The 57,455-nt window shown below is 60.6% G+C and carries 49 protein-coding genes and 2 pseudogenes (1 of these 51 running past the window's edge); 33 read left to right on the top strand and 18 right to left on the bottom strand.

Going from position 1 to position 57,455, the window contains the following annotated elements; all coding sequences use genetic code 11:
* Both QME24_RS02515 and QME24_RS02510 read left to right on the top strand, forming a co-directional pair.
* A protein-coding gene (locus QME24_RS02515) for a hypothetical protein (RefSeq protein ID WP_281690741.1) crosses the window boundary here: on the top strand, positions 1 to 1,794 show its 3' portion. Its footprint begins 147 nt before the window's first position; 1,794 of the gene's 1,941 nt are visible here — the last part of the coding sequence; its start codon lies beyond the left edge, outside the window; its stop codon occupies positions 1,792 to 1,794.
* The gene (locus QME24_RS02510; RefSeq protein ID WP_064590741.1) at positions 1,778 to 5,545 is read left to right on the top strand and encodes a DEAD/DEAH box helicase; all 3,768 of its coding nucleotides are present in this window, start codon (positions 1,778 to 1,780) and stop codon (positions 5,543 to 5,545) included. Before QME24_RS02515 ends, QME24_RS02510 begins: the two co-directional genes overlap by 17 nt.
* Here the strand turns inward: QME24_RS02510 and QME24_RS02505 are convergent, their stop codons facing one another.
* Positions 5,546 to 6,655 carry a WYL domain-containing protein gene (locus tag QME24_RS02505; RefSeq protein ID WP_064590738.1) on the bottom strand — a complete coding sequence of 370 codons (1,110 nt, stop codon included), beginning with the start codon at positions 6,653 to 6,655 and terminating at the stop codon, positions 5,546 to 5,548. It abuts the gene before it with no gap.
* Between the two features lie 110 nt (positions 6,656 to 6,765).
* Here QME24_RS02505 and QME24_RS02500 point away from each other — a divergent pair, with 110 nt between their 5' ends.
* Entirely contained in the window at positions 6,766 to 7,644 is an 879-nt protein-coding gene (locus QME24_RS02500) for a hypothetical protein (RefSeq protein WP_064590736.1), read from the top strand.
* Positions 7,645 to 7,663: 19 nt separating this feature from the next.
* On the opposite strand, the gene QME24_RS02495 is transcribed toward QME24_RS02500, so the two are convergent.
* On the bottom strand, positions 7,664 to 8,536 hold the full coding sequence (locus QME24_RS02495) for a WYL domain-containing protein (protein WP_064590733.1): 873 nt from the start codon (positions 8,534 to 8,536) through the stop codon (positions 7,664 to 7,666).
* Positions 8,537 to 8,657: 121 nt separating this feature from the next.
* Between QME24_RS02495 and QME24_RS02490 the strand changes: the two genes are divergently transcribed.
* The 7 genes from QME24_RS02490 (at position 8,658) to QME24_RS02460 (ending at position 16,250) form a co-directional block, all read left to right on the top strand.
* On the top strand, positions 8,658 to 8,927 hold the full coding sequence (locus tag QME24_RS02490; RefSeq protein ID WP_064590730.1) for a hypothetical protein: 270 nt from the start codon (positions 8,658 to 8,660) through the stop codon (positions 8,925 to 8,927).
* Between the two features lie 155 nt (positions 8,928 to 9,082).
* Complete coding sequence (locus QME24_RS02485) at positions 9,083 to 9,892, top strand: ubiquinol-cytochrome C chaperone family protein (RefSeq protein WP_064590728.1); 810 nt, start codon at positions 9,083 to 9,085, stop codon at positions 9,890 to 9,892.
* Positions 9,893 to 9,920: 28 nt separating this feature from the next.
* Positions 9,921 to 11,069, top strand: a complete 1,149-nt coding sequence (locus QME24_RS02480; protein ID WP_064590725.1) for a hypothetical protein — start codon at positions 9,921 to 9,923, stop codon at positions 11,067 to 11,069.
* A gap of 419 nt (positions 11,070 to 11,488) precedes the next feature.
* A complete protein-coding gene (locus QME24_RS02475; protein WP_281690740.1) occupies positions 11,489 to 12,331 on the top strand; it encodes an ATP-binding protein in 843 nt (280 codons plus the stop codon).
* 21 nt (positions 12,332 to 12,352) lie between these two features.
* Entirely contained in the window at positions 12,353 to 13,624 is a 1,272-nt protein-coding gene (locus QME24_RS02470; protein WP_064590718.1) for a hypothetical protein, read from the top strand.
* Positions 13,621 to 15,570 carry a hypothetical protein gene (locus QME24_RS02465; RefSeq protein WP_064590715.1) on the top strand — a complete coding sequence of 650 codons (1,950 nt, stop codon included), beginning with the start codon at positions 13,621 to 13,623 and terminating at the stop codon, positions 15,568 to 15,570. Before QME24_RS02470 ends, QME24_RS02465 begins: the two co-directional genes overlap by 4 nt.
* Positions 15,571 to 15,581: 11 nt before the next feature.
* Positions 15,582 to 16,250, top strand: a complete 669-nt coding sequence (locus tag QME24_RS02460) for an OmpA family protein (RefSeq protein ID WP_064590712.1) — start codon at positions 15,582 to 15,584, stop codon at positions 16,248 to 16,250.
* Between the two features lie 337 nt (positions 16,251 to 16,587).
* Here QME24_RS02460 and QME24_RS02455 read toward each other — a convergent pair whose 3' ends face one another.
* The 5 genes from QME24_RS02455 to QME24_RS02435 all read right to left on the bottom strand — a co-directional run bounded on the left by QME24_RS02455 (position 16,588) and on the right by QME24_RS02435 (position 20,571).
* Positions 16,588 to 17,085, bottom strand: a complete 498-nt coding sequence (locus QME24_RS02455; protein WP_064590708.1) for a JAB domain-containing protein — start codon at positions 17,083 to 17,085, stop codon at positions 16,588 to 16,590.
* Positions 17,086 to 17,130: 45 nt separating this feature from the next.
* On the bottom strand, positions 17,131 to 18,045 hold the full coding sequence (locus tag QME24_RS02450) for a hypothetical protein (protein ID WP_064590705.1): 915 nt from the start codon (positions 18,043 to 18,045) through the stop codon (positions 17,131 to 17,133).
* A gap of 76 nt (positions 18,046 to 18,121) precedes the next feature.
* Positions 18,122 to 19,126 (bottom strand): lambda-exonuclease family protein, encoded by a 1,005-nt coding sequence (locus QME24_RS02445; RefSeq protein ID WP_064590702.1) that lies wholly within the window; start codon positions 19,124 to 19,126, stop codon positions 18,122 to 18,124.
* 75 nt (positions 19,127 to 19,201) lie between these two features.
* Complete coding sequence (locus QME24_RS02440; protein WP_064590699.1) at positions 19,202 to 20,170, bottom strand: DUF932 domain-containing protein; 969 nt, start codon at positions 20,168 to 20,170, stop codon at positions 19,202 to 19,204.
* 71 nt (positions 20,171 to 20,241) lie between these two features.
* Positions 20,242 to 20,571: a hypothetical protein gene (locus QME24_RS02435; RefSeq protein WP_064590696.1), complete on the bottom strand. Its 330-nt coding sequence runs from the start codon at positions 20,569 to 20,571 to the stop codon at positions 20,242 to 20,244.
* Between the two features lie 697 nt (positions 20,572 to 21,268).
* Between QME24_RS02435 and QME24_RS02430 the strand changes: the two genes are divergently transcribed.
* From QME24_RS02430 to QME24_RS02415, 4 genes are all read left to right on the top strand, one after another.
* Positions 21,269 to 21,961, top strand: coding sequence for an inovirus-type Gp2 protein (locus QME24_RS02430; protein ID WP_064590685.1), 693 nt, complete (start codon positions 21,269 to 21,271; stop codon positions 21,959 to 21,961).
* Positions 21,962 to 22,043: 82 nt separating this feature from the next.
* Positions 22,044 to 22,490, top strand: a complete 447-nt coding sequence (locus QME24_RS24735) for a helix-turn-helix domain-containing protein (protein ID WP_311295122.1) — start codon at positions 22,044 to 22,046, stop codon at positions 22,488 to 22,490.
* 313 nt (positions 22,491 to 22,803) lie between these two features.
* Complete coding sequence (locus QME24_RS02420; RefSeq protein WP_281690739.1) at positions 22,804 to 23,061, top strand: AlpA family phage regulatory protein; 258 nt, start codon at positions 22,804 to 22,806, stop codon at positions 23,059 to 23,061.
* A 3-nt stretch (positions 23,062 to 23,064) separates the two neighbouring features.
* A complete protein-coding gene (locus tag QME24_RS02415; protein WP_281690738.1) occupies positions 23,065 to 24,543 on the top strand; it encodes a YfjI family protein in 1,479 nt (492 codons plus the stop codon).
* 193 nt (positions 24,544 to 24,736) lie between these two features.
* Here QME24_RS02415 and QME24_RS02410 read toward each other — a convergent pair whose 3' ends face one another.
* The 3 genes and pseudogenes from QME24_RS02410 to QME24_RS02400 all read right to left on the bottom strand — a co-directional run.
* Positions 24,737 to 25,732 carry a hypothetical protein gene (locus QME24_RS02410; protein ID WP_148661755.1) on the bottom strand — a complete coding sequence of 332 codons (996 nt, stop codon included), beginning with the start codon at positions 25,730 to 25,732 and terminating at the stop codon, positions 24,737 to 24,739.
* A gap of 126 nt (positions 25,733 to 25,858) precedes the next feature.
* Positions 25,859 to 27,223, bottom strand: coding sequence for a site-specific integrase (locus QME24_RS02405; protein WP_064590676.1), 1,365 nt, complete (start codon positions 27,221 to 27,223; stop codon positions 25,859 to 25,861).
* A 319-nt stretch (positions 27,224 to 27,542) separates the two neighbouring features.
* Positions 27,543 to 27,791: pseudogene (locus QME24_RS02400) on the bottom strand (site-specific integrase); the annotation flags it as partial.
* A 327-nt stretch (positions 27,792 to 28,118) separates the two neighbouring features.
* Here QME24_RS02400 and QME24_RS02395 point away from each other — a divergent pair.
* From QME24_RS02395 to QME24_RS02380, 4 genes and pseudogenes are all read left to right on the top strand, one after another.
* Positions 28,119 to 28,322, top strand: a pseudogene (locus tag QME24_RS02395) (glycoside hydrolase); the annotation flags it as partial.
* A gap of 21 nt (positions 28,323 to 28,343) precedes the next feature.
* Positions 28,344 to 29,030, top strand: coding sequence for a hypothetical protein (locus QME24_RS02390; protein ID WP_341791288.1), 687 nt, complete (start codon positions 28,344 to 28,346; stop codon positions 29,028 to 29,030).
* Positions 29,031 to 29,432: 402 nt separating this feature from the next.
* Entirely contained in the window at positions 29,433 to 30,125 is a 693-nt protein-coding gene (locus QME24_RS02385; protein WP_223809599.1) for a lipopolysaccharide kinase InaA family protein, read from the top strand.
* A 157-nt stretch (positions 30,126 to 30,282) separates the two neighbouring features.
* Positions 30,283 to 30,546, top strand: coding sequence for a hypothetical protein (locus QME24_RS02380; protein ID WP_009685869.1), 264 nt, complete (start codon positions 30,283 to 30,285; stop codon positions 30,544 to 30,546).
* A 59-nt stretch (positions 30,547 to 30,605) separates the two neighbouring features.
* Here the strand turns inward: QME24_RS02380 and QME24_RS02375 are convergent, their stop codons facing one another.
* Positions 30,606 to 30,968, bottom strand: a complete 363-nt coding sequence (locus tag QME24_RS02375) for a YceK/YidQ family lipoprotein (protein WP_054904109.1) — start codon at positions 30,966 to 30,968, stop codon at positions 30,606 to 30,608.
* 377 nt (positions 30,969 to 31,345) lie between these two features.
* On the opposite strand from QME24_RS02375, the gene QME24_RS02370 reads away from it, so the two are divergent.
* Positions 31,346 to 31,744 (top strand): NUDIX hydrolase, encoded by a 399-nt coding sequence (locus tag QME24_RS02370; protein WP_009685866.1) that lies wholly within the window; start codon positions 31,346 to 31,348, stop codon positions 31,742 to 31,744.
* A 258-nt stretch (positions 31,745 to 32,002) separates the two neighbouring features.
* Positions 32,003 to 32,302 (top strand): hypothetical protein, encoded by a 300-nt coding sequence (locus tag QME24_RS02365; protein WP_054904107.1) that lies wholly within the window; start codon positions 32,003 to 32,005, stop codon positions 32,300 to 32,302.
* Between the two features lie 20 nt (positions 32,303 to 32,322).
* Here the strand turns inward: QME24_RS02365 and QME24_RS02360 are convergent, their stop codons facing one another.
* On the bottom strand, positions 32,323 to 33,045 hold the full coding sequence (locus QME24_RS02360) for a FadR/GntR family transcriptional regulator (protein ID WP_054904106.1): 723 nt from the start codon (positions 33,043 to 33,045) through the stop codon (positions 32,323 to 32,325).
* 178 nt (positions 33,046 to 33,223) lie between these two features.
* Positions 33,224 to 34,957, bottom strand: a complete 1,734-nt coding sequence (locus QME24_RS02355; protein WP_192439919.1) for an IlvD/Edd family dehydratase — start codon at positions 34,955 to 34,957, stop codon at positions 33,224 to 33,226.
* A 185-nt stretch (positions 34,958 to 35,142) separates the two neighbouring features.
* Between QME24_RS02355 and QME24_RS02350 the strand changes: the two genes are divergently transcribed.
* The 6 genes from QME24_RS02350 to QME24_RS02325 all read left to right on the top strand — a co-directional run bounded on the left by QME24_RS02350 (position 35,143) and on the right by QME24_RS02325 (position 41,834).
* Entirely contained in the window at positions 35,143 to 36,450 is a 1,308-nt protein-coding gene (locus QME24_RS02350; protein ID WP_029884937.1) for an MFS transporter, read from the top strand.
* Between the two features lie 31 nt (positions 36,451 to 36,481).
* On the top strand, positions 36,482 to 37,471 hold the full coding sequence (gene araD1, locus QME24_RS02345) for an AraD1 family protein (protein ID WP_274999859.1): 990 nt from the start codon (positions 36,482 to 36,484) through the stop codon (positions 37,469 to 37,471).
* A gap of 35 nt (positions 37,472 to 37,506) precedes the next feature.
* Positions 37,507 to 39,081 carry an aldehyde dehydrogenase (NADP(+)) gene (locus QME24_RS02340; RefSeq protein ID WP_280091742.1) on the top strand — a complete coding sequence of 525 codons (1,575 nt, stop codon included), beginning with the start codon at positions 37,507 to 37,509 and terminating at the stop codon, positions 39,079 to 39,081.
* Between the two features lie 150 nt (positions 39,082 to 39,231).
* Positions 39,232 to 40,140, top strand: a complete 909-nt coding sequence (gene glsB, locus QME24_RS02335) for a glutaminase B (RefSeq protein WP_009685859.1) — start codon at positions 39,232 to 39,234, stop codon at positions 40,138 to 40,140.
* Between the two features lie 116 nt (positions 40,141 to 40,256).
* Positions 40,257 to 41,330 carry an aldo/keto reductase gene (locus QME24_RS02330; RefSeq protein WP_280091741.1) on the top strand — a complete coding sequence of 358 codons (1,074 nt, stop codon included), beginning with the start codon at positions 40,257 to 40,259 and terminating at the stop codon, positions 41,328 to 41,330.
* Positions 41,331 to 41,609: 279 nt separating this feature from the next.
* Entirely contained in the window at positions 41,610 to 41,834 is a 225-nt protein-coding gene (locus QME24_RS02325; RefSeq protein ID WP_280091740.1) for a hypothetical protein, read from the top strand.
* A gap of 49 nt (positions 41,835 to 41,883) precedes the next feature.
* Here QME24_RS02325 and QME24_RS02320 read toward each other — a convergent pair whose 3' ends face one another.
* The 3 genes from QME24_RS02320 to QME24_RS02310 all read right to left on the bottom strand — a co-directional run bounded on the left by QME24_RS02320 (position 41,884) and on the right by QME24_RS02310 (position 44,169).
* The gene (locus QME24_RS02320; protein WP_232892451.1) at positions 41,884 to 42,648 is read right to left on the bottom strand and encodes a hypothetical protein; all 765 of its coding nucleotides are present in this window, start codon (positions 42,646 to 42,648) and stop codon (positions 41,884 to 41,886) included.
* A 178-nt stretch (positions 42,649 to 42,826) separates the two neighbouring features.
* Complete coding sequence (locus QME24_RS02315; protein WP_232892450.1) at positions 42,827 to 43,597, bottom strand: SDR family NAD(P)-dependent oxidoreductase; 771 nt, start codon at positions 43,595 to 43,597, stop codon at positions 42,827 to 42,829.
* 101 nt (positions 43,598 to 43,698) lie between these two features.
* Entirely contained in the window at positions 43,699 to 44,169 is a 471-nt protein-coding gene (locus tag QME24_RS02310) for a MarR family transcriptional regulator (RefSeq protein ID WP_029886991.1), read from the bottom strand.
* Between the two features lie 198 nt (positions 44,170 to 44,367).
* Between QME24_RS02310 and QME24_RS02305 the strand changes: the two genes are divergently transcribed.
* From QME24_RS02305 to QME24_RS02285, 5 genes are all read left to right on the top strand, one after another.
* Positions 44,368 to 45,198: a p-hydroxycinnamoyl CoA hydratase/lyase gene (locus QME24_RS02305; RefSeq protein ID WP_009685852.1), complete on the top strand. Its 831-nt coding sequence runs from the start codon at positions 44,368 to 44,370 to the stop codon at positions 45,196 to 45,198.
* A gap of 72 nt (positions 45,199 to 45,270) precedes the next feature.
* Positions 45,271 to 46,719, top strand: coding sequence for an aldehyde dehydrogenase (locus QME24_RS02300; RefSeq protein ID WP_029886992.1), 1,449 nt, complete (start codon positions 45,271 to 45,273; stop codon positions 46,717 to 46,719).
* Positions 46,720 to 46,793: 74 nt separating this feature from the next.
* Positions 46,794 to 48,677, top strand: coding sequence for a feruloyl-CoA synthase (locus QME24_RS02295; protein ID WP_054904100.1), 1,884 nt, complete (start codon positions 46,794 to 46,796; stop codon positions 48,675 to 48,677).
* Entirely contained in the window at positions 48,674 to 49,912 is a 1,239-nt protein-coding gene (locus tag QME24_RS02290) for a thiolase family protein (RefSeq protein WP_280091739.1), read from the top strand. The genes QME24_RS02295 and QME24_RS02290 overlap by 4 nt, the downstream gene beginning before the upstream one ends.
* A 14-nt stretch (positions 49,913 to 49,926) precedes the next feature.
* Entirely contained in the window at positions 49,927 to 51,657 is a 1,731-nt protein-coding gene (locus QME24_RS02285) for an acyl-CoA dehydrogenase family protein (RefSeq protein WP_232892448.1), read from the top strand.
* On the opposite strand, the gene QME24_RS02280 is transcribed toward QME24_RS02285, so the two are convergent.
* A complete protein-coding gene (locus tag QME24_RS02280; RefSeq protein ID WP_280091738.1) occupies positions 51,641 to 52,663 on the bottom strand; it encodes a formylglycine-generating enzyme family protein in 1,023 nt (340 codons plus the stop codon). The two genes, QME24_RS02285 and QME24_RS02280, sit on opposite strands and share 17 nt — an antisense overlap.
* Positions 52,660 to 54,342, bottom strand: coding sequence for an arylsulfatase (locus QME24_RS02275; protein WP_280091737.1), 1,683 nt, complete (start codon positions 54,340 to 54,342; stop codon positions 52,660 to 52,662). Before QME24_RS02275 ends, QME24_RS02280 begins: the two co-directional genes overlap by 4 nt.
* Before the next feature lie 249 nt (positions 54,343 to 54,591).
* Between QME24_RS02275 and QME24_RS02270 the strand changes: the two genes are divergently transcribed.
* On the top strand, positions 54,592 to 55,983 hold the full coding sequence (locus QME24_RS02270; protein ID WP_280091736.1) for an alginate export family protein: 1,392 nt from the start codon (positions 54,592 to 54,594) through the stop codon (positions 55,981 to 55,983).
* A 33-nt stretch (positions 55,984 to 56,016) separates the two neighbouring features.
* Complete coding sequence (gene mhpT / locus QME24_RS02265; RefSeq protein ID WP_054904094.1) at positions 56,017 to 57,249, top strand: 3-(3-hydroxy-phenyl)propionate transporter MhpT; 1,233 nt, start codon at positions 56,017 to 56,019, stop codon at positions 57,247 to 57,249.
* Positions 57,250 to 57,455: the final 206 nt, after the last annotated feature.

Raw genomic sequence — 57,455 nt, 5'->3', positions numbered from 1 at the left:
CGGCGTTTCGCCGTGGCCCATGACGTGGATGTGTTCAATCCTGCCGCCGGCAGTCGCCTGGAAGTCGACTACTTGCCCATACGGGTCGGCAATGGCTGTCAACATTCCAAGCTGGCGATCCTTGTGGTTCAGGGGGAGGATGACGATGCGCCGGTTATCGTATTGGCGGCAGGGTCATTCAACCTGACCAAGGCGGGGTGGTGGGACAACATCGAGGTTGGCCACTTTGTCGAACTTCGGGCGACCCGTGCTCCAGGCAATGTCCTTGAGCCGCTGCGTCGTGCATTGCAATTCTTCCAGGCCGCCACACCGACACCGGCTCTAAACGGTATTGTCGAGGTGCAGGCAGGGTGGTCGCCGAGTGCCGATGATCCTGACTGCAGCTTTTATTTCTCAGGGGCGGCACCTGAGCGCCTGGCATTTCTCGACTTCATTCATCAGCACCTGCGAGCGCCATCGGCTGCGAAAGCGTCTGGCACGCTGGAAATCATCAGCCCGTTTTTCGGCGAGACGCCCACCTGTGGCAGTACGCAAGAGCTGATGAGCGAGTTTGCGACAGTGCGCCTGTTGCTGCCCTATGACGAAGAGCGGCGTGCGTTGGTCGATCCGGCAGTGTTCAGTGCCTTCCACGTGGATCAATGGTGCGACTGGGCCGGGCATTGGCACAACAGCCACAAGGTGCACGACAAGCCGTTTCGTCGTCTTCACGCCAAGATTTTTCAAGGGCTGGGCAAACGGCCCTGGCAATTCGTCGGTTCGGTGAATTTCAGCCACAAGGCATTTCAGGTAAACGTCGAGTCAGGGTTCCTGCTCCAGGGGCGGGACCTTGTGCCGTTGCTGGCACCTTCGCCGGTCAGTCTCTCGGGGTTTGCGGCCGACCCTGGCCTGCAAACCGCCGAACCACTGGACGGGTTGACGATGCCCGTTTTGCGCCTGGCCTACGACTGGGAAAGTCAGGTGCTGGAGGTTACGGCTCAGCAGTCGATCAGCGGCGATCTGGTGCTTCTGGACAGTTCGCAATGCAGCATCGGCACTCTGGGTTTCGATCGGGCCGGGCAGATAGCGCAGCCGCTGCCGGCGTTACGTGAGCAACTGCAGCGTTCTTCACTGCTCAACGTACGCTGGCAGTCAGGCACCGATCGCGTGGAGCGTTGGCTCATGGTCTCGCAGTACAACATCTACCGTCGTCCCAGCCATTTGCCGGCCATGGACCTGCAAAGCCTGCTGCGTCTGTTCATCGAGATGCGCTTGAGCAAGAAGATCAGCCAGTTTGGCGAGTTGGCCCGGCAGCTGCTCAGCAGGCGTCGCGCCAACGACGTGGTGGATGAACAGTTGTCGGAAATGGTGGATGAGGGGGAGGGCAGGAGCTTTTTCTCAGAGTTTTCACAGGTCAACAGTGCGTTCTGGCAACTGGAACGCACACTGGCGCTGGCTGAGGCCGAGGGCAATCATAAAAAGCTGGCGTATTACCTCGCAGGCTGTCAGCCCGATTCCTTGCAGGCCATGCTGGACAGCGTGAAGGATGGCGGCCGCGATGAGGAAACGCTGGTTGTGCGCTATTTGACGCTGGTCAGCATGCAGAGCGTGTTGAACCGGTATCCGGGGCACAGTTGCGTGACCCTGGTCAGGGGCGTAGAGGCAGTCATCACCGAGCTGGAAAACGACGAGCTGCTGGGTCACCTCGACGAGGCTGAAGGCAGGCGTTTTCTTGACTGGTTCAGGGCTCAATTTCAGCGTCCCTTGAGCGCTGCGAATTCACGCAAGAAGGATGTTTCCCATGCAGCGGATCAATAAGGCCACGGCCGAGGCAGTTATTGATTTTTCAGGCAACAACCGCGACCTCCAGGGGCTGGCCGAGCAGCAGCTGCTGGGCGCCGTCGCCTTGTACAACAAGCTTGCGGACCACCGGGTAGCCTACCTTGCCGATGAGGTCGGTATGGGCAAGACCTATATAGGCCTTGGTGTGGCTGCCTTGATGCGGCATTTTAACCCTGGTCTGCGGGTGCTGTACCTGTTGCCGAAAAACAACGTTCGCGACAAATGGATCAAGGATTATCGAGCGTTCGTGCAAAGCAACTATCGGCTCGATGATCTGGCGGTCAAAGGGCTGGGCGGCGGTCCGGTCACGCCCTTCAAGGACTGTCGGAACCTGTCCGAGCTGGTGCAGACAGTCGCCAGTGGCAATGAGCGGGATATGTTCCTCTGCACATCGATTTTCAGCTTTGCGCTGGGCAACACGGTTGCTCAGGTGCTGAACAGCACCCGGCAGTTTGAAGAGTTAATGCCGCAGTATCGGGACCTGATGGCCCCTTTGGTCAGGCAACTGAGGGCTATGAGCGGTAACAGCAAGCCTGCTGAGCTCAAACGCAAGGTCAAGGACGTCTGGATGCAGGCGCTCGGCAAGATGCTGCCGCGCTTCGACCTGGTTGTGGTGGACGAGGCGCACAACCTGCGTGCCGGCCGTGAAAGCAGCGACCGTAACCGCTTGCTGGCGACCTTGCTGGGCGACAACCGACGGATCAAGCGACTGTTGCTGCTGTCGGCGACGCCATTCGATCGCGACCTGGGTCAGTTGCGTAACCAGCTCGCATTGTTCGGCTTCAATCGCCAGGCAGACCTGCCTCAGGGGAGCGATCCGGCCGATCCCGACATGCGTGCGGCGCTCAGTCGCTTGCTGGTCCGTCGCCTCAATACCCTCACCCTCGACAAGGTGGCCCACACGCGCAACATGTATCGCCGCGAGCATCGCAGCGGGGAGGCTGCGGAGGTGAAGTTGACCGTTGCGCAAAAGCTGTTCGCCGCGCTGTTGCAGAAGAAGGTCAGCGAGCATCTGCAGGAGAATTGCTCGAATCGCTTTGAACTGGGGATGCTGGCTTCGTTCGAGAGTTATCTGCCAGGCGAAAAGAACCAGCCCGTGGAGTTCGACGGTCTTGAGGCCGTGAGCGAAGGCGATTCGTCACGCGACGCGGCAGACCGCAGTGTCGTCGAATACCTGGTGGACGATTACGAGAAGTCCTTCAAGCGCAGGCCGCCGCACCCCAAAATGGACAGCGTGTGCCAGCAGACACACCGGTTGGCGTTTGTCGAAGGCAAGAAACAATTGATTTTCGTCCGCCGTGTACGCAGCGTCTCGGAGCTTAAGTTCAAACTCGAAGAAGCCTACGACCACTGGATTGGTGACTACATCGGTGGCGATGATGCCGTTGCCAGGATTTTCCAGCGATACCGGGCGCGCACAGTCGAACGCAGTCACTCGCTCATTGAGAATGAGGCCGCCGACGGGTTCGAAGCGTCGGCCAGCAGCGACAATTTCTTTACCTGGTTCTATCGAGGACAGAATCCTGAGCTGGACGGTGACACGAGGCTGGGGCCGTTGCCGTCCTACTTCCGTAGCACGCTGTTGCAAAGCCGCTTGTTCGAGACGAACTGGGTCTCCCTGCCGGGCATGCCAGTGGTGAACTCGTTGACTATCGACTGGGGCGTGATTGGCAAGAGCGAGTCGGTTGCCAGCCCTGGGCAGCGTTATCGACTGGCGCAGTATGCGTATCTGCGGGCCGTCGCCGAGGGAGGGGACGGGGCTGCGACGGTCGCAAGGCACGTGCTGAATGTACTGTTCGAAGGGTTTCAGGCCATGTGCGACCTGGCTGAGCCTTCAGGGCTTGCCCGTGAGCTTGCGCGTTCAACGCTCTGGGACAGCCTGCGAGGCCATGACGAGCTCAGGGGCCTGGCGCCGCAATGGAGCGCCGAGACATTCACCCAACTGGCCACGTTGAACAGTGGTGAGGTCGACCGGCTACTACGCAGGCTGAGTACCCACCAGGAACTGCTGGGGGTGCTATGCCGTGTGGATCATCCTTTCATCGACCTGTATTCACTCAGGCACGCTCGCAGGGAACGGGACGGTGATGCAGATGGTTCGTTCATCGCGGCACTGGCCGGGCTGTTGACGGTCCAACAGGCAGACCACACCCCGTTCAGCAGTTACCAGATACTGCGTGACACCGCCCAGAACCTGGACCTGTTGATCAAGCTCAATTTTCCTGAGGTGTACTCCAGGCCGGTGAGCGGCCTGACCAAGTACCTGGCCAGCCAGGTCCGTTCCACATCACCCATTCGCGGTGCGACCGGCGAAAACAGCGGCAGCCGTACAGCGATTGCCGCCCTGTTCCGCATGCCGGGTTATCCCCGAGTGCTGGTATCTACCGATGTCTTTCAGGAAGGTGAAGACCTGCATACCTTCTGCGACAGCGTCGTCCACTACGGTATTTCATCCAGCCCTATCGCCCTGGAGCAAAAGGTCGGCCGTGTTGACCGGGTCGGCTCGCTGGCGCATCGACGCATGCATTCGGCCGGTGCCGGTTATGCCGAGCATTTCATTCAGGTCGGCTTTCCGCACATCCGTCAAAGCATGGAGTTCTATCAAGTGCGTCAGGCTGCCGCCAACATGAACGCCTTCATTCAAACGCTGCATGCCGTGGGCCAACAAGGTCCGCGCTTCAAGCGCGAGCTGGAGCTGCATGAAGAGGTGGTGGACCAGGCCCCCGTGCAGCCGCAAATCCTTGATTTTCTGACCAGCCACTATGAGATCACGGACAACGATATTCAGGGCGATGACTGCAGTCGGGCAATAAGCTACCAGGCCGATGCTATGAAGCGGCGCCTGGCTCATGTCAAAAACCAGTTGGGGGCCACGCTCAGGGATCTGACGGGTGATCCGCAGCTGTTCGTGAGGGAGGCTGGCGATGGCTGGCACTTGTCCACGACGGGTCGCAAGCCCCCACACGCTGGCGCGCCGTGCGTCACGGTGCGCAGCGCCGTTGGCATGGCTGAATTGCTGGTATCGGCGACCTTGCCCGGTGAGATCGAAGACCCGGGCGATATCGACAGCCCCATCGGGCGTGTGCGCTTTGTTCAGGCACTGCAGGCCGATCCGTTCAGGCGCCTGTCGCAGGTTCCGGGCACCGACAGCTCAAGGCGACTGGCGGTGCAGTACAGCGTCGACAATTACGCGGGCAGCGACGGTGTGCTGATTGGCGACGAAATTCTTGACGTCTATCAGCGTGCCTCAGGTACGCGGCCTGCATCCAGTAAATGCCCCGAGCAAACTGTGCTGCGTGTCCACGAGATGGTGGACAGGCTGGTACACGACACGGAGCGCATGAGTGTGCGGCGTCTATCGACCTGGCGGCTTGAGTTCTGTTTCAAGCTGGAGGGGCGATACCAATTGGTACGATGGGGGTTCAAGGGGCAGTACGTGATGTTCAGCGCCAAGGTGGTCAACCGTAAATGGACCCGAAAACTGGCCACGTTCAAACGGTTCAGTCAGTCCCCCCTGGTGGAGCACACGCTGGGTCGCAACGCCCGTTTTGAACTTGTGGACTTTCATGTCGACCATGATGAGGAGCTGAGCGTACGCGCGTGCCACCCGGTGCAACACCTCAATGAAGAAGAACTGATGTATATCGCCCATCAGGTCGCGTCCCAGGCCGACAGGCTGGGACACGTACTGATGGGGCGGGAAGGGGACATCGGCGGCGACGACTGATCAGTGCGAGTGGCTTTCGTGCGCCGGGCGTTCGTATTGGCCCAGTGCATTGCGCAGTGTCTTGTACACCTCGGCACGTAGTTGAGCGGGAGCCAGCACCTCGATGTCTGCCGCATTGCTGAGCAGGAACAGGCGTAGCCCTTGGGTGTCGTCCAGCCGGCACGCCAATATCCATCCCTGTTCATCCAGCGTCATGACCTGACTGACAGACAATGGGTTCTCGGTGAGCCGGTTGTGGAGATTGGGGCTCAACCTGAGTTTCAGGTCGACAGGCCCGTCGCCATGGATCGTCATCAGGTCCCGCTGTGCTTCCGTTGACTGGGGATCGTAGCCCGGTGGTTCGGCGATGCTGGCCACCGTCGTGCGGACGCTGACTACGCGGTGGAGCATGAGTGCGCAGGTAGTGCCAGGCCCGTTGCTGCTGTACTTGCCACGAGGGGCTCCCGCTTCAGGCGTTTTGTTTTCTGGCCACTCCTCGCTGTCGACGTATGCCGTCAGGTAAACGTTCGAGTCCTGGTAGGAGAGCGTCAACGGCTTGAGCAGGTAGGTGCAGGTTACGTCGCCGGCTTCTCGTGGCCTGTACACCAGCTCCAGAGACTCGTCATTCCTCATGGCATTTTGGATGGTCTCGAGGTGTTCGGTGTTGTAGTCCCCCGGATTGAGCACGGTAAACCGGGTTCCTGTCCTGATACGTCCTTCGGCCAGCAGGTTGCGTTTGGCGCCGGCAACGACCGAGTCGGCGGCGTAGTTGCGCAACGTGGCCAACTCGCCCAGCGCAGCACTAAATCCGAAGCGTTCTGCATGCTGGAAGATGGCGGTGAGCGTCATGGACTCTGCAGGCGAAAGGACAAGGTCGAGGCTCGCGCCGTTGAGCTTCCAGTAGCGGGCCCTGAGGTCTTTTCTCCCTTTCGTGACCTCCGTTATCACTTTCTGCCTGGCCAGGGCTTCAAGGTCACGGCGGGTTGTCCTGCTGCAGTACTGCGGATAGGACGCTTCCAGGGCCGCATGAATCTTCTTGGTCGTCAGTTCGCCCCCGGCACGATGGAGAATATCCCTGATGAATTTGCGGCGTTTCTCGCGATTGGGTGCGGTGTATTTAGCGGCAGCCAATGGAATTTTCCTCGCGGGCAAAATACGGACAAAATAGTGTCGTATCGATAGATACCATTCTTCTCGCTGGCACGCAATTCTGCGCTGAGCGCCAGCCCACAGGAGTAATGATGAAAGCCAAACAAGCCCACGCCACCCTTCCTCACGTCCCTGAATTCATAGGCTGGCTCGCGACCGAACTGGACTCCCCGACCCTGGCCAAGCATGCGTACGTCGATCGCCGCACGGGCAACGAATGGTCCTGCGACAGCCTCTACGGTGCCTACCAGGCCTACGCCTGGAATCATCCTGGCAACGCCCGTCTTTCGTTCAATCCTGGCGTGGACTCGGTCAGTAACTCGAATGCACTGGAGGCTTTGCGCCGCGATCTGCTAGCCGCTGGCAGCGACGATGATCTGATGCTGCAAAGTGCACTCGATGTCATGGCCTGGGGCGGTGTCACGGCACGCAACGCCCAGTGGCTCAAGGAAAACAAGGCTGGGCTGGGGCGCATGGTGCAGGATGTGAAAGCAGCGTTGATCAAGAAGGACCCCGATGCCCCGATCCTTCGCGCCAAAACCCTGCGGTTCAACTCCGGGATGACCAAGATCTACTCGCTCGTGTGCCCTGATTTTGTGATCTACGACAGTCGCGTGGCCGCGGGCCTGGGCATGCTGGTCGTGCAGTACTGCAAAGCGAAGGGGCTTACCAAGGTGCCGGCGGGTCTGAATTTCCCTTGGGCAGCGGCAAAAGAGGGGGCTAATACGGTTACCCCGAAGAACCGTAACCCCAGCGTCGGAACGCTTCAGTTCCAGCGGCTTCGCTCGGGTTCGCACCATGCGCGCTGGAACATGAATGCTAGCTGGATTTTGAGCCAGGTTGCCTGCCATGTGCTCAACGCCGGCAACCCGTTCCGCGTTGGCGCGACGTCTGCCCAGACCTTGCGTGCCATCGAACAGGCGCTGTTCATGATCGGTTATGACCTGGGGGCTGCCACGGCTGCCGAGTGAGCGAAGCGTGCTGTTCGGTTCAGTCATATAACCAGGCTTTGAGCTCAGCAAGATTCTTCACCATGATCTGCTGGGCTTCCGGTTTCGGGTCCAGGTTCTTGGGGTCGATCTGATACCGCTGCAAAACGTACTTCACCAGGGCCTGGCGGGTCACGATCTCCAGCCGACCATCTTCCATGCCGTAGTCATGGTGAATGATCGCCTTCTGTGCCTCGCCCAGGCGTGAGTCCGGTTCAATGATCACTGACACTTCGGTATTCCAGGCCTGGTCCTTTGCGATGTCATTTCCGTTGCTCTCCAGCAGCCCGGGCTCTCCTCGCATACGGCTGAGCACGAAGTCGCGATAGGCCCCATTCTTCTCGCAGTAAGCGCGAACATGCCAGCGCATTCCGGTGTACACCAGCGTGTGCGGCTCGATGATCCGCGTTTCCGGCTTGGGATTGGCAAGCGAGACGTACTCCATCTCAAGGCGCAGGCCTTCCCGACAGGCTTTGAGCAGCGGCCGCAAAATCTCGGGTTGAACACTGCGATCGGGCACCTGAAGCACGAGGGTATGGGCATACGCCAGCTTCAGTCCTTCGACGTGTGGCGCTCGCTCGTTGTTCTGTGAAAGCAGGTCGAGGTAGGCGCTTGCACTGCGGTCGATGAAGCACGGCTTGAACGAGCGCGTCGGCACGTACCCCTTGATCTGCTTGTCATATGTCAAGTTTCTTGACGCATGCTCGGTGATGTAGGTGTTGATGTCTTTCGAGGCTTGCTGGCGGCTGATACCGAAGCTCTGCATCAAGTGACCCGTGGTCAACCGGCCCTCCCACCAGGCCACGGTCTCGATCAAGCGATAGCGAAGTGCCAGGTCCCAGCGGACTTGCGAGATGGATTGTTTGCGTTTCATGGCGCCTCCGTGTGAGCGAATACTTTACCTGTACAAGTCCACACTATAGACCTGTCGTTAAAAGCGACATATCGTTTTTGTGGTGTTGATTGCAAATGGCCACATGAAGGGGTGGTGAGATATGGATATGTATGACTGGGTGGCAGTGGGTGCGCTGGTACTGATGGGCGGGATCTTGCTGACGCTGCTGGTGCAGTACCTGCGGTTGCAGGAGATCTGGCAGACCGTCGGAAAGTGCCGGGAGTCGATGCGCTGGGCACGGATCTGTGAAAGTGAAAACCGGGAGCTCAAGAGAAGCCTGCGCGTCCAGCAACGGCTCAATGCCCACCTCCTGCAGCGCATGCGAGCCCTGCAAGGTACTGCGCCCAGGCTGCCCAGCAAGCTGCGATGAACAGGCAAGCCGGGCGCCGGCTAGAAACGAACGCTCGTGAAGGCCCCGACTGACAGGGGTGATTGGCTAAAGTTTTGCGGCGTGGCGCCGATAGCGTGCCGAGAAACTATGACTGCTGGCAGCGGCTTGCCTGGACGGATTTCGAGGGGTGGTTGATGGAAAGCGAAATTGATATCAATGGGGACACTGAGCTTTTGCAGCTGCTCAGTGACGCGGATCCAGCTGATGTGTCCGCTTTAGTCGACTTCTTGACCGACTCGGGCAAGGGGCGGTTGTCGATGGCAAGTGAAGTGCGCGAAGCACTTGAGTCGGCGAAAAAGAAGAGCAAGTTTTCCAGAGGCGTACTGTTGCTGCTAATTCGTGAGCTTCAGCATTATGGCGGCAATAGCATCGTCAACCTTTTCCGTCGCAACGGTGTGCCCTATGCCGAGATCGTCGCCGACGTGCTTAGCCATGTGGGTGGGACGAGCAGTAAGGACGAGCCGGTGACGAGCCTGGAGCTCAAGGTGCTGGAGAAGTTGCTCTCTCAGGCCTGGGAGAAAATGTCGCCGCAAGAGCAGGCCGATTTCTCCAAGGGCTTCCAGAATGAGACAGGTGTGCTAGGCGTATCGTTCGCCGCGATTCAGGCAGCCATACGACGCGGTGGGCCTGCCGCCATACAGGCCGCGCTTCTGGCAAACAATGCGTTCGCCCGGTTGGCAATGGGCGGCGCTTTGGCTGCTGGTGCCAATATCATCGCGGGACGGGCAGCCGGGCTGGCATTTGGTCCTGTGGGTGTGGCACTGACGGGTATTGCGGGGGCTCACACCCTGGCGAGCCAGGCCTACCGGGTAACGGTGCCTTGCGTCGTGCAGATCGCCTACATCCGGCAGAAGAGCGCGCTGGTCACTTGTTCCGCCTGTAAGGCGGGCAGTACGCGTGGCACCCGATTCTGCGGCGAATGTGGTGCGGCGTTGGCGCAATGATCAATCCAATCTGAATCTGGAGCCCGTGATGGAAAACAACCTCCCAGTACCCAGCGCCGCCAATAGCGAGCAAGCGACCTGGTTGATCGGGCGATCTGCCGAGCAGCCCCTGATGAGTGTCCAGCTAGCGACGGAGCAACTCATTCCCGCTGGCGCCAAAAAGGTCGATGCTGCCAGCTTGGGCATCGACCGATTGGGTCCATTGCTGCAAACACTGCCCAATCTGATTGTCGCCAAAGACGTTGCTCAGTCTCGTTATATGCAGGTGGTCATCGATGGCCCTCTCGCCTCGGTCGCCAATGGCGACGGCTATCGCGCTTTCTCAATCCAGGGCGGAAGGATCCGCGAGCATGCGACCTTGTTCGAACCTGAACGGCTCAAGCAATTGGTCAGCTCTGCTGCGATGTTCCAGATCGCGTCTGCTGTCGTGGCGCAAAAGCATTTGGCCGATATCAGTGCCAAGCTCAGCGAGATCCAGGCGGGGGTGGAGGGCATTGCCAGGTTTCAGGTCGAGGAGCGCAAGTCCAAGGTCAAAGGAGCGCTGAACTACCTCGGGCAAGTCACGCCTCTGGTGCTGGCCGGCGAGTTGAACCCCGCGATCAGGCAGAAGCTGGAAGATATCGAAGTGGATCTAGGCGCGATCCATGATCACTTGGAGGGCGAGCTGGTGGCGCTGGCCAAGCGAGCTGTGGAGCACAAAGCGCCGGGTCTTTTCGAAACCACGGCGGGATTGACGGCAGCCTTGAAAAAGATGCAGAGCGAATCCGATGAGCGAGCAGAGGAGTGGAGGCTGTGTATGGGAACCCGGTTGGTGGCCTGCCGGCTGTTGGGCTCATTCCCTGGAGAAGCTGCCGTGGTTAAACAGCGTCAGGCGACGCTCGACAGGGTGGCGGCTGACTTCCTGGGGGCGCATGGGCACTTGTCCACCTTCAAGGGCGCTGTCGAGGACCGAGTCAACAAACTCTCCTCTTACCTGGACTCCCAGTCCACGATCCAGGCAAACCGCTTGTCCTTGAGGGAGTGGGAGGAGGAGACGCTGCCCGTGTTCATGGCGAGCGCAAAAAGCGATATCGGGAAGATGCAGCAATTGCTGGTCGAGCAGCGATCGCCCGTTATGTTGACGATAGAGATGCGAGGTAATGAGGTGGTTGGAGCTTATCAAGCCTCTGCCACGTGACAACTAAGTGGTAGTGGCAAATGGCTATTAACCATAGTAGTCTCGCCAGCACTTTGATGTCAAAGCGCTGTACTGTCTGAAAGCTTCACGGATGAACATGCATTGGATACGTCAGCGAGGTGCTTTGGTAGTCATGTCCTGGGCCGCCGAAGGTTCCGGCTTCAAGTGCCCGATATCAGCCCTGGATACCTTCGGCCTCACCAGCGGACCGCCCTCTGGTGCCTTCTGCGTTCAGCTCATCACCTGTTCATCATCCGCGCGCGGTTTCAGTCGGTAGAACGACTGTCTCCACGCGTCCCCATGTCTCACAGGCTAACTCCATGCACGATAACTCTCCTGGCCAGAATCCGGCGCCACCACGCGTGGCCGATCCCGCTATTAACGCCCCGACCTTCACGCTCAGGCCAACACGTTTCACGTTGAACGATGATCTGGTGCTGTCGGCCAGGACACGTCTGCAACTGGACGAGTGTTTGGCGCGCCTGCGCTTTCATCGCACGATCTACCAGGACTGGGGCTTCGCTGCCGTCGACCCGATGGGCATGACCGCCATCCTCAACTTCTATGGCCCGCCCGGTACCGGAAAAACCCTGTGCGCCGAGGCCCTGGCCGGTCAGCTCGGGTTGCCGTTCATGGCGCTGGGAATTGCTGAACTGGAAAGCAAGTTCATGGGCGACACCGCGCGCAATATCCAGGCAGCGTTCGCTCAGGCGACCGAGACCGGCGCGCTGTTGTTCTTCGATGAAGCCGATACCTTGCTCGGCAAGCGCCTGTCTTCGGTCACCCAGGGGGTCGACAACGAGGTCAATGCCATGCGCTCGACACTACTGATCGAGCTCGAGCGGTATGAAGGGATTGTGGTCTTCGCCACCAATTTTGCCGGCAACTACGATGAAGCGTTTCGCAGTCGCATCGGCTATCACATCGAGTTCAGTCTGCCCGACCTGGCTGCCCGCGAGCAGCTGTGGTCGCGCTTTCTGGTCGAGCAGATTCCCCTGGGCTCGCCGCGCGATCTGCTGTTGACCGAGGCGGCCATGCAATCGGAAGGGCTGTCGGGTCGAGAGATCCGCACCTGCATGCGCCTGGCGCTGCCCAAGGCCTTGCTGACGGCTGAGCAGCAAGGCAGCCCGGCCCAGTTGCAGATGGCCCATATCCAGCTGGCCATCGACGAAGTACAGACCGCCCAGCGGCAGGTCGCCACCCACACCACCCACGCCACCAAGGATGCCAAGCGGGCTAAGGCCCTGCTGGGTATCGACTGACGACATCACGAGGACTGAACAATGGGTTTTTTTTCGGATTGCTGGAGCGCCATCAAGAGCGTCGGTGCGGCGGCGGTAGAGGTGGTGCGCACCACGTACGATACCGTACGTGAGAAGGCCAGGGATGCACTGGACTGGATGGCGACCAAGGCCGAATCCTTTGTCGGCAAGGTCAAGGAGGTGTGGAACAAGGTCAAGCCCTTCATCGCCACGGTCGTAAGGCCGGCGCTGAAGATCGCCGCCGAATGGGCAACCGTCGCCTTGCCGACCTTCCCTTGGGTGGCCACGGCCATCCGGGCTTTCGACAAGGCCCTGGAGGCGTTGCTGAACTGGGAAAAGACCGCACTGGCCAAGCAGGTCAAGGCTGCCGTCGAGTGGGCCATCGCCAAGGCCAAAATCTTGCGCGACGTGGTCTTGAACGATGAAGAAATGGCGCAGGCGGCGACCCACGAGGAAGTGCTGCGCGAAGCCCGCGAGGACGTGCGCGGCGAAGCTGGCCGTGCCCTGGACCTGGCAACCCTGATCACCCAGTACGCCCAGCTGAGCACGCGTATCAAGCAGGTGCTGGAAAACAACAACATCAGCGATTTCGACCACTACCTGCGCCTGCGCGCCTCGCAAAAACTGCTCAAGGACACTGAGCAGCGACTGATTCACGCCCAGGACCTGGACGCGATCAATCGTGACGATCTGTTCCTGGTCGAGATCGCCTCAGAGCTGCTCAAGGCCAAACCTCAGGTCAGCGATGCCCAGGCGGTGCGCCTGGATGAAGTGATCGCCGCACGTTTCGGCAAAAAGCTGATTCCGTTCGTGTTCGAAGAGCTGATCATGGCCTGGGGTTGCAACCTGGAGCAGCAGGAGAAGGACTGGAAAACCCTCAGTGAGTCGGTGGCCAAGCTGCAGGTTCAGGAGCGCCAGCTGAAGATCAGCCAGAACCTCGGCGAACCTTCTGCCGAAGAGAAGGCCGCGCTGGCCGATATCCAGGCCCGTCTGCCGGCCCTCAAGGCGCAGATGGATCAACTGCGCAAGCGCAACCAGGAAATGCGCAACTATGTCTACGCCGCTGAGGGGTTCCTGCAGGTGCTCGAGAAAGCGCCCGAAGACTTCGCCGACGATGCGTACCTGCTGACCGACAGCCAGGAGGTCGGCATGATCATCATCGACTGTGCCCAGCATGGCAAACGCTGGGAAGAGCTGACCGAAGACGAACAGAGCCTGATCATCGATTTCGCCAACATCTTCGAAGAAGCCAGCCGTGAACGTGCCAGCCGCCTGGTCGAGGTGGCAGCGTGAATTTTCAGGAGATCCTCACCTTTCTGCTGCCATCAGCAGACCCGCTACAACTGTTGTTCGCCGGGCTGATCGGAATCCTTTCGCTGGTGACCGTGATTGCGTTGAAGCGCGGGGCACGGGAACAGACCTGGGAACGCAAGTGGAACGGCGGCGGCCAGGACGACCTGGACGTGGAGCACGGCTCAGTGAACGAGATCAGTGCCGCGGTGGCCAGCCCCGGCGAAAAAATGATCGAGTTCATGCCCGGGATCCTGTTGATCCTCGGCCTGCTGGGTACCTTCCTGGGCCTGGGCATCGCTTTGAACAAGGCCTCGACGATTCTGGTCGAAGCCAGTGCCGGGGGCGGCATGGACAATGCCATGACCAACCTCATGGGCATGATGGAAGGCCTGGGTACCAAGTTTAAGACCTCGACCTGGGGCATCCTCGCCTTCCTGCTGCTCAAAGCCTATGCCGCCAGCAACGGATACGAAGAGCGGCGCCTGCGCTGGTGTGTCGGGCAGATGAAGCAGGCCTTCGACAGCAGCCGCCTGCAACGCCAGGGCGAACGCCAGCAAGCGCAGGCGACGCTGCTCGAAACCTTGGGCCGGCTTGATCAGAACCTTGCCGCTCAGAACGAGAGTCAACGGCAGTTGCTGGAGCTGCAGGCACGCCTGTTCAAGCACTACGCCGCCACGACCCAGCAGGCGCTCGCGGACAACCGCTCCAGCATCGACGCCTTGCTGCTGCCCCTGAAAGCGTCGCTGGAGGAACAGCAAGCCGGCAACCAGACGTTGCAGGGGCTGCTGCAGGAGCAACAGACTGGCAATCAGAATCTGCAGAAACTGCAGAAGGATCAGTTGGCCGCAAACCAGATCAGGCAGGCCCTGGTAGAGGAAACCCAGGCCGGCAACCAGACCAGGCAAGCCCTGGTACAGGAAGCCCAGGCCGGCAACCAGGTCCGGCAGGACGTCCTGCAGGCCCAGCAAGCGAGCGGCAAGACACTGGCAAGTGCCCTCCCGGCGCTGCACACGTTGAACAGCACCGGCGAGAAGACGCTGACTGCACTGGGCGCCATCGATGCCCGACTGCAGGAGCACGGCGAGCAGAACCAGCAACAGCTTGAAGATGGTCGAGCCACGCGCCAGGCCATGGAACACTTGATCGACAGTAACAGCCGCAACCTTGCAGCCATTTCCGGCGCGGCTGAACAGATGGCCAGCGCCGCGGGCACCATCGGCGCCTCGGCAGGTGACCTGCAGCAAGCCATTGCTGACTTCAAGGAGGGTGTCGCCGGCGTGCTGGGTCATCTCAAGCAAGACCTGGGCGAGACCATTGGCCTGATGGGCAGCAGCTTCACCGACAACATGACGCAGATGTCCGCCAGCCTGTCCGAAGCCACGCTGGGCATTTCCTCGGCGGTCAACAGCCTGTCGAACAACGTAGGCCAGACCATGGAGGGCATGAAGAAGTCCAACGAGGAATCGCTGAACCTGCAACGTAATGCCCATGCCAGCTTCCAGGGTTCCAGTGAAACCCTGCAAGTCAACGTCGAAGGCATGACCCACCTGGTGGGCGACCTGCGTGAAAAAATCCTCTCGGGCCTCAAGGCCGTTTCCGAAAGCGGCCGGCGCATGGTCGCCCTCGACAGTCGCTACGAAGGGGTCACTCAACAGGCCGAGCTGGCCGCCAGCGAAATCAAGGGGCTGGTCGCACAGCTGATGACGATGCAACACAGCAGCCCGCTGCAACCGGCTGTGGATGCACTGGCCGCGCGGGTCGACATGATCGGTCGCAGTCTGCAAGAGATCGATCAGAACCTGGAAGTGCTGAGCAACGTTGTCCAGCACAACCAGCAGCGCCACACCGGCGGTGAGATTAGCCAGTCACTTCGCGAGATCATTGCCCAGCTCCATGTCCTCGACCGTGCGCAGCCGACTGCGGTGCAGATCGAAACGGCCTTGTGAGGTGACGGGCGATGAAAGACAAACCGAATGAATGGGTGTCAATTGCCGACCTGATGGCCGGAGTCATGGCAGTGGTCATGTTGCTGTTGGTGATGGCGGTGCTACAGAAGAGTTACTCGGACCTCAAGTACCAACAGGAACAGGCCCAGAGCAGTGCCAGCCAGCGGCAGAAGGTCGAGCACTTGCTCGGGGCCTTGCAGGACTCGCTCAAAGGCACCGCCGGTGCCGGCCTGGTGGCACTGGACCTGGAGGCGCAGAAGCTGACGTTGCGCGACGGTGTATTCGGTCGCGGCAGTGCCTGCATCACTGAACAGTCCCGCGAAGCCTTCCAAAGCATCGAAGCGGCGGTCACGCAGTTTCTGGCGCAGTTCCGTGGTGCTCAGGTCTACATAGAAGGCCATACCGACAACCTACCGGTGCTGCGTCCAGTGACCAACTTCGAAGCCAATTGTACGGTCTACGACGACAACTTCACTCTCTCCGCCGCTCGTGCTCGTGAAGCGCGCAAGCTGATCGTTGGTAATCTCGATCCTGCTACGGCGAGACGTGTGGTGGTGGCCGGTTATGGTGACTCACAGCCCATACCCGGTATCGCGCCGGAGGACGCCCAGCAGCGCCGCATCGAAGTCCGCTGGATCACACCAGATGAGCCAAAGTCCGAACTCAGCTTAGTAAAATAAAGGACAAACCGGGGCGGCGGCGAAAATCTCCCGCCCAGGTCTGCTGTTAGGATAAGTGCAGCACTGAGGCGACATTGTCAGGCATTTCTCTAGCCTACCGAACATCCAGCGGGCTAGCAGCAGGGCAATCAGTAGCAGAGTGCGAAGTATGACCCCCCCTATAAGCCCGGCGGCAGCACAGGCTGCTAGAATGCCGACAAGGCAAATAGCAAAAAAAAGAAAGGTGAATGATGCTTATGACACCTCTCCTGAAGCGGCAGCAACTGATGTCGATGGGCCACACCGACCAAGGTCTGGTGCAGGCCATCGGATGAATGGAGAATGATAAAGAAGGTTTCTATAGATAGCTCTGTTCGACCAATGACACGCAGCCTTTATGACCCACCACCACATGATCCAATATTCGGGTGCCGACCATGTCTAAAGCGTTTTTGAGGACGGTGGTAAGCGTGCGATCCGCTTGGCTGGGCTCCGGGTCTCCGGAGGGATCATTGTGAATCATAATGAGGGCCGCGGCGTTGTGTTCCAAGGCGATCTTGACCACTTCTTGCGGGTACACGCTAGCCCCATCCAGGGTGCCTCTGAACAGCTCTCTAAAGCCTATAATCCGGTGTTTGGAATCGAGCAGCAGCAGAGCGAAGACCTCATACTCATGGTACTGCAACAGTGTTTGCAGGTGGCTGAAGACCTGCTTCGGCTCAGTCAGGGCCCGGCCTTTAGATAGGCGACTCATGGCCAGTTGTTGCGCCATCTGCAGGATGTCGGCTTCGGTGACGGGTGATTCCATGACGTAGGTGCCGCTCGCTTCACCGGCTTTGAGCTTGTGATATTTCATGACGGTACTCCTGGACGAGGCATGCTGGGGAGGTTGAAAAAAGCGTTATTGGACTGAAGGCCTCGTGCTGTGCCCGATAGACTGAGTCTCCAACTTCTGAGCCAGTGAGGGCTTTGAAGACGCTGTCAGCTGGGGGGCTGCGTTGCTGGGTGGGTCTTCAGTAGAGGGAAAGAACTCTTCGACAATGGCGCCGGTGTCCTCCTCGCTGTCTTCAAAGGCTCCATTGTTAAAACCCTGTCGGGCCGCGTGGTCCAAGGCGCTTTGGTCAAAGCCCGAGGCTTGTCGGGCTTCCCCCAGTTGCTTGGCGGCGAGCAAGGCGTCTTCTAGGGGCAGTCCACTGCGCACTGTGATATCGACGTAGAAGATCGGCGTGCCATGGCTCTGCCGCGTGGATTTACCGCGCAGACGCAGCTCCAGGGGCAGACAGGCCAGGCGATTGCCAGAGATGGCTTGCAGGTAATGCAGACGCGCTGCTAGGGTGCGAATGCTGTTGAATCCGGTGGTGCGGAACACAAAACTGCCCAGTGGGTCGTCATCGCCAATCACCACGTTCAGCCGACCGTAAGGCTTGCAGGCATTGCCTTGGGCCAGTGAGCAGCCATCAGGTGAAGGGCAGGGCAGCGACTGGATGCCGTCCTTGGTCAAGCGCTTACACGTTTCACCGTTGCCGACGCACAACGGCCTGCCGGTGGTACGGTCGAACAGGCTGTAGTCCGCGCGAAAGTTGAGGTCCGGTTCGTTGAACAGCAATCGGATGGGAATGCTGCGTAGCTTGCCATCCTGGCCATTGCGCAGTTCCTCATTGAGTGGATGCATTAACCAGCCGTCACGGCTCTGGACTTGCGAGGTGATGGTGAACTGATCATCTTTCTCAGGCAGACGCTTGCCGTTTTTCTCGACGACCTTACCGATGGAAATGCGCCCGAGTACCGGCGGAGTGATGGCTAAACCTTTGAGCATGGTGGTGCTCCTTGATCTGAAAATAAAAAAGCCACCGGGACGTGAACGGTCCGGTGGCTAGGGTGAGCAGACGGTTTCAGCCGATCAGGAAGCGACGGCTGCCTGCGTTGGTCTTGGGATAGCGGGCCTGCAGGTACGGCTTGTCTTTGAGCATCTGTTCGACATCCAGACCAATACTGTCCTTGGACTGCTTCCAGCTGATGTAGCCCTCGGCAAACTCTGCACGGGTGGCTTCCCCCAAGGCCTGCTGCAGAACTTGCTTAAGCTGTGCCTCACGTGTTTCTTGCTGAGCAATGTTCTGACGAACAGATTTGAGTTCAAGAAAGGTGCTGGACAGTTCCGTGTGCTGGCTGAAGTCCAGGGTCTGTCCGTTATCCTCGGGATAGAGGCAGCGCAAAGCCGCTTCCGCAGACGCTGTGCCATCGGCCGGTGGCGGGGTGTCACTGACGACGTAGTCCCAGAACAGCCGTTCTAGGTCAATCAGCCGCGTAATCAGCTCCTCGTCGCGTGTGATGCGATGGATTTCCAGATGCTGGCCACCGAGCAGCACCGCCACATCAGCGGCATGTTTGCCAGTAACTGCAAGCTGGTGCATGACTTGCAGTTGCACATATTCGGGCACGCCCTCTTTCCAGAGGCGTGCCCCGTTTATGCCGGCAGTCTTGCACTCTAGGATCTGCACATCGTCGGTACCGATCACCTCGCGGTCGATATTGGCGAGCATCCAGGGCAGCGCCGGATCGGGATGCTGCAGCACCGCGTTGATCCGTCGGACCTTGTGCAGGCTGCGCTTGCTGTAATGCCAGGCCACGATAGGCTCCAGCACATTGCCCCAGTACAGCGGGCTTTCCTCATCGTGAGGATCGACCTTGGGCATGCTGGCATCGCGACCGGTCTTCTCCAGCCATAGCTCCAGCTGCGATTTGTAGGGATTCAGACCCACCGCAGCGGCAGCATCCGAACTGCCGATGCCTTGCTTGCGGATCTGCAACCAGTCCTCGCGGGGCAGCTCCTTGGTGCTGACCAGGCGCAGGGCGGGGCGTTTCTGGCAGGTGCTGCTATTCAATGACGTTGCTTTCATCGTTTTTACCTGCTGGTATAAAAACGCCCGACCAGCACATGGCTGACCGGGCGCAAGGGGTGAGGTAAGTAAGGGTTAGGCGGCGAGTTGCAGAGCGGCATCCAGGGCGCGTTGTTTGATCTGTGCTCCCTGACCGAACCATGCCGAGTCCAGGCGGTACTCGTTACTGCGGGCACGGCGCTCGTGGTCGACGTACTCGGTCACGGCATTGAGCAGGCCCCAAGCAGTGCCGCGTGCTGAGTCCAGTTGGCTGCCGCGACCGCGGCCCTCGTACAGTTCCTGGACCTTGCGTAGGGCGCGCTCGTTGGGCAGTTGCTCCGGCAGAGCGCCGGTCGGGCTGGTTTCACACATCACGTTCATGAAGTAACCCAATGCCTCATGCCACTGCACCTTGCGCTCGGACAGTGCGCGCATGCGGTACATAAACTCGTCCCATTGCGAGACGGCGATGCCCAGTTGCCTCTTCACTGTCTTTGGGTCAAAGCGAGTGTTGTGCGGTACTTTGATGGCGCGACTGCTGCCATCCAGGGCGATGGTCAGGGTGTTGTTGCACACCACGCGGACGGTGGTTGGCGTTGCTGTGGTGGCCAAGGTGCCATCACAGGAGGTGGCCAGCAGGAGGTAGCCGTTGACCTGGTCGTTGTCCTTCAGCTCTGTACCTTGCCCGGTACGCGCCAGTGCCCAGAACTTGCGCCCGCCCTTGAGCACGCCGGCCGTTTCCAACTCGTAGCCGGAGACTTCGGTGAGATCGCGGTAGAACTCCAGAACCTCTCGCGGTTGCACCGTGTGATAGCGCTGCGAGACCACCGACAGAGGAGCCTTGCTGTCGGAACGGTAGAGCACCTTCTGCTTAGGGAAGGAGTGTATGGCACCCAGGTGGCCGACCGCGTCCGACTTGAAGTGGACTGGGCTTTCCAGAATCTGCCAGTCCATGCCGGCTTCACGCTGCCAGACCTCAATAGGTTGTTTGCGGGGCAGGTGGTTACCCAGGCCATGCCAAGGGGTAGCGCCAACGTAAGCCATTTGTTCAACGAGATGAGCCATGAGAATTATTCCTTACGAAGAAGTGGGAAATAGCGTCGTTTCATCAACAAGCGACGCCTGTTCACAACGGCTTAACGGTTGACGCTGAAGCTGTAGCCACACACCAGGCATTGATAATTAGCCAGGATCTTGTCATCGAGCTGCTCACCCAGCGTGGCCCCGGCAATGCCGCCCGCGACCCCGCCAAACAGGCCACCCAAAATCGCCCCGGCGATGCTGCCGATAGCAATGCCCACCGGCCCACCGACAACTCCCAGTAGCGCGCCGGCTTCGGCGCCCGATAGGGCACCGGCAGCACCACTGGCGGCACCGCCTGCAGCACCGATTAATCCGCCTGTTTGTTTACCGATATTTTTCGTGATGATTCGTCCCGAATTGCAGCTTGGGCAAGGGGTATACATATCCAGATCCTCTCAAGTGATGAGCGTGCTTAGCCAAGAGCTGGCACGCCAAATTCCCGACGGCATTTGATACTGTGGGGCGTTCACAGAGGTGATATAGATCTGAGATTTTTTTGATTCAGCTCGTATCGGATCGTCTATGTACGGCAGAGCCGTTTATAACTGCCCTTTAAAGTCCTCGTGGTGACATTAATACGGCAGTGTCGTAAGTTTTTACGTGTTGGTGGTATGAGGTGTCTACATGACTTAATTTTGCAGGCGGCACACGCCTGTCGGCTCATACGGCTTTTGCTTTTAATGAAAATGGAATCTTTTTGGGTTTTATTGTTTGAGTTTTCTTGCTGTTATCCTGGGGGTGGGTTTCTAATGAGGTCTATTCCTTGGGTTTTTTGCATGTGCGGCATCGCTACTGTTACGGTTTAAGTAGTATGCGTCTAATAAGTATCGATGCAGTAACCAGTAATTAATGTGGTTGCTATGGATTCTACCGTAATAGATATCGTTCACCAATAGAGCGCTATCATGTTATTTGTTTGCAATACAGATCTGCCATAAATTGCAGGAACAATGTGCAGTGTTGACTGCAAGTCAACGTGTTGATAGTCCAGGCGTATAAGTCGAAACAAGGTGCTTGAGTGCACCTGGTCCCGTGTGCCTGCCGGTGAGTCCTCCATATACGGCCGACAGGAAATTAACTATGTTTCATCATCAACCGAAGCGTCACCCAATCAATACTAAACTCAAACTACACTACGGCAACGAGTATCGTGGTTTCGCTGTGCAGCAGCAGCTGACACACGGTCCTTTGATTGAAAACTACCTGGAGCGTGGACTTGAAACTTTGCAAAGCTGTCTCTCGGTACAGGCCCGTACCTTGGTCTGTAGGGTAGACTTGCGTTACCCCGTCGGCCTGATGCCGTCAGATGCGCTCGTCAGCAATGAGGTGATGAGTCGCTTCTTCTACCATCTAAGTAAAGAGCTGACCTGGGCGAGTACAAAGTACACGACTGATATCCGCTACATCTGGTGTCGAGAGCGTAACAGCAGTCAAGCACCGCATTACCACGTCATGTTGCTGCTCAACTACGACGCCATCGGGGGCCTAGGTAACTACGGGCCTAGCGACGACGGTACTTATAGTAGGAACAACTTGTTTCATCGCGTCGTGCGTGCTTGGGCCTGGGCAATTGGTTGTTCTGAATACGAGATGTCAGGGCTAGTACATGCCTGCCAAGACAAACTAAGTGGGCGGGTTTACCAGTGCTTGGATCGACGCTTTCCTGACTCGCTCAGGCCGGTTGTCTACGCTATGAGCTACTTGTGCAAGACGTACAGCAAGGCGCAAGAGTTAGGGCAAGGCTTTGCTGTGTTCACTACCAGCCGAATCTGAGTGCTGCGGCATACCTGTTCAATTTACCTATTGTATGGTCCGGCATTGCCGCACTATAACTCACTAGATAGGAGTCTTTCGTATGAGCTACAGCGATTATTGGCGTCGTAAATTTCTTGCCGAACATCCTGAGTATGAACAACAGTGCCAGGAGCTTCGGTATGAACCGGAGAGTTCATCTCCATCTGTCCGGGCTGCTCCTCTCCCATGGCATGCGAGGGTAAATACAGCGCCGGAGTCAAATTACACATTACCTTTAGCTGGAGCTGCTTCGTCTAATTTCGAAGTCTCGGAGATCTTCCCGCATAAACGGCCAAAGATGTGTCACGGAGTCACGCCAGACTCAAGCATCATCAGGCTTGCATGTTGCTTGCGCCAACGCTTGAGGCTAACCCAGCAAGAGCTCGCTGCGCATTTGGGGGTCAGCGCTCGCACGCTGCAGGACTGGGAGCAGGGGCGACGTCATCCCACTGGGCCTGGAAAAGCCTTACTGCAGTTGTGGATCGACCGGCAATCAGTGGCCCCCTGAGTCGTTCTGACTGAGAGTCAACGTTTTTCCTGGCTATGGGGCGACTGGGTTCCGAAGGACGGAAGGGATCTGAACGGCAAGCAAGACTGCTATTCCTGCTACTAATAGCAGGAATAGCAGCTGCAGTGGTCCCGGCTAAATCCGGTGGGGTGGGGACAAGCTACTAGGATGACAATTTCTAGATCGCAGTGTTTCTAAAATGTCAATACATCTGCTTAGCTTTGGAAAACCCATTTAGCATCCCTGACGACTCCTAGTGGCACGGGCTGTAGAGTCCTTCCCTATTGAGTTCGCAACTGAAGAGGGCGTGGTGATGGGCAACGAAAGTAGTGGTAAATCAACATTAAGAATTTTACGCATTCGGCAGTTGCGAGAGTGCATTGGGCTGAGTAGATCGACAATTTATGACCGACTAAATCCAATGTCGCCTAGATACGATAGTACATTCCCAAAGCCAATTAAGTTGGGGAGGTTTGCGGTGGGTTGGGTTGAGGAAGATATATATCGGTGGATTGGATCTAGGTCTCAAAGAGGCCAGGAAGATTTTGTCGTGATCTCTGAAGGTGTTTGATTTATGAGTTTCTCTAGCTTTGGGTCTTGGGGGGGCTCTGCTTTGGAGGGGGGCTTTCCAAGGTATATGTCTTTACCGGTGATAGTGAGTGCGGTGGATGAGGCGGAAGGGCATATAAAGGCCCCGAGGGCACTCGTTTTTTCATCTGCTCTGACGGCGATCGCTACAGCTTCTCAAGGTTTGATTGATGTTTGTAAGCCGAATGGACAAATAGTTCCAGCATCGCTGATGCTGCTGACGATTGCGAACTCTGGAGAGAGGAAGTCTACGGCGGAGAATATATTTCTTAGAGGAGTTCGCAATTTTCAGGATGAAAAGGATTTGATTTATCTTAAGAAGCTTTCTGAATGGAATGCGAAATGGTCAGTCTGGGAGGCTCGCCGGAAGGCCATGTTGAAGGAAATACTTCGTTCAGGTGATGAAGAGGAAGGTGACGAATATCAGATATTTATGGCGCATATGGGTAATGAGCCGGTCAAGCCTAGACGTTTTAAGTTAATCTACGAAGATGCTACCTCAGAGGCTTTGTTTTTGGGGTTATATCAGAACATTCCTGCAGCAGGGCTAATTTCTAGTGAGGGTGGGGGAGTGTTGAGTGGCAAGGCATTTAATGATTTGTCGAAGCAGAATGCCTTGTGGAGTGGGGATGCAATAACTGTTGATCGAGTATCGTCTGAAAGCTACGAGCTAAGAGCTCGTCTGACGGTATCGATAATGGTTCAAGAAAAAACTTTCTTGAGTTATATGGAAAAGAATGGAGAGATATCACGGGGATCTGGTTTGTGGGCTAGGTTTTTGGTTTGCAATCCAAGATCGACCCAGGGAACTAGATTGATTGGTGGAGGGGTGGTCACTTGGAATTGTTGCGAGAAATTCTCTGAGCGCATTGGGGAGATACTTAAAGAAAGTGTTGGATTCTTGATGGATCCGGCTAGGTCCAGGTTAGTGATTAGGTTTTCTCAGGCGGCGGCTCAAAAATGGATAGAAATTTTCAATGCGATTGAGTCGGGTATTGGGCCGGGAGGAAGGTTTTTTGGTATGGGTGATCATGCGTCAAAGTTGGCAGACAATATTGCAAGGGTGGCTGCCCTGTTTCATTTCTTTGAGAGAGGGAGTGGTGATATAGCTCTGGAGACCTTGGATGCTGCTGCTGATGTGTGCTTTTGGTACTCTGGCGAGTTTCTGCGTCTGTTTACATCGCTGCCTCAGGAAGAGATCGACGCACAAGAGTTGGATGACTGGCTACAAGTAAGGCGTGAGGCAGGTGATAGATTTGTAGCAAAGAATATCATACTGCAAAAGGGGCCTGGGAAGTTACGAAAAGTAAAGCGGTTAGATTCGGCCATTGAGGTACTCTCGACGCAGGGTAAGGTTTTGCTGTCAAAGCTTGGAAATGTTACATGTCTCGATATTTTTCCTGAGTATTCGATGAGTAACTTTTCTCCTAGGACTATTATCTCTCCTTACAAGTCTTCAATTTAGGGGTGTATGGGTCCTTCGTGATGTTGTGTCGAGATCAGGATAGATGTCGAGGTATAAGTTTGTTTTGAGGTCTCGATTATGATGATTAGCCTGAAAGGCTCGGTTTCTTGCAGGTGTGTTGTAAGTTTTGCCGTTTCGTGTAAGTCGAGAGCGCCACCCGTTAGGATGGCGTTTCATTATAGGTGAATTTCGTTCACTGGAGTTTCTGGATGACGTCATCCAGCGATCGGACCTCTGCTAGCTGCTCTGCGCAGGTTTGCAGTTGATCCATGTCGTTTGTAGCCTCCAGCTTTTCAATTGCTGATTTCGGCAATTCCCCAAAGCGCTGTTTAAGTTGCAGAGCTAATGTTGCTCGCACGCCTTCAATACGCCCCAGGGTGCGTGCGGCATCTAGATCCATCTGGCGTGACTCTTCCGTATCCTGCTTGGGAAACGAATGGCGCAGCGAGTATCCTAATTGTTCTCGATCCGCTTGTCGCTGACTGCCTCGGGTGACAGTGCGAGTAATATCAAACAGGACATTGCGAACCTGGAATTTTAAGTCTTCGAGGTTGGTGATGTCTAACATTTGGTATTCTTTGTTGGCTTTGAAAATGCGTGTTGCCATTTCGTCGGCAGCTACGGTTTTATCCAATTTTTTAAATTTAGGGTCGTTATATATCATGCCTCGGATCATGGATTCAAGAAGCAGTGATTTCATGCTATTAGAGGGCTGCTGATTCTTGCCCTGTCCCCCGGCGCTTGCTCGATTGCTGTAGTGCTTGCTTTCCAGATTTTTGAGTGCTTCGAGCATCGCCAAGTGGCGATTGGATAGCATCAGGGCATTGATCATCTTCTGCAGGATATGATCAGTTGCAGCGGCTTCTAGGGAACTTATTGGGATGAAATGATTTTTATAAATATATTTCACATAGACTGCTTGGCGTAAAGCTATCTCGGAATGCTTGGATAATTGCTCGTCAATCGCATGTTTACCTTGTCGGATAGTCAGCTCGATTTGTTGATCTTGCGAAGGTTGGATCTCTAGGCTTTCCATCCTTTCATACAACCACTGCGCGTGTTGTTGGTGTGCAGGCAAAGCGATCTTCTGCAGATCACGTACCTGCTTTTCGACGTTTTCAGCTTGGGCGAGTAATATCGTCGCTGTACGCATATCTGGCTTTGGTCCACGCTCATTCCGGAAAGACAAGCTTATACTCCTCATTGTTCGAATGGGGCCTCAGTGTAGTGGGGCCAGCATGAGAGGTGAGATCGAACGTCTGTTGCTAAAGTCGTCTCTTGCAGGTTCTGTGGACTATACGGGTGCAACAATATCTTATAAAGATGCGGTGACGAGAGTCTCTGAGACCATTTGGTCCAAATGTAGTCCAAGCTTGTGCCAAGCGTCAGCCATCTCTTTTGTATAGCTATGACGCTGATAGGTGCGTTTAACCTTGTTTTCTTCAGTGTGATTCAGGCACCGTTCTGCTACTTCAGGAAGTACTCCCAAGGCAGTCATGATAGTGGCGCCGGTGCGCCTCAGATCATGCGGGGTCCATTTCCCTCCGCTCAACAAGAGGGCTTGTGCTTTGGCGCTACGATTACTCATCACTCCCTGATCAGGCTGGCGCTGCCTGTCGCCAAGTTGCTTGGTTACGGTCTTGGAACAGACCGGGCCGCTGTCTTCCGTGTTGGGGTAGCACCAAGCGGAGTGACTGTTAAGTACTCTGATTTTTTTGAACTGCCGGATGGCAAATGAAGAGAGCGTGATGCTGTGGGCTTTTCCGTTTTTGCTGTTCTCTGCCGGTATGAGCCAAATGCCTCTGGCGAGATCAAGGTGCTCCCAGCGTGCATTGAGCAGTTCTCCAATGCGGCAGCAGGTGGAGAGGGCAACCCAGATTGCAGCTTCGGTGGACGGGAGTAGGCCGGCTTCAGGAGTGAGCAGGGCTAGGGCGCGGATCTCATCATCGCTCAGCACTCGGTCGCGTTCGACTTCCTTGCCGCCAATCTTGGCCTTACGGATGCTGGCAGTCGGATCGTGCTCAATCAGGTCTCGATCTACTGCGAACCGAAACATTTGTCGCATCAGGCTAAGGATCAGCTTGGCCATACGGTTGACGCCGCGAGCGAGAAGGGCATCGGTCACTTCGGTGATGTGCCCTTTTTTTACGTCTGCTACGGCTATTTTGCCTAACAATGGCAAAACGTCCTTTTCAAACATGCGGCGAACCTCTGCTCCACCATCCTTGCGGTTGATTAGGTCGACGGTGGCCCAGTGTTCGAATAGCTCGGAGACGCTTTTTCTTGCGGCCTGTCGGGCTTGCTCCGCTTCTGCGGCTGCTTTTTCTGCTGCTAGGCGAGCGAGCTCGGCGTCCCGGGTGGCCACGCGCGCGGCCTCTTCAGCTTCAAAATGCTCCCGGATATCCCGAACTCCTGCCTTGTGCAGGCCAGCAAGTTCCTTCGCACGTTGGCCAGCTTCGGCCAGGGTCATGGTTCCCTCAAGCCCCTCACGGCTGTAGGTGCCGATGGGATAGGTGATACGTTCACCGATGCTGTTCGCGTAACGGAAATAAAAGAGGCGTTCTCCGCTGGTGGTGATGCGAGCGACCAGGCTGCCATGCCCCCAGATGGCAACTTCACTGAGCCACTTGTCACTGGCCCCGGGTTTGGCGGTCATTTGTCGGTCTGTAATCTTGGCCATTTGGTTAGTTTTTCCGTTGCCAATTGGTTGCCAATTGAGATTCTCTGGTTGCCAATTCGTTGCCAATTGAGATCGGCTTTCCTCGAACAGCTGTGGGCTATTTTGGACAGTAGAATGGATAAAATCCAGTAAAACAGGGGTTTGAGCATTATGCTTCGGATGAGGTTGAATCAGATAGGATGGGTATTTACCTTTATGGGGTGCAAGGGGTCGAGTGTTCGAATCACTCCGTCCCGACCATATATTTCAGTGACTTAGGCCATTTCCGAAAGGGATGGCCTTTTTCATGTGCGTGACTTTTGCGTGACTTCTCAGGTTTTTACGCCTGCCTCCTCTTCAAAATGGTCAGTACCGGCCCACGCGAGTCCGTCGCTGAAACTTTGTTTGCCGCCTCTATCAACTGCCCCAGCTCCGCGCCAGAATAGTGACTGATCACGCTTCCGTTCTTGTGACCAAGTAGCGACTTCCGATCTTCCTCTGTTACACCAGCTGCTTTCAGGCGTCTGCCGAAAGTGTGCTTCAAGTCGTGGACCCTGATCGAAGCGAACCCAGGGTGTGCCGGCCGCAAGATCAACTATAGAGCAGGCATCAACGTCCTTCGCTAAAGGAATCAACCAGCTTGTTGAGAATGCCTTCTTGGTACTGGCGGTTGTAACAACCAGGTTGATTCGGCGGGGTGTCATCGCACGCGATATTGTGTGCGCGGGTAGGGCTCCCATAAGTGCTATTGGAGAAATGAGAGCAACCGCTTAGCAAACAGATCCCAAACCCAAGTACCAACAATCCTTTTTTCATATCCTGCCTCGCACATAAGTCAATGCAGATTTGACGATTTAGCAGCCTAAAAGACACATTCATGCCCGCCAAGTGCGGGCTTCTTTTTGCTTGGAGAACCATGGCCAGACTCACCGAATCCCAGGCCGGAGGCGCGAATGTGCTCCGGTTTCTGGATCTGATCGCCTTTTCAGAAGGCACCTCTACCGTCAAAGGCAGTGATGATGGCTACAACGTGCTGTACGGCGGTGGGCTGTTTCAAGGCTATGCCGATCACCCGCGCCGCAAGCTGACTTTTCCCATAAACGGCAAGCCGGTCACCAACCTCAAGCGCGCCACCTCCCTCCTGCTGTTGCTGGCCACAGCCTCACTCACCGCGTGCCTCCCTTGGAAACGCGAACGCGCCGCCTACGCGGACCTTTGCGAATCCGAGTTCCAGTTCAAAGTGCCAGGCCCGCAGGGCGAAACCACGCTCTACCTGGAAACCTACCTCTACGACCACGCGGCACAGTGGGGTGAAAAGCGTTACGAGCAAGGCCTGCACGTGCAGTACCCAGGCGAGGAATACCCGCGGCCAGAATTTTTCGTGCAGATGATCGCCTACAACAAGGACCGCCAGCGCCCGTCCACCGACTCAAAACATGGTGAACCGCCGATTCCGGTGCTGTACGACAGCCGCCAGGCCTACATCATTTTCGAAGACGGCTCGCGCCTGAATGCGCGGCCCGAGGTGTACGTGGGCCTCAACGATGTCTACGACTATCCCTCAGTGAATGAGCGGGCTGCCAGGCCGTGCCCGTACGACATCAACAGCGATGAAGTGCACCGGATGATTCCCAAGCTCACCAACAACAAGCGCTACGGCTCGGCGTATGTAATCTTCCAGACGGACAAGCTGAACGCTGACTCCAAGTGGACCATTCACCTGGGCAGCTTGCAGGTGCAGGGGCGCACAGTGGCGATTCCGCCACTGCAGTTGTGTTATCACCCGGTGAAGAAATGGATCGGCATCGAGCCGCTGATGAAGCCGTGAAGCTGCAGCAAGGTTGGTTTGGTGGTGTTTGGCGGGGGTGGGAGCGAAAGGGAATTTCTGTCAGAAATGCTGATTTTTTCTTGAGTCTGGGATTGCTGAACGGCGTTGAAGAGCTGGCGACCGCTTTGCGGTCCGGTCGCCACGCAAGGTCGGATAGGCACGCCACCTGAACGATGTGATTTGGCCGCGATCGAACCTCCAGGGCCTGGTCTGGCTTCATCGCTCGCAAGCAAGCGCATGCTGCACAGGCCACGAGCTCTCCAGCCGCAGCTCGTAAGTGTTGGCCGAATGGATAGGTGTTGTGTCAGTTCTGCCACCCTGATTTCCCTTCGATTTCCATATACTTTCACTGTTGTTATCAAGATATTTCAGCCAAATTGGCGCCAGGCGTTAAGGTGTTCCGTGACTGCAAATCCGACCGATGTGAAGCTTGGCGAGTTACTGCTGGCAGATGTTCTCAACGCTCCGGGCGTTTGGGTAGAGCCGCCTAATGTCCGCAGGGGAGGTGAGAGCGGTGTGTTGCGGGTAGAGCTGGGTGGGCTGACGTTCTATAAAAAGCAGCAGGTCGGGCATGTCTATCGAAGCCTGCGTCACCCTTTCGGCCACCCAACCGTTGCACGCGAGGCAAAGGCTGTGCGTGCTGCTACAGCGCTGGGGGTTGGTACGCCCGAGCTTGTGTACAGCCATATTCATAAACACCAGGGAGAGTGGCAGGCCGTGATGGTCACGGCGGCGCTGGAGGGCTACGTGTCGCTCGAAGACTTCCGTGCCCGGCAGCTGGAAAAAACGCTAGGGCATCATCGCTATCTCGAAATTCTTGAAGCCTATGGCCGAGCACTTGGCAAGCTGAATCTTGGAAAGTGGCAGCACGGTTGCCTGTATCTGAAACATGTCTTCGTCGATTTCAGGGCGCCAGGCGTGGCTGTCGCCTTGCTAGACCTGGAAAAGGCCAGAAAGCGCTTCAGCGCCAAACAGGCCGCCCGCCATGACTTGCGGCAGGTCAAGCGTCGGTCAGGCTGGGATGGCGAAGAGTGGGGGGCGTTCTGTCGGGGCTACAGGCATTCGTTCGGCACAAAAGCCGATGTATTGCTTTGACAGCCCGTTGTGCTCCATGACCTGCCCACCCATCCAGCATGGATGGAAAGCCAGTAGCGACTTCCCTGGTTGCATAGTACGGTCCGCCTTCAACAACCCCCCCCGGTGCGTTGTCGCCAATCCCACGGACCGGGACTCTCATGACCTGGGAGGTCGAATGGAAGTCGCTCGAAAGATCAGCCAACAAGCATTGGATAACGCTCTGGTAGCTTTCGCCCGCTACAAAATCGGAGAAATCAAAATCTTCGACCTGGAACAGGCGATGAGCTTCGAAGCGGGCGAAGCCCTATCCGAAAGCGGTCTGGTCCAGTTCACAATCGCCAAGATGGCGTCTGGCCGGTATCGCATCAGCGATGAAGGGGAGAACGCCATCACACAGGCTGGTCGGGATCGCCTCGAGGCCATCCGCGGCAGATCGTGATCTATTCAGCGTCGAGACGGCCGCAGTGGTGTACTGCGGCCGTTCGCCTGGCGCACCGCTCACTCCTGCACAAGGCTGGTTTGAGCCGGTGCCTGGGGCATTTGTGGGCTTATGCTTGGCACAACCATATTGCCGAGTTTGAATTGCTGGTAACTGGTGTAGGGCAGCATAACGGTGTCCACAATGCCCGACATCGCCATATCGACCAGAATCTGGTACGGATCTGAATGGGCTCCAGTTCTTTCAGGGCCAGTCAAATTGCAAAATTGGTAGGCTACACCGCTATACATCCGTGGAATGGCTGGGCAATAGGAGTTCCACTCAGCCAGATCGCCCACTGCCTTTGACTCATTCGATACCGTACGCACGGTTCCACATCCGCTTATCGCTGCTGCGATGATGATCCCGATCCATGGCCTCATGATGCTGTCTCCTCTGCAATGGCCAGCCATTGTGCATCAGCTCTATTCGTCGCTTGCACGTACAAGGTTAGTGATCATACCTCGTTCGTTTCTGACGCTTCTGGATGACCTCAGGGCACGCCATGCCAGCAAGGCCCGCGACTTCTTTTTCTTGCAGGCAAAAGAAAGCCCGCTGCTAGTCGGGCTAGAGGTGTTTCACATGGGGATGGCTTGATTGTCCCTCTGCAGGCGTGAAAATGAGGTGAAAATAACGTGCTCACCCTGTGATTTGTGCCGTTCAGGATGAACGAGTCGTCACCGAAGTGAGTCTTCAGGAAGCAAGTCTGTATTGGCTGCAACGATACGGACATGGACCTACTGACGAGCTGAGTGTGTGTATGCGGGACAAGAAGGCGCGCGGAGCCAAGATCAAAGACAGGGCAACGGTCCTCTGCCTGCGCAGTGGCAGGATCTTGCTGGTACGGAAAAAAAGCGGGAAGTGGAACTTCCCCGGCGGCGCTATCGAACCGGGCGAGTCGCCTGTTGCAGCGGCTGCGCGGGAGCTGCAAGAGGAAACGTCCATTGAAGGCCACGGTCTCTTTCACCTGTGCACCCTTCAGCTGGGGTCAACCATTCACCATGTGTTCACTACGCATGTCGATGATCAGGAAAAACCCGTGGCTCGCAATGAGATCGTGGCCTGCAAATGGGTGCTCAGAGACAAGCTGAGCCCAGCCATTCTCAATGCTAGGGCCGCTGAGCTGCTATCAAGCCAACTGCCTGCGTTGACCGCTTAGTTACTTCAGCACAGCGGCATCGCGCCTGGTCTCATCTTTCTCACATCTTGCTCATCATTGGCCTCCAGCAGGTTGCCAGGGCTGAGCGTGCACGCAGCGCGCCCAGGCCGGTTGCCGGTAGATCATGGCAAATGCGGCTGTTAAATAATTGCAGCACATACGCACGCTCGGCGGTCGATCCAGTTATATCGGCTTAATCCCAAAGTAGGGTAAGCCGCACGGCTTGGGGTACAGCCAATTTCGATCGCTGGAGGCGCTATGCGGATGAGGGGTAACGTGTATTGGGCGTGGGTCGACCCTGCGCTGAACCATCGCAGCCATGAAGAGACCCTGGCAGACGGCAGCCGGATAGATGTACAGGTCAGGCTTTCGCGCAGCGGGACCACGCAGATGTTCCTGGGGGTGTATGCCCGTTCCGGGATGGCATTGCACGAAGAGGCCTACGACTGCTGGCCGAAGCGTTCATTGGTTCGTGCCTTGGCCTGGGGCAGCGTGCGTGCGCGGCAGATAGCCGAAACAGGCGTGTCCGCCGTGCCCCCCAAGGCCGCCCTGCAATAAGCACCCGGCGGCCTTCTGCCTTAGCTGGTCGGGTCCTGCCCCAGTACTTTGCCCAGCGCCACGCGCGCATCCTCAAGCTGTACCAGCGAGGCATGGCGTGCACCGAGTGCGTCGCCATTCTGGATGGCGGTCAAAATGGCCTTGTGCCGGGGCAGGGCGAGTTGGTTGAAGTTTGGCCGCTGGTTGGAATAGCGCACCGATTCGCGCAGGGCCATGGACAACATGTTGCACAGGTAGGCCAGCAGGTCATTGTGGGTGGCGTCGGCGATGCGGGCGTGGAAGTCCAGGTCCGGTTGCAGCCGCTCTTCATGGGTGCGGGCGGCTTCCATGCGTTGATACGCTTCGCTGATCGACTGCACATCTTCGGCCGTAGCGTTGGTGGCGGCCAGTGCGGCGGCAGCGGGCTCGATGACCCAGCGTACGCTGGACAAGGTATTGAAAAAGTCCTTCTGCGGCGTGGCCTGCATCAGCCAGTGCAGCACGTCTGGGTCAAGCATGTGCCAGTCATGGCGCGGCCGCACCAGGGTACCGACCCGGGGGCGGGCTTCGACCAGGCCTTTGGCAGTCAGCGCACGCATCGCTTCGCGGAACACGGGCCGGCTGATCGCGTAGCTTTCGCACAGGCTGGCCTCGTTGGGCAGCTTCTGCCCGGGCGCGAGTTGGCCAGAGACGATCTGCAGGCCGAGGTCCTGTACCAAAGTGGTGTGCATGCTCTTGCGCGTGGAGGGCTGGCGGTAGTTCATGGGGGGCGCGGGTGGTCCTTCAAGCGGGGGGAGCATCATAGCATCAGTGAATGGGCGGCGGCCTTTTGACGAGGTCGCAGCAGTTTGGCTTGGTTCGGCGGGAAACAGCGTGGTGGGTGGAACGGGCTTCGCCGGTGTTCGCGGCTGAGCCCGCTCCTTCATTGCGGGGTGCGGCTGGTCAGTGGGAATGCTTGGGCACCGCTGCCCCTCGGCAGCCCACCAGGAAGTCGAAATCGCAGCCTTCATCGGCCTGCATCACATGGTCCAGGTACAGCTTGGCATACCCGCCGGTGATCAACTGCGGCGGGGCTTGCAGGTCGGCCAGCCGGCCGGCCAGTTCCTCGGCGCTGATATCCAGGTGCAGACGGCCCTCCTTGCAGTCCAGTTCGATCCAGTCACCTTCCCGCACTGCGGCCAATGGCCCGCCTGCTGCGGCCTCGGGCGCCACATGGAGTACCACGGTGCCGTAGGCAGTGCCGCTCATGCGTGCGTCCGAAATACGCACCATGTCGGTTACGCCCTGGGCCAGCAACTTCGCCGGCAAGCCCATGTTGCCGACTTCGGCCATGCCCGGGTAGCCCTTGGGCCCGCAGTACTTCATCACCAGTACCGAATTGGCGTCTACATCCAGTTCAGGGTCGTTGATGCGTGCCTTGTAGTCTTCGAAGTTTTCGAACACCACGGCGCGGCCACGGTGCTGCATCAGCGCCGGGGTGGCGGCTGACGGTTTGAGCACCGCGCCCTTGGGCGCCAGGTTGCCACGCAAGATGCAGATACCGCCATCGGCCACGAGTGGGTTGGCCAGCGGGCGTATCACTGCTTCGTCATATAACGGCGCGGCCTGGCAGTTGGCCCACAGGCTGTTGCCGTTGGCCGTCAACGCGTCGGGGTTGGGCAGCAGGCCATGTTCGCCCAGGCGGCGGATGACCGCCGGCAAGCCACCGGCGTAATAGAACTCTTCCATCAGGAAGCGGCCCGATGGCTGCAGGTCGACCAAGGTCGGTGTCCCGCGGCCAACGCGGGTCCAGTCTTCCAGTTGCAGGTCTACGCCAATGCGCCCGGCAATCGCCTTCAGGTGGATAACGGCGTTGGTCGAGCCGCCGATGGCGGCGTTGACGCGAATCGCGTTCTCGAAGGCTTCGCGGGTGAGGATTTTCGACAGGCGCAGGTCTTCGCGAACCATATCGACAATGCGCATGCCGGAAAGGTGGGCGAGGACATAGCGGCGGGCATCCACTGCCGGGATGGCGGCATTGTGGGGCAGGGAGGTGCCCAGCGCTTCGGCCATGCAGGCCATGGTCGAGGCGGTGCCCATGGTGTTGCAGGTGCCCGCCGAGCGCGACATGCCAGCTTCGGCGGAAAGGAACTCGTTGAGGTCGATCTGGCCGGCCTTGTAGGCCTCGTGCATCTGCCAGACGATGGTGCCGGCGCCAATGTCCTTGCCCTTGTGCTTGCCGTTGAGCATCGGCCCTCCGGTCACCACGATCGCCGGCACGTCGCAGCTGGCAGCGCCCATCAGCAGCGCCGGGGTGGTCTTGTCGCAGCCTGTCAGCAGCACCACGGCGTCCACCGGGTTGCCGCGGATCGCTTCCTCCACATCCATGCTCGCCAGGTTGCGGGTGAGCATGGCGGTGGGGCGCAGGTTGGACTCGCCGCTGGAAAACACCGGGAACTCCACCGGGAAGCCGCCAGCCTCCAGCACGCCTTTTTTCACATGCTCGGCAATTTTGCGGAAATGCGCGTTACACGGCGTCAACTCCGACCAGGTGTTGCAGATGCCGATGATCGGCTTGCCCTGGAATTCATGGTCCGGAATGCCCTGGTTCTTCATCCAGCTGCGGTACATGAAGCCGTTCTTGTCGGCGGTTCCGAACCATTGGGCAGAGCGCAGGGGGCGTTTGGCGTCAGACATATCGGGAGACCTTATTAGTATTACTATTTGTCGTTTATTGCCTAACTGTACTGCGTGAAATCGCGCATGTGAAGGCTTGCTGTTCCAAATAGTATTACTATATGATCCTGTCGCCAGGTTAGCGGTCTGCCAAAAAGCCCCGGCCGGGTGCTGTGATCATTACAAGAACAATTGGAGACATCGCCATGATTCAGGAGCAGCGGCTTGTCCGCCTGATCACACTGAAACTCATCCCTTTTCTGGTTCTGCTTTACCTGGTGGCCTACGTCGATCGTTCGGCGGTGGGCTTTGCCAAGCTGCACATGGGCGCCGACATCGGCCTGGGTGACGCGGCCTATGGCCTGGGTGCCGGGCTGTTCTTCATCGGCTATTTTCTGTTCGAAGTGCCGAGCAACCTGCTGCTCGACCGCTTTGGCGCGCGGCGCTGGTTCGCCCGCATCCTGGTGACGTGGGGTGCAATTACCATCGGCATGGCCTTCGTGACCGGGCCCAATGGCTTCTACGTGATGCGCTTCTTGCTCGGCGCCGCCGAGGCGGGCTTCTTTCCGGGGGTGCTGTACTACATAACCCAGTGGTACCCGGTGCGGCATCGCGGCAAGATCCTGGGCTTTTTCATCCTCTCGCAGCCCCTGGCCATGCTGATCACCGGGCCGCTTTCCGGCGCGCTGCTGGGACTGGAGGGCATCTACGGCCTGCATGGCTGGCAGTGGCTGTTCATCTGCATCGGCACCCCGGCGGTGCTGCTCGCCTGGCCTACCTTGCGCCTGCTGCCGGACGGGCCTGCCCAGGTGCGCTGGCTCAGCGAGGCACAACGCAGTTGGCTGCAGGAGCAACTGGCCAACGACCTGCGTGATTTTGGCCAGACCCGCCATGGCAACCCGCTGCATGCGCTCAAGGACGGCCGCGTACTGTTGCTGGCGCTGTTCTACCTGCCGGTCACCTTGAGCATCTACGGCCTCGGCTTGTGGCTGCCAACGCTGATCCACCAGTTTGGCGGCAGCGATCTGGTCACGGGTTTCGTTTCGGCGGTGCCGTACCTGTTCGGCATCATCGGCCTGTTGATCATGCCCCGCAGCTCTGACCGCCTCAACGACCGCTACGGGCACCTGGGCCTGCTGTGTGCGCTGGGCGCCATAGGCCTGTTCCTCAGTGCCTGGCTGACGGTGCCGGTGCTGCAGTTGGCCGCGCTGTGCGTGGTGGCGTTTGCCCTGTTTTCCTGCACGGCCATCTTCTGGACGCTGCCTGGGCGGTTCTTTTCAGGTGCCAGCGCAGCCGCAGGCATCGCCCTGATCAACTCGATCGGCAACCTTGGCGGCTACCTGGGGCCGTTCGGTATCGGCGCGCTCAAGGAACACACCGGGCAGTTGTCTTCGGGGCTGTATTTCCTTGCCCTGGTGATGCTGTTCGGCGTGCTGCTCACCGGCGTCGTCTACAACCGCCTGGAGCGTCGCCAACGCCTGGCTTCCACGCGGGCCGCCGAAGGCGCCCGCTGAACTTTGCAACCGACAAGCGAGCACATCAACCATGCGACTGATTCAATTCGAAAGCGCCGCCGGCGCGCGCCATGTGGGCGTGGTGGAAGGCGAGTACGCCCTTGAAGTGCGGGGCGTCAGCAGCACCCGTGAGCTGGCCTTGCAGGCCATTGCCGCCGGCCGCGATCTGGCCAGTGAAGTCCGGGCCGCTGGGCTGGGTGAGCGGCACGACTACCTGGCCTTGCTGGCCCAGGGCCGTGTGCTGCCACCTTTGGACCACCCGGACCCGGCGCACTGCCTGGTCACCGGCACCGGCCTGACCCACCTGGGCAGCGCCGCCACCCGCGACAAAATGCACCAGCAACAGGCCGAAGGTACCTTGACCGATAGCATGCGCATGTTCCAGTGGGGCCTGGCGGGCGGGCGGCCGCCAGCGGGTGAGGAGGGTGCGCAGCCGGAGTGGTTCTACAAGGGCGACGGCGCGATCGTGGTGCGCCCCGGCGCCGACCTGCCGCTGCCGGCCTTTGCCGAAGACGCCGGCGAGGAGCCTGAGCTGGTCGGGCTGTACCTGATCGGCCCGGGCAATACCCCGTACCGGCTTGGCTACGCCTTGGGCAACGAGTTTTCCGACCATGTGCTGGAGCGGCGCAATTACCTGTACCTGGCGCATTCCAAGCTGCGCGCCTGCAGTTTCGGCCCGGAGCTTCGCCTGGGGGCGTTGCCAGCGCACCTCGAAGGCACCAGCCGCATTCTGCGCGATGGCCAGGTGCTGTGGAGCAAGCCGTTCCTGTCCGGCGAGCAGAACATGTGCCACAGCTTCGAGAACCTGGAGTACCACCACTTCAAATACAGCCAGTTCCTGCGCCCTGGCGATGTGCATGTGCACTATTTCGGCACCGCCACACTGTCGTTCGCCGACGGCGTGCAGGCCCGACCGGGCGATACCTTCGAAATCAGCCTCGACGCCTTTGGCCAGCCGCTGCGCAACGGCGTTGCCGCAGCGCCCGGGCAGGTTCGCCCGGGGCTGGTGAAAAGCCTGTGAGGGCCAGGCCTTCTTTCTTGTTACAGGAGTCAACCATGTCTGCAAGCAATTTCATTGGCGGCCAGCGCAGCGCTGCTGGCAGCGTTCACCTGCAAAGCCTCGATGCGCGCACCGGCGAAGCCTTGCCGGGGGTCTTCACCCAGGCCACCCCTGGCGAGGTGGCTGCCGCTGCCGAGGCCGCCGAAGCGGCATTCGTCGAATACAACGGCATGGCGCCCGAGCGTCGCGCGCAGTTTCTGGATGCCATTGCCGACCAGCTGGACGCGTTGGGCGATAGCTTCATCGCCACGGTGTGCCGCGAAACGGCCTTGCCTGCTGCGCGCATCCAGGGCGAGCGCGGCCGAACCAGCAATCAGCTGCGCCTGTTCGCCAAAGTACTGCGCCGCGGCGATTACCTGGCGGCGCGCATCGACCGCGCTCAGCCACAGCGCCAGCCACTGCCACGCCCGGACTTGCGCCAGTACCGCACCGGCGTAGGGCCGGTAGCCGTGTTCGGTGCCAGCAACTTCCCCCTGGCGTTCTCCACTGCCGGCGGCGACACCGCAGCAGCGCTGGCCGCTGGCTGCCCGGTGGTGGTCAAGGCGCACAGCGGCCATATGGCCACGGCCGCGCAGGTGGGCGAGGCTATCGAGCGGGCGGCGCAGGCGACCGGCATGCCTGCCGGGGTGTTCAACATGGTCTACGGTAGCGGTGTGGGTGAAGCGTTGGTGCGCCACCCGGCCATCCAGGCGGTGGGGTTTACCGGTTCGCTCAAGGGCGGGCGTGCCCTGTGTGACCTGGCGGCAGCACGCCCCCTGCCGATTCCGGTGTTCGCCGAAATGAGCAGCATCAACCCCGTGCTGGTCTTGCCCGCGGCGTTGCGCGCGCGCGGCGGGCAGGTGGCCGAGGCGCTGGCGGCTTCGGTGGTGCTGGGCTGTGGGCAGTTCTGCACCAACCCCGGGCTGGTCATTGGCATTGCCGGTGAGGCATTCACCGCCTTCACTGCAACGCTGGCTGCGCAATTGGCCGACCAGCCCGCGCAAACCATGCTCAATACAGGCACCTTGCGCAGCTATGCCAGTGGCGTGCAGCGCCTGCACCAGCACCCAGGCGTGCGCCACCTGGCCGGTGCCGAGCAGGTTGGCGACCAGGCCCGGGCGCAGCTGTTCCAGGCCGATGCGAGCCTGCTGTTGAACGGTGACGAACTGCTGCAGGAAGAAGTGTTCGGGCCTGCCACGGTGCTGGTCGAAGTCGCCGACGAAGCCGAGCTGCGCCGCGCCGTGCAAGCGTTGCACGGGCAGCTCACCGCCACCCTGATCGCCGAGCCGCAAGACCTCCAGCAGTTCGCCACGCTGGTGCCGCTGCTGCAGCGCAAGGCAGGGCGCCTGCTGCTCAACGGTTACCCCACCGGTGTCGAAGTGTGCGAAGCGATGGTGCATGGTGGGCCCTACCCGGCCACCTCCGATGCCCGCGGCACCTCGGTCGGCACCTTGGCCATCGACCGCTTCCTGCGCCCGGTGTGCTTCCAGGACTACCCCGATGCGCTGCTGCCCGATGCGCTGAAAAATGCCAACCCGCTGGGGCTGCAGCGCTTGGTCGACGGCCAGCACAGCCGTGAGGCATTGATCTGACGCAGGCTTGGGCATGGCGGCGGTCCAGGCCTTGCAGGCCGAACGGCGCCGACGGGGGAGTTTGTTGCCAAATGTGTGATTTCCTTCACGCACTCGGCGTCAAGAATGCGACCCCCGCCGTCGTCGAGGGGGACTGAACCAGGGCCCGCCATGCAAACGCTGTTGAACGAGATCCTTGAACAAGTACGCCCCTTGATCGGCACGGGCAAAGTTGCCGATTACATTCCTGCGCTGGCCGACGTGCCGGCCCAGCAACTGGGCATCGCCGTCTACAGCAACGATGGCAGTCACTACTGTGCGGGCGACGCCCTGGAACCGTTCTCGGTGCAGAGCATTTCCAAGGTGTTCAGCCTGGTTCAGGCGATAGGCCATTCGGGTGAAGCGATCTGGGAGCGGCTTGGCCATGAGCCGTCCGGCCAGCCATTCAACTCGCTGGTGCAGCTGGAGTTCGAGCGCGGGCGCCCGCGCAACCCGTTCATCAACGCAGGGGCCTTGGTCATCTGCGACATCAACCAGTCGCGCTTCGCTGCGCCAACCTTGTCGATGCGCGATTTCGTCCGGCGCCTGTCCGGTAACCCGCACATCCAGATCGACACCCGCGTCGCCGATTCGGAGTATCAGTTCCGCGCGCGCAATGCGGCCATGGCTTACCTGATGCAGTCGTTTGGCAACTTCCACAACGAGGTGGAAACGGTGCTGCGCAGTTACTTCAGCTACTGCGCACTGCGCATGAATTGCCTGGACTTGGCGCGGGCATTTTGCTTTCTGGCCAACGACGGCTTTTGCAAGCACAGCGGTCAGCAAATTCTCAGCCGTCGCCAGACCCAGCAGGTGAACTCGATCATGGCCACCAGTGGCCTGTATGACGAGGCAGGCAACTTCGCCTACCGGGTAGGGTTGCCGGGCAAGAGTGGCGTGGGCGGCGGCATCGTCGCCATCGTACCGGGGCAGTTCAGCGTATGCGTGTGGTCGCCGGAGCTGAATGCGGCGGGCAACTCGCTGGCCGGCATGGCCGCGCTGGAGTTGCTGAGCGCACGCATTGGCTGGTCGGTGTTCTGAATACCAGGCTGGCCTGGCGCGTGGTTGCTTGCCCCAGCCGGGTTCGGCCAACCTGATTGAACGTTTCAGCGCCATGAGCCGTCGGTATTGCATGTCTTATGCAATGGAGGTAGCCCATGAAATACCGCGCACTCGGCAACACTGGCCTGCTGGTTTCGGAGCTGGTGGTTGGCACGGTCCCGTTCGGCGGGCGTGGCGCATTCGAAAAAACCGGTAGCGTGGATGTCGACCAGGCACGGCGCATGTTCGACATGGCCTTCGATGCCGGCGTCAATATGGTGGACACGGCCGACTTGTACTCGCACGGCCTTGCCGAAGAAATCGTTGGCCAGGCGCTGGCCCAGCGGCGCCAGTCGATCATCCTCGCGACCAAGGCGCGCAGCCCGATGGGCGACAACCCCAACGACAGCGGGGCGTCGCGTTACCACTTGATTCGCGCCTGCGAGGCCAGCCTCAAGCGCCTGGGTACCGACCATATCGACCTGTACCAGGTACACAACTGGGATGGCGTGACGCCGGTGGAGGAAACCCTGGCGGCCTTGGACCACCTGGTGCAGAGCGGGAAGATCCGCTACTTCGGCACGTCCAACTACACCGCCTGGCAAATGATGAAAACCCTCGGCAGCGCGCGCGTGAATGGCTGGCAGCAGCCGGTCTCGCAGCAAATCTATTACACCCCGGAGGCGCGCGAAGCCGAGTACGAATTGCTGCCCATGGCCATCGACCAAGGGGTTGCAACCTTGGTGTGGGGGCCCCTGGGCGAGGGGTTGCTGACCGGCAAGGTGCGGCGCGGGCAGCAGACCCCCAAGGGCACCCGCCAGGGCAATGACTGGCCAGAACCCTACGTGCATGATCGCGATCGGGCCTATGACATCATCGAAGCCTTGATCACCATCGGCCAGCGCCATGGCTGCTCGCCGGCACGGGTATGCCTGGCCTGGCTCAAGGACCGCCCAGGCATCACCAGCGTGATCACGGCGGGGCGCAGCTTCGAGCAGCTGCATGACAACTTGCAGGCGACCGAGCTGGTGCTCTTGCCAGAAGACCTGGAACAGATGGAACAGGCCACGCGGATCGCGCCCCAGTATCCCTACTGGCACCGGATCGCGGCCGAAATGGACCGCATCGACCCTGCCGAGGCGCCATTCATCGCCTTGCACCGCAAAACGATGCAGCGCCAGCAACCGTGACGAGTGCAGGTAATCGTTCAGCCACCATCGAAGAGGACACGCCCATGGCCGAGCAGCAGAAAGACCAGCAAACCCAAGTGCCAGCCCATTCCACGGAAGAGGAGAAGGCCCGGTTGAAAGACAAGAACAAGGACGGCATTCCGCCGGGCGCCGAGTAATCGCAGCGCAGTACCAATCTGGCGGTCGCTTGGCCCCACGGGCCAGGCGCCCGCTATTTACCTGAATTATTTTCTGCCCGACCGGTCAGGTATTGAGTCCTTGTTCAATCAAGAGGTTCTTATGCACGCCTACACGGTCCGCTATCAACTCAATGGCCAGCCTTGCACCCACACCTTCGAGCTCGAACAGCCCGAGCTTGCCCTGCACCAGGCAGCGCTGCACCTGATGGTGCTGCACTTCGGCCACGGCGAGAACAGTTTGCTGATGCCGCCCGCTGATGCCAGCCCGGACGAAATCTTGGCCCAGGCCAAGGTAATGGGGCTGACCCAAATCGACGTGGCGTGACGAAGCCCACCGGGTGAGCCTGCCACCCCTTGGCGTGGCAGGCTGAACGTCAGCGCCGCCGTAATGCGGCGGCCAGCCCTAGGGTCAGCACCACGGCACTGGCGATTGCCACGCCGATGGCAGCCGCGGCGCCCCAGGCTTGCAGCAGTGCTGCCAATACCAGGTAGAACGCGATCACCCCCACCGCGCCAATCGCATTGCCCCGCACCATCGCGGCCATCCCGGGCCGGCCATTCTGTACGTAGGCAAACACGACCAGCGGCCATGCGATTACCGGTATCGGTGCCAGCATGCCGCTGGTTGCCGGGCCCAGCCAGTCGGCCAGGCTTGTGGTCAGCATCAGCAGGCTGGTCGCCGCCACCATGCGCAGCGGTATTTCCCAGTATCGGTGCTTGGGGCGGGCCAGCATGTCCGGGCTGGGCTCGCGGCCACTGGCGCGTATCAGCACCCCGATCAGAACCAGCGCTACGGCCACCGACAGGTGCAGGTTGCCCCAGTGGGTAAATGCGTTAGCCACCAAGCCGTACGCCAGCAACGCCAGCAGCACGGCGGGTACCAGCGCTGCCCGGCGGGTGCTCCACATGAAGCAGCAGTACGTCGCCTGCACCGCCACCAGGCCGCCCAGTGCGCCAGGCACTGCAGCTACAGCAAAGGTGCTGCCCTGTTCCAGGCACAGGAAGGTCATGACCAGTGCCGAGGTAATGGGCATGCCGGACAACAGCCCGCCCAGCAGGCCGCCCCATCGGCGCGACGCCAGGGAAATGGCCCACATCAGCAAAGGGGTGACGATTAGCTTCAGGTACAACAGCGTCATTGCGCGAATGGGCCCAGGCCCAGCTCGGTGTGGGTGGCCAGGGGCTGCAGCAGCATGCAATCGTTCCTTGTGCGTGGGGGCAAGCCTGCGAGCATGCGGCGGCGCAAGGGCCGGGGTCAAGGCTGTGGCGTGCCTGCAAGGTCATGCCGCGCGGGCCGGGCCTAGGGCGCGAAGCGGCTCACCACGGGATCCGCTGGCCGTCCCACCCCCAGAAGCTGCCACTGTCGGCTGGGCCTGTCCGGCCTACCTGGTCGATCACGCACTGGGCGGCAAACGCCGGCTCGAACAACTTGCCCGGCGGCACATTGCTTTGGAACGGCCGCGACAGCGCGGTATCGGTGGTGCCTGGGTGCAGCGCCAATACCGTAGCCGCCGGGTTCAGGCGTTGCAGCTCGATACTTGCCGTGTGCAACAGCTGGTTCAGCGCCGCCTTGCTCGCGCGGTAGCTGTACCAGCCGCCCAGGCGGTTGTCGCCGATCGAGCCCACCCGCGCCGACAATGCGGCAAAGGTGGCCGGCTGTTGGCGCAGCAGGGGTAGCAGGTGCTTGAGCAGCAGAATAGGGGCGAAGGCATTGGTCACGAAGCTGGCCTGCAACCCGGCCAGGTCCAGCTGGGCCAGGGATTTTTCCGCCTTGGCGCCTTGCTGGTGCAGAATGCCCAGCGTGCTCACCACCAGGTGCAGGTGCTTGCAGCCAGCGCTGACCGTGCAGGCCAGCGCAGCAAGGGCCGCCTCGTCGCGTGCATCGCAATCCACCAGCCTCAGGCGTTGGCCGTGTGCGGCCGTCAGCGCAATCAATGCGCTGCTACGGCTGGCACTGCGCGATACCGCCCACACCAGGTCGATATCGTCGCGGGCCAGCAAGGCCTGGCACAGTGCCAGGCCGATGCCTTGGCTGGCGCCGCCTATCAGGGCATTGGCTTGCCCGGTCAATCCAGGGATCAGGTGCATGGGGCGCCCTCGGCACTGCGGGGTACTCCCAATGAGTACACCGGGTCATTGCAGATCATGCGCTACCGGCAGCAGCACCGCGGTAGCGCGGCTCACAGGTTTTACGCCTGGTAGATCCTGGTCAACAAGCGCAGTAATTGCTCGCGCTCCTCGTCATTCAGTGCCGCGGTCGCTTCCCGGTCGCTGTCGCTGGCGATCTGCTTCAACTCCTTGAGCAGTACTTCACCGGCTTTGCTGAGAAAAATCCCGTACGAGCGCTTGTCCGGTTTGCAGCGCACCCGTACGGCCAGGGCGCGTTCTTCCAGCTTGTTCAACAGCGGTACCACCTGGGGTGGCTCGATGGCCAGCGAGCGGGCCAGGTCCGCCTGCATCAGCCCTGGGTTCTGCTCGATCACCGCCAGTGCCGAAAATTGCGCCGGGCGCAGATCATGGGCAGCCAGCCGGCCGATAAAGTTCTGAAACAGCTTCAACTGGGCACGGCGAAGGGCATAACCGATCAAGTCTTCAAGCACGACATCCGCCCCGGAAACGGCGGTGGCAGCAGTATCGGTGGTGCGGGCAGACCTTCCCATCGGGTGAATGGCTCCTGGGGCATGGGTAATAAAGTTACCTAGTTTGCCTGCCTTGGCAAGATCCGGCTAGAGGAGGGCTGGTGAAAAAGAGCGGGGGCTTAGATGCTGCAAAGGATAATTTTCATAATAGTTAATTGACATAACTAGTTTGCTCCCTTAGCTTGAGGGCGTCACCCCGAACAACAAGAGTGCAGAACCATGAGCAAATACGCAGGCCGTTGGGCTACCGTGAAAGTCGAGCTGGAGTCGGGCATTGCCTGGGTCACCCTGAATCGGCCAGAAAAACGCAACGCCATGAGCCCCACCCTGAACCGGGAAATGATCGACGTGCTGGAAACCCTGGAGCAGGACGCCGAGGCTGGCGTACTGGTCCTGACCGGTGCCGGGGAGTCGTGGACGGCCGGCATGGACCTCAAGGAGTACTTCCGCGAGGTGGACGCCGGGCCGGAAATCCTTCAGGAAAAAATCCGCCGCGATGCATCGCAGTGGCAGTGGAAGCTGCTGCGCATGTACGCCAAACCGACCATTGCCATGGTCAACGGCTGGTGTTTCGGCGGCGGTTTCAGCCCGCTGGTGGCCTGCGACCTGGCCATCTGTGCCGACGAAGCCACGTTCGGCCTCTCGGAAATCAACTGGGGCATCCCACCCGGCAACCTGGTCAGCAAGGCCATGGCCGACACCGTGGGCCACCGTCAGTCGCTGTACTACATCATGACCGGCAAGACCTTCGGTGGGGCAAAGGCGGCCGAAATGGGCCTGGTGAACGAAAGCGTGCCGTTGGCCCAACTGCGCGAAACCACCCGCGAACTGGCGCTGAACCTGCTGGAGAAAAACCCGGTGGTGCTGCGTGCCGCCAAGAACGGCTTCAAGCGTTGCCGCGAACTGACCTGGGAGCAGAACGAAGACTACCTGTACGCCAAGCTCGACCAGTCCCGCCTGCTGGACACCGAAGGGGGGCGCGAGCAGGGCATGAAGCAGTTCCTCGACGACAAGAGCATCAAGCCAGGCTTGCAGGCTTACAAGCGTTGAGTGACAGCGGGCCGCGCCGCCCCTGGCGGCAGCCCGCGAATAGTGCCCATGAATACAAAAAGAGGAATGAGCATGTTGCAGGTGCCTTTGCTGATTGGCGGGCGGTCGTGCCCCGCCAGCGATGGACGAACCTTCGAGCGACGCAACCCGGTCAGTGGTGAAGTGGTATCGCAGGTGGCCGCGGCTTCGCTGGCCGATGCCGATGCTGCCGTGGCAGCCGCCAGCGCGGCATTCCCGGCGTGGGCAGCACTGGCGCCCAGTGAGCGACGTGGCCGCCTGCTGGCCGGCGCAGACCTGCTGCAGGCGCGCGCCGGCGAGTTCATCGCTGCGGCCGGTGAAACCGGGGCGATGGCCAACTGGTACGGCTTCAATGTGAAGCTGGCGGCCAACATGCTGCGTGAAGCCGCCGCCATGACCACGCAGGTCACCGGCGAGGTGATCCCTTCCGATGTGCCTGGCAGTTTCGCCATGGCCTTGCGAGCACCGTGCGGGGTGGTGCTGGGTATCGCGCCCTGGAATGCCCCGGTCATTCTGGCCACGCGCGCCATCGCCATGCCCCTGGCGTGCGGCAATACCGTGGTGCTGAAGGCGTCGGAGCAGAGCCCGGCGGTGCACCGGTTGATCGGCCAGGTGCTTCAGGATGCGGGGCTGGGCGACGGCGTGGTCAACGTTATCAGCAACGCCCCGCAGGATGCGCCAGCGGTGGTCGAACGCCTGATTGCCAACCCCGCTGTGCGGCGGGTGAATTTTACCGGCTCCACCCAGGTGGGGCGCATCGTCGGCGAGTTGGCCGCACGCCACCTGAAACCGGCCTTGCTGGAGTTGGGCGGCAAGGCGCCGTTGCTGGTGCTGCACGACGCCGACCTGGACGCCGCGGTCGAGGCGGCGGCCTTTGGCGCCTACTTCAACCAGGGCCAGATCTGCATGTCCACCGAGCGCTTGCTGGCCGATAGCCGCATCGCCGATACCTTTGTCGACAAGTTGGCAGTCAAGGTCAGCGGGCTTCGTGCCGGCGACCCCCAGGCCAGCGACTCGGTGCTCGGCTCGCTGGTCAGCAGTGCGGCGGGCGAACGCATCAAGGCGCTGATCGACGATGCCGTGGCCAAGGGCGCTCGCCTGGTCTGCGGCGGCCAGCTGGACGGCAGCATCCTGCAGCCGACCCTGCTCGACCATGTCGACAGCAGCATGCGCCTGTACCGCGAAGAGTCGTTCGGGCCGGTGGCTGTAGTGCTGCGCGCCGAAGGTGACGAGGCCTTGCTGCAACTGGCCAACGATTCGGAGTTTGGCCTGTCGTCAGCCATTTTCAGCCGGGACACCAGCCGGGCGCTGGCCCTGGCCCAGCGCGTGGAATCGGGTATCTGCCACATCAACGGGCCGACCGTGCACGATGAAGCGCAAATGCCCTTCGGCGGGGTGAAGGCCAGCGGCTATGGCAGCTTCGGCAGCCGCACGGCCATCGACCAGTTCACCCAGTTGCGCTGGGTCACCCTGCAACAGGGCCCCCGGCATTACCCCATCTGAGCAACACGCAATTGGCCGCCCCGGGCAATGCCCGGCGGCGGCAGCCTGTACAACAAGAACAAGGAGCAACCTGCGTGAATACCCAACCCCGCCTGCGGTCATGCGACCCTGGCCAACCGCCGCGCTACCGGCAGGTGTCCATTGGGCACCCACAAGTGCAGGTCAGTGAAACCGACGGTGTGCTGCGCATGCTGGCGCTGGAGCCGTTGGCGCCTTTGCCGGCGCGCCTGCTCGACCGCCTGCTGCACTGGGCGCGCGTGCGCCCGCACACCACCCTCATCGCCGCGCGCGAACCCAGCGGTGGCTGGCGTGAAGTCAGCTATGCGCAGATGCTCGACCAGGTACGTACCATCGCTGCCCACTTGCTAGGGTTCGGCCTTGGCGCCGAACGGCCGCTGGTACTGTTTTCCGGCAATGACATCGAGCACCTGCAGCTTGCCCTGGGGGCCATGTATGCCGGCATTCCTTACTGCCCGGTGTCGCCTGCCTACGCACTGCTGTCGCAGGACTTCGCCAAGCTGCGCCACGTTTGCGAGGTGCTGACCCCTGGCCTGGTGTTCGCCACCGACAGCCAGCCGTTCCAGCGTGCCTTCGATGCCGTGCTGGATGAATCGGTGCCGGTGGTCAGCGTGCATGGCCAGCCGCCACGCCGCCGCCATTTCAGTTTCGCCAGCCTGCTGCAGCCCTGTGACCTGGCGCCGGCAGACGCTGCGTTCGCCGCCACCGGGCCCGATACCATTGCCAAGTTCCTGTTCACCTCGGGTTCCACCAAGCTGCCCAAGGCGGTGATCACCACCCAGCGCATGCTCTGCGCCAACCAGCAGATGCTGCTGCAGACCTTCCCGGTGTTTGCCGAAGAGCCGCCGGTGCTGGTCGATTGGCTGCCCTGGAACCACACCTTCGGCGGCAGCCACAACCTGGGCATCGTCCTGTACAACGGCGGCAGTTTCTATCTGGACGCCGGCAGGCCGACCCCGCAAGGCTTCGCGGAAACCTTGCGCAACCTGCGCGAGATTTCGCCCACGGCCTACCTCACCGTACCCAGGGGCTGGGAAGAGCTGGCCAAGGCGCTGGAGCAGGACGCCCAGCTGCGCGAGGTGTTCTTCGCCCGCATGAAGCTGTTCTTCTTTGCCGCAGCGGGGCTTTCGCAAAGCGTTTGGGACCGCCTGGACCGTATCGCCGAGCAGCACTGCGGCGAGCGTATCCGCATGATGGCGGGCTTGGGCATGACCGAGGCGGCGCCGTCCTGCACCTTTACCACCGGGCCGCTGTCGATGGCCGGCTACGTCGGCTTGCCGGCACCGGGTTGTGAGGTGAAGCTGGTGCCCCAGGCCGACAAGCTCGAAGCGCGTTTTCGCGGCCCGCATATCATGCCGGGCTACTGGCGCTCGCCGCAGCAAACTGCCGAGGTGTTCGACGAGGAGGGCTTCTACTGCTCGGGCGATGCACTGAAACTCGCGGATCCGCAACAGCCGGAGCAGGGCCTGATGTTCGACGGCCGCATCGCCGAGGACTTCAAGCTGTCGTCGGGTGTATTCGTCAGTGTCGGGCCACTGCGCAACCGCGCGGTGCTGGAAGGCTCGCCCTATGTGCAGGACGTCGTGGTCGCGGCGCCCGATCGCGAGTGCCTGGGCATGCTGGTGTTCCCGCGGCTACCCGAGTGCCGGCAATTGGCGGGGCTTGGGGCACAGGCCAGCGACGCCCAGGTGCTGGGCAGCGACGCGGTGCGCCAGTGGTTTGCCAACTGGCTGACGCACCTGAACCGGGACGCCCAAGGCAACGCCAGCCGCATCGAATGGTTGGCCTTGCTTGAAGAGCCACCCTCGATCGACGCGGGCGAAATCACCGACAAGGGCTCGATCAACCAACGTGCGGTGTTGCAGCGGCGCGCTGCCCTGGTCGAGGCGCTGTATCGGTGCGAAGCCCCGGGCCAGTTGCACGCACAGGCGCGGCCATGAGCGGCGGGCTGTGCACCGTGTTCGACGACGTTGCCATCGTCGATATGGTGCGCACCCCTTGGGTTGACCTTGGGGGTGCGCTGGCAACCGTTTCACCCATCGACCTGGCCATCAAGGCCGGGCGGGCGGTGCTGGCGCGTGCCGGTAGCGATCCGCAGGCCGTGGGCAGCGTGCTGGCCGGCAGCATGGCCCAGGCCAGCTTCGATGCCTATTTCCTGCCAAGGCATGTCGGCCTTTACTGTGGCGTGCCGCTGGCAGTGCCGGCCTTGGCGGTACAGCGCATCTGTGGCACGGGGCTCGAGCTGTTGCGCCAGGCTGCCGAGCAACTGCGCAGCGGGGCGCCGCAGGTGTTGTGCGTAGGTGCCGAATCCATGTCACGCAACCCGATCGCGGCCTATGAACACCGGGGCGGCTTCCGCCTGGGGGCGCCGGTCGGGTTCAAGGACTTTCTCTGGGAGGCGTTGTACGACCCGGCGGCCGATGTGGACATGATCGGCACCGCAGACAACCTGGCCCGTGAGCATGGCCTGGCGCGGGAAACCGTGGATGCCTGGGCCTTGCGCAGCCATCAGCGCGCGTTACAGGCCCAGCAGGCCGGTTGGTTCGCTGAGGAAATCGTCAGCATCAGCAGCGAAAGCTTCTTCGCCGACGGCTACCAGCCACGCGGTATCGAACTGCCACGCGGGCTCGCCGAAGTCAGCCGCGACAGCCACCCACGGCCCACCGATGCTGCAGCGCTGGCGCGGCTGCGTACCGTGCACCCTGGTGGGGTACAAACCGCAGGCAACAGTTGCGCGGTGGCCGATGGGGCGGCGGCGGCAGTGGTGGCGCCCTACGCCAGTTGCACGCGACCGCCCCTGGCGAAACTGTTGATGGCCACGGCGGTGGGCGTATCGCCGCACACCATGGGTATCGGGCCGGTGCCGGCCATCGAGCTGCTACTGGGCCGCAGCGGCCTGCGCGCAGACCAGATAGACCGCTTCGAAATCAACGAAGCGCAAGCCGCGCAGGTGGTGGCGGTGGCCCAGGCGCTACAGCTCGATGTGGCAAAGCTCAACGTTCACGGTGGCGCCATTGCCCTCGGGCACCCGCTGGCCGCCACCGGGTTGCGGCTGGTGCACACACTGGCTCGGCAACTGCAGCAGGGCAACCTGCGCTATGGGGTGGCTGCTGCGTGCATTGGCGGCGGCCAAGGCATGGCGCTGCTCATAGAAAACCCCCGTTTCACTGCCTGAACAAGAGGTGTTCCATGGCCTGGAAGGCCCCCCTGCTGGACATGCAATTCGTGCTGCAACATTGGCTCCAGGCTGACAAGGCCTGGCAGGCAATGCCGCCTCATGCCGACCTGGACCTGGACCTGGCGTGGCAGGTGCTGGAACAAGCCGCCCGCTTCACTGAGCAGGTGCTGGTGCCGCTGAACGCCACAGGTGATCGCCAGGGTTGCCGTATGGAGGCGGGGCAGGTGCGGACCCCGCACGGTTTCCCGGCGGCCTACCAGGCTTATGTCGAGGCAGGGTGGCCGGCATTGGCCTGTACCCCGCAGTTCGGCGGCCAAGGGTTGCCGCTGGTGCTCGACGCTGCGCTGCAGGAAATGCTCTTCGCCAGCAACCATGCCTGGGCCATGTACACCGGTATCGCCCATGGCGCGTATCAATGCCTGCAGGCGCATGCCAGCGAACAACTGCAGGCACGCTACCTGCCCGGTATCGTCAGTGGCGAGATCCTGCCCACCATGTGCCTGACCGAGCCCCAGGCCGGCAGCGACCTGGGCCTGTTGCGCTGCCGCGCCGAGCCGTTGGGCGACGGCCGTTATGCCATCACGGGCAACAAGCTGTTCATCTCCGGCGGCGACCACGACCTGACCCGCCAGATCGTGCACCTGGTGCTGGCGCGGCTGCCGGGCGCGCCGGCCGGCAGCCGCGGTCTGTCGCTGCTGCTGGTCCCCAAATGGCTGGAAGACGGTCAGCGTAATACGGTGCAGTGCGAAGGCCTGGAGCACAAGCTGGGTATCCGCGGGAGCGCCACCTGTGCATTGCGCTTCGAGGCGGCCAGTGGCTGGTTGGTGGGGCAGGCGCACGGCGGCCTGGCGGCGATGTTCGTGATGATGAATTCGGCCCGGCTGCACGTTGGCTTGCAAGGGCTGGCGCACGCCGAAGCCGCCTGGCAATGTGCCCGGGAATACGCCATGGCGCGTAGGCAGATGAATGCGCCCGGGCAGCCCAAGGGCCAAGCCGACCCCATTCACTTGCACCCCGCCATGCGCCGGGTGCTGCTTGAGCTGCGGGTGCGCAGCGAAGGTATGCGCGCACTGGGCTACTGGGCAGCGCACTGGCTGGATGTGGCCGCAGCAGCCACTGACCCCGGGCAACGGGCCAAGGCGTCGACGCTGGCGGCGCTGCTGACACCGGTCATCAAGGCTGCCTTCACCGAGCAAGGTTTCACCCTGGCCAGCAAGGCCCTGCAGGTGTTCGGCGGTTATGGCTACACCTGCGAGTTCAGTATCGAGCAAACGCTGCGCGACAGCCGCATCGCCATGATCTACGAAGGCACCAACGAGGTGCAGGCCAACGACCTGCTGCTGCGCAAGGTGCTGGGTGACGGCGGGGCGGGCATGGCACTGCTGCTGGGCGAACTGCGTAAAGAAGCCGGCACCGGCATGGCGGCTGCGGTTCTGCAGAAGGTATGTGCGGTGCTGCAAGGGCTACTTGCCGAGGTCATGGCCAAGGCGGCCGCTGACCCCGAGTACCCGTACCGCGCGGCCGGCGACTTCCTGCAACTGTGTGCCACGGCGTTGCAGGCGTTTGCCTGGGCGCGCACCGAGCGTTGCCTGCAGGCCTTGCCGGTGGACGCGCCACTGCGCCTGCAAAAGCAGGAAAGCATCGGCTTTTTCTGCAACTACCTGATGCTCGATTTCGACCGCCAGGTAGCGGCCGTGGCGGCGGCCGCTGCCCCGTTGCCCAGCATTACCGCACCGTTCTGAAACCCACGTGTGAAGTGGCCATGAACACCGGCTGAGGTTGCCGCGCCGAAGGCCGGTAGCGCAGGCAGCGGTCTGCCGAACACAGGTGCGAACCGCCCTTGATCACTGCCACTTTCACGCCGGGGTCGGCGGGGTCGTGGCTGTCGTCCAGGCTTGGCCCGGGCGGGTCCAGGCCAGCGTCGCGCTGCGGCGCATGGCCAGGGCGGTAACCCGTGCGGGTCAACTCCCAGACATTGCCCCCGGCATCGAACAGGCCAAAGCCGTTGACCGGGAAACAGCCCACCGGCGAAGTGCCGGTGAAACCGTCGGTGGCGGCGTTGTGGTACGGGAATTGGCCCTGCCAGGTATTGGCCATGGCTTTGCCCTTGGGCAGTTCGGTCATGCCCCAACTGAAGTCGGCATCCTGCAGGCCGCCGCGCATTGCATATTCCAGCTGCGCCTCGCTGGGCAGCCTGCGCCCGGCCCAGCGCGCATAGGCCTGTGCATCCTCCAGTGCCACTTGCACCACCGGGTGGTTAGCCAGCCCTTGCAAGTCGCTGCCCGGGCCTTGCGGGTGGCGCCAGCTGGCCCCGGGCACGAACTGCCAACCCGGGCGCAGCACATCCGGCCCTTGCTTGAACACCATTGCCCCCGGCACGCGCAGGTGCTGGGGCAGGCTGGGGTCGTCGGCCTTGTCGATCCCCCGCTCGGCATGGGTGAGGTAGCCGGTCGCCGCGACAAAGCGTGCGAACTGGGCATTGGTGACCGGGTGTACATCGATCCAGAACGCCGACACTTGCGCCAGGTGGGTGGGGCCCTCCTCGTCGTAGTAGCGGTCCGAGCCGAAACTGAACTTGCCGCCGGGCAGCTGCACCATGCCGTCCCGCCAGGGGCCTTCACGGGGGGTGGGTACACCGCCATAGCCATCACACAGCAGCGCCGGGGCCGCCGCTTGCGGCCAGGCGCTGTAGCCAATGGCGAGCAAACCGGCGGCGAGCAGTGCGCAGCCGGCTGCACGCCCGATCATTGCTTGCTGGCCACCGCCGGGCTCGCCACTCTGGCAGGGCTGGCGGGGCGGCCTTCGGCATCGATCACGATATTGCTGCGCTGGGCGTAGGCCTTCCAGTCGCGCAGCATCTGTGCCACTTGCTCGGGGTGCGCAGCGGCGATGTCGTGGTGCTCACCTGGGTCTTTGCGCAGGTCGTACAGGTGCCACGCCGGTTTGCCGTCGGTGGCATCCCACAGCAGCTTCATCGGGCCCTTGCGCAGCGAAGCACTGCCGTTGATTTCCCAGCCCAGGGCTTCGTCACCGGCATGGATGAGCGTGTCGTCGCCTTGCAGGTAGTCCAGTGCCGAACTGCCCTGCGGCGGCACGATATCGCGGTCGCGGTACTTGATGCCGGGCATCGGCGCACCGGCCAGTTGCAACAGGGTGGGCATGATGTCGCGCACGCTGGCCAGCGCTTCGCTGCGCCCCGCTTTGATCGTGGCCGGGTAGTAGACAAAGGCCGGCACGCGGATGCCGCCCTGGTAGGTGGTCATCTTGTAGCGGCGGCTGGGCAAGGCGCTGACCTGGGCCCAGGCCGAGCCGATCATCAGGAACGAGTCGCGTCGGCCGTAGTTGTCCAGGCGGTTGTCGAAGTGCTGGCTGATCCACGTCGGGTCCACCCGTGAAGCGTTCTCCGGGCCATTGTCGGACATGAACAGGATCAGCGTATTTTCCAGTTCGCCCCGCTGCCTCAGGTGCGCTACCAACCTGCCCACCTCGGCATCCAGGGCGCTGACCATGGCGGCGTAGACCTCCATGGTGCGCGCCGATTGGCGTTGCTGCTCGGCGCTGAGCGATGCCCAGCTCGGCACCCCTTCCAGTTGTGCGTCCAGCGGGAAGTCGGCCGGTACCAGGCCGGCCTTGCGCTGGCGCTCCAGGCGCTGTTTGGCGATGGCCTCGTAGCCCTGGTCATAGCGGCCGCGGTATTGCGCCAGGTACTGGTCCGGTGCCTGCAGCGGCCAATGCGGCGCGGTATAGGCGGCGAAGGCGAAGAACGGTTTGTTGCCAGGGTTGGGCTGGTCAATCGCGTCAATGAGGCGGTCGGTGAACCAGGTGCTGGAGTAGAAGTCGGTGGGCAGCGCGATGGATTCACCGTTGTGCAGGAAGGTTGCGCTGTAGTTCGGCTGCAAATCCATGTTGGCTTGCTTGAAGTGCGCGGCGCCGCCTTCGAGCAGCACGTAGGCCTGGTCGAACCCGCGGTTCTGCGGCTGTTGCGCAGGTTGCATGCCCAAATGCCATTTGCCGGAAATGAAGGTCCGGTAGCCGGCATCGTGCAGCAGCTCGGCGAGGGTGGCGACATTGCCTGCCAGCACACCCTCGTAGCCGGGGCGCACTTCAGTGCCAGGCGGCAGGCGCTTGCGTGCCTCGGCCATCATGCCCAACCCGGCCAGGTGTGGGTCGTTGCCGGACATCAGCATCGCCCGGGTCGGGGAGCAACTGGGCGCGGCATGAAAGTCCAGCATCAGGCGGCCGTCGGCCAGCAGGCTGTCCAGGTTGGGGGTCTGAATTTCGCTGCCCAGTGCTGACAGGTCAGAGAACCCGAGGTCGTCAGCCACGATGAGCAGAATGTTTGGTTGTTTAACGATAGGGGCGGCCATGGCTTGGCTGGTGCCGAGCATCAGCAGGCCGAGCGCAGCAAGGGATTTTAGGCAGTTCATTGGGGTGCTCTTGTTGTTTTGGTAGGTAAAGGGCGGTGCTTACCCGCAGGTTAGACACCACGCAGCGTCGATATTAGCGGCCGGGGCCGGGTTTGCGCAGGCGGTTGGCGCATAAGCGTTCGATCAGCGAACGCTTATGCGCGCAGGCACCTTGTCGGGGCCATTTAACCATTGACGACAATATGGTTAACAAAAATAATAGTTCACAGAGTTATCCAAATTTATAAAAACAAGTAAAGGAAACTTCTGATGACCAAGCCGTTGAACCGGGCATGGGTGCTCGTTGTGCTGCTTTCGCTATGCCAGTACACGTATGCTGCGAACCCGCTGGAAGAGAGCCGGCCAGGCCGGCCCGGCGCGCCGCGCTGGGTCGAGGACTACCGCTTCCTCGATGACCCCGCCAAGGCCAGCGACCCGTTCGATGGGCTGCGCTACCACCGGTTGTCCGAGTCCGCCTGGCTGCAGCTCGGCGCGGAGGCCCGCTACCGTGCCGATGCATTGGACCAACCCTTCTTCGGTTTGCGGGGCCTGAAAGACGACTCCTACCTGCTGCAACGCTTGCAGGCGCATGCGGACCTGCACCTGTTCGATGACAGGCTGCGCACGTTCTTGCAGGTGGAAAACACCCGCGCCTTCGGCAAGGACCTTTATTCGCCCAACGACGAAGGCCGCAACGAAATCCGTCAGGCGTTCATCGACTTCAATCATGACTTTGCCGCAGGCCGGTACACCACCCGCGTCGGTCGTCAGGAAATGGCCTACGGCGATCAGGTCTTCGTCACCTACCGAGACGCGCCGAACCTGCGCCTGAGCTTCGATGGCGTGCGCGCCAGCCTCAACCTCAAGCGCGGCTACAAGCTCGATGCCTTCGCCGTCAGGCCACTGAGCACCGGTGAGGACAGCTGGGATGACGGCAGCAACAACGCGGTGAAGTTCTATGGGCTGTACGGCACGTTGCCGCTGACCCCCAGCTGGAACATGGACCTGTTCGGCTTTGGCCTGCAGACCGAAGCGCGCAGCCTGGCTGGCGAGGTCGGCGACGAGCAGCGCTACACCTTCGGCACTCGCCTGTTCGGCCGCTATCAAGCGCTTGACTGGAGCTGGAACCTGGCTGGCCAGCGGGGCCACCTGGGCGGCGCATCGATCCGCGCCTGGGCGCTGTCGAGTGACAGTGGCTATACCTTCGCCCACCCCTGGCAACCGCGCCTGGGGCTGCGCGTCGATGCTGCCAGCGGCGATGGCGAGCCTGGCGATGGCAAGGTCGGTACCTTCGACCCGCTGTTCCCGCGCAACGGCGTGTATGGCGAAGCCAGCCTGACCACCTTGAGCAACTTGATCGTGGTCGGGCCCACGTTCGGTTTTTCGCCGTCGCGCACGGTGCGTTTCGAGCCGGCCGTGCTGGCGGTGTGGAAGCAACGCGAAGAGGACGGGGTGTACATGCCGGGCATGAGCATGCTGGCCAACACCCGGGGAACCGGGCGCCATGTCGGCACCATCTACCGGGCCAACGCCCGTTGGCTGGCCACACCCAATCTCACGCTGGACCTGGACCTCAAGTACTACGACGTTGGCGCTGGCATCAAGGAGGCCGGCGGCGAAGATTCTTCGATCGTTTCCTTGCGTGCCACATTCAGGCTTTGACTTCACGACCCATAACAACAACAGGGGCCACACATGAGTCATTCATCCAAAGCTGCAAGCAAGCCGGTGCTCACCATCGGCCTGTGTTTTCTGGTGGCGTTGCTTGAGGGCCTGGACCTTCAGGCCACCGGCGTCGCCGCACCGCACATGGCCAAGGAATTCGCGCTGACCCCGGCGATGCTCGGCTGGGTATTCAGCGCCGGGTTGCTCGGGCTGTTGCCGGGCGCGTTCATTGGCGGCTGGCTGGCCGACAGGCTGGGCCGAAAAGCGGTGTTGATCGTCGCGGTATTGCTGTTCGGTGGTTTTTCGCTTGGCACTGCGCATGCCGACAGCTACAGCACGCTGTTGATCGCACGGCTGGTGACAGGGTTGGGGCTTGGTGCAGCGCTGCCTATCCTGATCGCCCTGGCCAGCGAGGCGGCGCCGGAGCACCTGCGCAGCACGGCGGTGAGTGTGACCTACTGCGGCGTGCCGCTGGGTGGGGCGATCGCTTCGGTGATCGGCATGGCCGGGTTGGGTGAAGACTGGCGAGTGGTGTTCTACGTGGGCGGTATTGCGCCGATCTTGATTGCCCTGGTGCTGATGCTGTGGCTGAAAGAGTCCCAGGCGTTTCGCGCCCGGCCTGCTGCCAGCGCGGGTGATGCGGGGTTGCTGACCCAGCTGTTCGGGCCGGGGCAGGTCAGCCGCACGCTGCTGCTCTGGCTGGCGTGTTTCTTCACCCTGACTGTGCTGTACATGCTCCTGAACTGGTTGCCGTCGTTGTTGATGGGCCAGGGTTACAGCCGGCCGCAGGCGGGTGCGGTGCAGATCCTGTTCAACCTTGGCGGCGCAGCAGGCTCGTTCCTGACCGGGCGCATGATGGACCGCGGGCATGCCGGGCGTGCGGTGTTCATCGGCTACGCCGGGATGCTGGCCTCGCTGGCTGGGTTGGGGCTGTCGAGCAGTTTTGCGCTGATGCTGGTGGCGGGCTTTACCGCCGGTTATTGCGCCATTGGCGGGCAACTGGTGCTGTATGCCTTGGCACCCACGCTGTACCCCACCCACGTGCGCGCCACAGGCGTTGGTGCGTCTGTGGCCGTGGGCCGGCTGGGCTCGATGGCCGGGCCATTGGCTGCCGGGCAAATCCTGGCGGCGGGGGCGGGGGTAGGGGGCTTGCTGCTGGCGGCCTCACCCGGCCTGGTGGTGGCCGCGTTGGCAGCGCGCGCGTTGCTGGGGCAGCGTAAACGCGCAGTTCTGCCTGCTGCGGCGCAGAACGCCGCGCCATAGGCCTGCCTGTAGTGCAGGGGCCGCTTTGCGGCCCATCGCAGGCAAGCCACACACAGGGGGCGCATCAGGGCTGATAGGTGTTTGTCACAAGATATGCAGCGCCTGTGAGATCGAGCGCCGCCCGCGCGGCGCATCGCGAGCTGCGCTCGCTCCTACGTTTGTTTCGGGCCAATTATTCCTGTGGGATTTGCGCGCGAACGCCTTGG

The sequence above is a fragment of the Pseudomonas sp. PARCl1 genome, assembly GCF_947311875.1.
In the GTDB taxonomy this organism is placed as follows: domain Bacteria; phylum Pseudomonadota; class Gammaproteobacteria; order Pseudomonadales; family Pseudomonadaceae; genus Aquipseudomonas; species Aquipseudomonas juntendi.
Note: the sequence above shows the minus strand (reverse complement) of the source record. Positions and strands in the feature narration are given on the sequence as shown.

Coding starts and splice junctions, on each gene's coding strand:
- QME24_RS02510 (WP_064590741.1), top strand. CDS start 1,778: ATGCAGCGGATCAATAAGGCCACGGCCGAGGCAGTTATTGATTTTTCA.
- QME24_RS02500 (WP_064590736.1), top strand. CDS start 6,766: ATGAAAGCCAAACAAGCCCACGCCACCCTTCCTCACGTCCCTGAATTC.
- QME24_RS02495 (WP_064590733.1), bottom strand. CDS start 8,536: ATGAAACGCAAACAATCCATCTCGCAAGTCCGCTGGGACCTGGCACTT.
- QME24_RS02490 (WP_064590730.1), top strand. CDS start 8,658: ATGGATATGTATGACTGGGTGGCAGTGGGTGCGCTGGTACTGATGGGC.
- QME24_RS02485 (WP_064590728.1), top strand. CDS start 9,083: ATGGAAAGCGAAATTGATATCAATGGGGACACTGAGCTTTTGCAGCTG.
- QME24_RS02480 (WP_064590725.1), top strand. CDS start 9,921: ATGGAAAACAACCTCCCAGTACCCAGCGCCGCCAATAGCGAGCAAGCG.
- QME24_RS02470 (WP_064590718.1), top strand. CDS start 12,353: ATGGGTTTTTTTTCGGATTGCTGGAGCGCCATCAAGAGCGTCGGTGCG.
- QME24_RS02460 (WP_064590712.1), top strand. CDS start 15,582: ATGAAAGACAAACCGAATGAATGGGTGTCAATTGCCGACCTGATGGCC.
- QME24_RS02455 (WP_064590708.1), bottom strand. CDS start 17,085: ATGAAATATCACAAGCTCAAAGCCGGTGAAGCGAGCGGCACCTACGTC.
- QME24_RS02450 (WP_064590705.1), bottom strand. CDS start 18,045: ATGCTCAAAGGTTTAGCCATCACTCCGCCGGTACTCGGGCGCATTTCC.
- QME24_RS02445 (WP_064590702.1), bottom strand. CDS start 19,126: ATGAAAGCAACGTCATTGAATAGCAGCACCTGCCAGAAACGCCCCGCC.
- QME24_RS02440 (WP_064590699.1), bottom strand. CDS start 20,170: ATGGCTCATCTCGTTGAACAAATGGCTTACGTTGGCGCTACCCCTTGG.
- QME24_RS02435 (WP_064590696.1), bottom strand. CDS start 20,571: ATGTATACCCCTTGCCCAAGCTGCAATTCGGGACGAATCATCACGAAA.
- QME24_RS02430 (WP_064590685.1), top strand. CDS start 21,269: ATGTTTCATCATCAACCGAAGCGTCACCCAATCAATACTAAACTCAAA.
- QME24_RS24735 (WP_311295122.1), top strand. CDS start 22,044: ATGAGCTACAGCGATTATTGGCGTCGTAAATTTCTTGCCGAACATCCT.
- QME24_RS02420 (WP_281690739.1), top strand. CDS start 22,804: ATGGGCAACGAAAGTAGTGGTAAATCAACATTAAGAATTTTACGCATT.
- QME24_RS02415 (WP_281690738.1), top strand. CDS start 23,065: ATGAGTTTCTCTAGCTTTGGGTCTTGGGGGGGCTCTGCTTTGGAGGGG.
- QME24_RS02405 (WP_064590676.1), bottom strand. CDS start 27,223: ATGGCCAAGATTACAGACCGACAAATGACCGCCAAACCCGGGGCCAGT.
- QME24_RS02380 (WP_009685869.1), top strand. CDS start 30,283: ATGGAAGTCGCTCGAAAGATCAGCCAACAAGCATTGGATAACGCTCTG.
- QME24_RS02375 (WP_054904109.1), bottom strand. CDS start 30,968: ATGAGGCCATGGATCGGGATCATCATCGCAGCAGCGATAAGCGGATGT.
- QME24_RS02370 (WP_009685866.1), top strand. CDS start 31,346: ATGCGGGACAAGAAGGCGCGCGGAGCCAAGATCAAAGACAGGGCAACG.
- QME24_RS02365 (WP_054904107.1), top strand. CDS start 32,003: ATGCGGATGAGGGGTAACGTGTATTGGGCGTGGGTCGACCCTGCGCTG.
- QME24_RS02360 (WP_054904106.1), bottom strand. CDS start 33,045: ATGAACTACCGCCAGCCCTCCACGCGCAAGAGCATGCACACCACTTTG.
- QME24_RS02355 (WP_192439919.1), bottom strand. CDS start 34,957: ATGTCTGACGCCAAACGCCCCCTGCGCTCTGCCCAATGGTTCGGAACC.
- QME24_RS02350 (WP_029884937.1), top strand. CDS start 35,143: ATGATTCAGGAGCAGCGGCTTGTCCGCCTGATCACACTGAAACTCATC.
- araD1 (WP_274999859.1), top strand. CDS start 36,482: ATGCGACTGATTCAATTCGAAAGCGCCGCCGGCGCGCGCCATGTGGGC.
- QME24_RS02340 (WP_280091742.1), top strand. CDS start 37,507: ATGTCTGCAAGCAATTTCATTGGCGGCCAGCGCAGCGCTGCTGGCAGC.
- glsB (WP_009685859.1), top strand. CDS start 39,232: ATGCAAACGCTGTTGAACGAGATCCTTGAACAAGTACGCCCCTTGATC.
- QME24_RS02330 (WP_280091741.1), top strand. CDS start 40,257: ATGAAATACCGCGCACTCGGCAACACTGGCCTGCTGGTTTCGGAGCTG.
- QME24_RS02325 (WP_280091740.1), top strand. CDS start 41,610: ATGCACGCCTACACGGTCCGCTATCAACTCAATGGCCAGCCTTGCACC.
- QME24_RS02320 (WP_232892451.1), bottom strand. CDS start 42,648: ATGACGCTGTTGTACCTGAAGCTAATCGTCACCCCTTTGCTGATGTGG.
- QME24_RS02315 (WP_232892450.1), bottom strand. CDS start 43,597: ATGCACCTGATCCCTGGATTGACCGGGCAAGCCAATGCCCTGATAGGC.
- QME24_RS02310 (WP_029886991.1), bottom strand. CDS start 44,169: ATGGGAAGGTCTGCCCGCACCACCGATACTGCTGCCACCGCCGTTTCC.
- QME24_RS02305 (WP_009685852.1), top strand. CDS start 44,368: ATGAGCAAATACGCAGGCCGTTGGGCTACCGTGAAAGTCGAGCTGGAG.
- QME24_RS02300 (WP_029886992.1), top strand. CDS start 45,271: ATGTTGCAGGTGCCTTTGCTGATTGGCGGGCGGTCGTGCCCCGCCAGC.
- QME24_RS02290 (WP_280091739.1), top strand. CDS start 48,674: ATGAGCGGCGGGCTGTGCACCGTGTTCGACGACGTTGCCATCGTCGAT.
- QME24_RS02285 (WP_232892448.1), top strand. CDS start 49,927: ATGGCCTGGAAGGCCCCCCTGCTGGACATGCAATTCGTGCTGCAACAT.
- QME24_RS02280 (WP_280091738.1), bottom strand. CDS start 52,663: ATGATCGGGCGTGCAGCCGGCTGCGCACTGCTCGCCGCCGGTTTGCTC.
- QME24_RS02275 (WP_280091737.1), bottom strand. CDS start 54,342: ATGAACTGCCTAAAATCCCTTGCTGCGCTCGGCCTGCTGATGCTCGGC.
- QME24_RS02270 (WP_280091736.1), top strand. CDS start 54,592: ATGACCAAGCCGTTGAACCGGGCATGGGTGCTCGTTGTGCTGCTTTCG.
- mhpT (WP_054904094.1), top strand. CDS start 56,017: ATGAGTCATTCATCCAAAGCTGCAAGCAAGCCGGTGCTCACCATCGGC.